Origin of the sequence: Streptomyces sp. MZ04 (assembly GCF_004684775.1) — a bacterium.
Taxonomy (GTDB): domain Bacteria; phylum Actinomycetota; class Actinomycetes; order Streptomycetales; family Streptomycetaceae; genus Streptomyces.
This window is the reverse complement of the sequence record NZ_SRIC01000007.1, coordinates 1-56343: the sequence shown is the minus strand read 5'-3', so window position 1 is coordinate 56343 and position 56343 is coordinate 1. Positions and strand designations below refer to the sequence as shown.

The following is a 56343-nucleotide window of genomic DNA, read 5'->3' as shown; positions in this document are numbered from 1 at the left end:
CGCCTATGCGGGCAAGAAGGTCGAGGTGTCGCTCAGCTCCGTCACCGACCCCTCCAGCGGAGGCCGCGGCCTCTTCGCCGACAACGCGCAGATCGTCGTCGGCGGCAACGTCACGGAGACCGAAGGATTCGAGTCCGGGCTCGGCGTCTGGGCCGTCTCGCCGGCCCCGGCCGGGAGCCCCAATATCACAGGCGACTGGGCGCGCACCGGGGAGCTCTACAAGCCCTACGCGGCCGTCACAGCGCGTGACAGCGTGCTCCTCGGCTTCGGGTTCGAGCATGTGCCCGGAAGCCCAGAGCGCACCGCTCTAATGGGCGCCTCCCTGGCACATCTGAGCCGCTGACGCTCCGTGACGAAAGGGCGGCCCGTACCCCTACTGGCTGGTACGGGCCAACCTGCCGCACAGGTCCCTCTCGATGTCACTTCGGGGCCATCAGAGAGGTAGGGTCGGAGGCGGTCGGGGACATCCCATACATCTCGCCGGCGTCTGAAACCGGCGTACCAACGAGGAGATCGGTTCGTGACGATCCGCGTAGGCATCAACGGCTTCGGCCGCATCGGGCGCAACTACTTCCGGGCGCTGCTCGAGCAGGGTGCGGACATTGAGATCGTGGCTGTCAACGACCTGGGTGACACCGCGACGACGGCGCACCTCCTGAAGTACGACACCATCCTGGGCCGTCTCAAGGCCGAGGTGTCGCACACCGAGGACACCATCACGGTCGACGGTCACACCATCAAGGTCCTTTCCGAGCGCAACCCCGCGGACATTCCCTGGGGCCAGCTGGGCGTCGACATCGTGATCGAGTCCACCGGCATCTTCACCAAGAAGGCCGACGCCGCGAAGCACATCGCCGGCGGCGCCAAGAAGGTCCTCATCTCGGCTCCGGCCAAGGACGAGGACATCACGATCGTGATGGGCGTCAACCAGGACAAGTACGACCCCACGCAGCACAACATCATTTCGAACGCGTCCTGCACCACCAACTGTGTGGCGCCGATGGCGAAGGTTCTCGACGAGAACTTCGGCATCGTCAAGGGCCTGATGACCACGGTCCACGCGTACACCAACGACCAGCGCATCCTGGACTTCCCGCACTCGGACCTGCGTCGCGCCCGCGCCGCCGCCGAGAACATCATCCCGACCACGACCGGTGCCGCCAAGGCCACCGCTCTGGTCCTGCCGCAGCTCAAGGGCAAGCTCGACGGCATCGCGATGCGCGTCCCGGTCCCGACCGGTTCGGCCACCGACCTCGTCGTGGAGCTGCAGCGCGATGTGACCAAGGACGAGGTCAACGCCGCGTTCAAGAAGGCCGCCGACGACGGTGACCTGAAGGGCGTCCTCTACTACACGGAGGACCCGATCGTGTCCTCGGACATCGTCGGCGACCCGGCGTCCTGCACCTTCGACTCGTCCCTGACCATGGTCCAGGACGGCAAGTCGGTGAAGATCCTCGGCTGGTACGACAACGAGTGGGGCTACTCGAACCGCCTCGTCGACCTCACGGTCTTCGTCGGCGGTCAGCTCTGATCAGCGGAGCAGGCACCTCGATGTGAGCACAGGGTCCGGACCGCGCGATACTGCGTGGTCCGGGCCTTGTTGCACGTCAGCCCTCTTTAAGGAGTCCTGGAGTCCAGCCATGAAGACGATCGACGAACTTCTCGCCGAAGGGGTCGAAGGCAAGCGGGTCTTCGTCCGCGCCGACCTCAATGTGCCGCTCGCCGACGGCACCATCACCGACGACGGCCGCATCCGCGCCGTCCTGCCGACCGTCAAGGCGCTCGCGGACGCGGGCGCCAAGGTGGTCGTCGCCTCGCACCTGGGCCGCCCCAAGGGCGCCCCGGACCCGGCGTTCTCACTCCTTCCCGCCGCCGAGCGGCTCGGTGAACTCCTGGGCGCGCCCGTCGCGTTCGCGCAGGACACCGTGGGCCCCGCCGCGCACGAAGCGGTGGACGGCCTGCAGCCCGGCCAGGTCGCGGTCATCGAGAACCTCCGCTTCAACGCCGGTGAGACCAGCAAGGACGACACCGAGCGCGGCGAGTTCGCCGACCGGCTCGCCGCCCTGGCCGATGTCTACGTAGGCGACGGTTTCGGTGCCGTGCACCGCAAGCACGCCTCCGTGTACGACCTTCCGGCGCGCCTGCCGCGCTACGCGGGCTACCTGATCGCCACCGAGGTCGGCGTCCTCAAGAAGCTCACCGAGGACGTGAAGCGCCCGTACACCGTCATCCTCGGCGGCGCCAAGGTCTCCGACAAGCTCGCCGTCATCGACGAGCTGCTCGGCAAGGCCGACCGCCTGCTGATCGGCGGCGGCATGGCCTACACCTTCCTCAAGGCCAAGGGGTACGAGGTCGGCATCTCCCTCCTCCAGGAGGACCAGATCCCGGTCGTCACGGAGTACATGGAGCGCGCCGAGAAGAACGGCGTCGAGCTCGTTCTCCCGGTCGACGTCCTGGTCGCCACGGACTTCCCGGACCTGAAGACGAAGGCCCCGGCCGACTTCAAGACCGTCGATGCGGACCGGATCCCCGCGGACATGGAAGGCCTGGACATCGGCCCCAAGTCCCGCGAGCTCTTCGCCACGAAGATCGCGGACGCCGAGACCGTCTTCTGGAACGGACCGGTCGGCGTCGCCGAGCACCCCGACTACGCCGGGGGCACGTCGGCCGTCGCACGAGCCCTGCTCAACTGCGACGGCTTCACCGTGGTCGGGGGCGGCGACTCCGCCGCGGCCGTCCGCAACCTAGGCTTCGACGAGAACGCATTCGGCCACATTTCCACCGGCGGCGGAGCCTCCCTCGAATACCTCGAGGGCAAGACGCTCCCCGGACTCGCGGCACTGGAGAACTGACACCTGATGACTACGCGTACCCCGCTGATGGCGGGCAACTGGAAGATGAACCTCAACCACCTCGAGGCCATCGCCCACGTCCAGAAGCTCGCCTTCGCCCTGGCCGACAAGGACTACGAGGCCGTCGAGGTCGCCGTCCTGCCGCCCTTCACCGATCTGCGCTCCGTGCAGACCCTGGTCGACGGCGACAAGCTCAAGATCAAGTACGGCGCCCAGGACATCTCGGCGCACGACTCCGGCGCGTACACCGGTGAGATCTCGGGCCCGATGCTCTCCAAGCTGAAGTGCACGTTCGTGGCCGTGGGCCACTCCGAGCGCCGCCAGTACCACGACGAGACCGACGAGATCTGCAACGGAAAGGTGAAGGCCGCCTACAAGCACGGCCTGACCCCGATCCTCTGCGTCGGCGAGGGCCTGGACATCCGCAAGGCGGGCCAGCAGGTCCAGTACACGCTGAACCAGCTCGACGGCGCCCTCAAGGACATCCCGGCCGAGCAGGCCGAGTCCATCGTGATCGCGTACGAGCCGGTCTGGGCGATCGGCACGGGCGAGGTCGCGACCCCCGAGGACGCCCAGGAGGTCTGCGGTGCCATCCGCGGCCGCCTCGCCGAGCTGTACTCGCAGGAGCTGGCCGACAAGGTCCGCATCCAGTACGGCGGCTCCGTGAAGTCCGGCAACGTGGCCGCGATCATGGCGCAGCCCGATGTCGACGGCGCCCTGGTGGGCGGTGCCGCGCTGGACACGGACGAGTTCGTCAAGATCGTCCGCTTCAGCGACCAGTGAGTATGCGGTAGCGGCGTTACGACGTACCCTTGCGGGGGTCGGAGGCTCTGGTTTCTAGCTTGAGGCTACGAAAAGGAGCTCCGGCCCCCGTCGTCGATTCTGATCCGAGGAAGTTGGTCCAGCCGTGGTTATGGGGTTCTCGATCGCCCTGATCGTCTTCAGCCTGCTGATGATGCTGCTGGTGCTGATGCACAAGGGCAAGGGCGGCGGCCTCTCCGACATGTTCGGTGGCGGCATGCAGTCGTCCGTCGGCGGCTCGTCGGTCGCCGAGCGCAATCTCGACCGCATCACCGTCGTGGTCGGTCTTCTCTGGTTCGCGTGCATTGTCGTGCTCGGCCTGCTGATGAAGGTGAACAACTGACCGCGAAAAGCGGCCTGATTTCCACCTTGCGAAAGCTTCGCTGAAAGCCCCATGTACGGTGCGTGCTCACCAGCGCGGATTATCATGGGGCTTGCGTCTCGGGGAGGGGTGTAACTCCAAACACTGGACGCGCGTTGGGCCTTACGTAGACTGAGGCGCCCGCAGCAGCACCATCACGCAGGGAGTTACGACCGTGGCAAGTGGCAACGCGATCCGAGGAAGTCGGGTCGGGGCGGGGCCGATGGGCGAAGCTGAGCGCGGTGAGTCCGCGCCGCGACTGCGCATCTCCTTCTGGTGCTCCAACGGACACGAGACGGTGCCCAGCTTCGCCAGCGACGCGCAGGTTCCCGATACTTGGGACTGCCCCCGCTGCGGCTTCCCGGCAGGTCAGGACCGGGACAACCCGCCGGACCCGCCGCGCACCGAGCCGTACAAGACGCACCTGGCGTACGTCCGCGAGCGGCGCAGCGACGCGGACGGCGAGGCGATTCTCGCGGAGGCACTCGCCAAACTGCGGGGCGAGATCTAGGACTTGCGACGGGCCGGACACCTGCGGGTGTTCGGCCGCTGCGCTTTTCACGTGACGTTTACCGTCACGTGTGCGGACAGACAGCTGCAGACATCTCATACCGGGCCCTGATCAATTAGGTTGGAACGTGCAGCGGGGCAAGGTACGTACATAGGTACGAGAGAAGGCTGAAGTCCGAGATGAACGCAGAAAGCCGCGCCAGGCTCAACCAGACGCCCGAGTGGGCGGCGCTCAGCAAGCACCGTGAGCAGCTGGGGGAGGTGCGACTGCGCGAGCTGTTCGCGCAGGATCCGGCGCGCGGTACGGGATACACGCTCCAGGTCGGCGATCTGTACGTCGACTACTCCAAGCACCTCGTCACCGACGAGACGCTGACGTTGCTGCGTGAGCTGGCCGCCGCGACGGACGTCTTCGGGCTGCGGGACGCCATGTTCCGCGGCGAGAAGATCAACACCACCGAGGACCGCGCGGTCCTGCACACCGCGCTGCGCGCCCCGCGCGACGCGGTGATCGACGTCGACGGCGAGAACGTGGTGCCGGGTGTGCACGCCGTCCTCGACAAGATGGCCGCCTTCGCCGGCAAGGTCCGCTCCGGCGAGTGGACCGGGCACACCGGCAAGCGCATCAAGAACATCGTGAACGTCGGCATCGGCGGTTCGGACCTCGGTCCCGCCATGGCCTACGAGGCCCTGCGCTCCTTCACCGACCGCGACCTCACCGTGCGCTTCGTGTCGAACGTCGACGGCGCCGACCTGCACGAGGCCGTGCGGGACCTGGACCCGGCCGAGACGCTGTTCGTCATCGCCTCGAAGACCTTCACCACCATCGAGACGATCACGAACGCCACCTCCGCGCGCGACTGGCTCCTGACCGGCCTGCGCGCCGACCAGAGCGCGGTAGCCAAGCACTTCGTGGCCCTTTCGACGAACGCCGAGAAGGTCTCCGACTTCGGCATCGACACGGCCAACATGTTCGAGTTCTGGGACTGGGTCGGCGGCCGCTACTCGTTCGACTCGGCGATCGGCCTCTCGCTGATGATCGCCATTGGCCCGGACGCCTTCCGCGAGATGCTGGACGGCTTCCACCTCGTCGACGAGCACTTCCGCACCGCGCCCGCAGAGTCCAACGTGCCGCTCCTTCTTGGCCTGTTGGGTATTTGGTACGGCAATTTCCATGACGCCCAGGCGCACGCGGTCCTGCCGTACTCGCACTACCTCTCCAAGTTCACCGCCTACCTCCAGCAGCTGGACATGGAGTCCAACGGCAAGTCCGTGGGCCGTGACGGCGAGCAGGTCGACTGGGAGACAGGTCCGGTCGTCTGGGGCACGCCGGGCACCAATGGGCAGCACGCGTACTACCAACTCATCCACCAGGGCACGAAGTTGATCCCCGCGGACTTCATCGGCTTCGCCGAGCCCGTCGGTGATCTGCTGTCGGGTCTGGTCGCCCAGCACGACCTCCTGATGGCCAACTTCTTCGCGCAGACGCAGGCGTTGGCCTTCGGCAAGACGCCGGACGAGGTGCGCGGCGAGGGTGTGCCGGAGGAGCTCGTCCCGCACAAGACGTTCCGGGGCAATCACCCGACGACGACGATCCTCGCCAAGGAACTGACACCGTCGGTTCTCGGCCAACTCATCGCGCTCTATGAGCACAAGGTGTTCGTGCAGGGCGCCGTGTGGAACATCGACTCCTTCGACCAGTGGGGCGTCGAGCTCGGCAAGGTCCTCGCCAAGCGCATCGAGCCCGCGCTGACCGAGGGTGCCGAGGTGCCGGGCCTGGACGGGTCGACGACCGCGCTGGTCGCCAAGTACCGGGATCTGCGCGGGCGTTGAGCCTGAGGGCGCGGTCGCTCGGGCGCCTCAGGCGTCAGGCGACCGCGCTCAGCGTGTCCGCGAGGCGGCGCCGGGCCGCCCGCGACGCCGGGAGCGCGGCCAGCGAGGCGGCGCCCAGAACCGCTGCCGCGCCGAAGAGCATCAGCAGAGCGGGGGACGGCACCCGTGCGATGCCGGCGCCGATGCCGTTCGACCGCCCCTGGGCGTCGATCAGCCAGTGCGCGAGGGGCAGCCCAAGGGCCGTGCCGGTGAGCGCGGCGGCCAGGGCGGTGCACCCCGTCGCCGTCACCGCGACCGCCGTGATCTGCCGTGGCGACAGGCCGATCGCCTTGAGGGCGAGCAGATCCCGTTCCCCTTCGCGCACCGTGCCGCCGATCGCGGTCAGCAGCTCGATGAGCCCGATCAGGGCGAGGACGGCGATCAGACCGATGACCACGGAGCGCAGGGGCGAGAGCCCGTCGGCCGGGTTGGTCACGGCGTGGACATCGAGCTGTCCCCGCGAGGTCTTCGTCAGCTCGGCGCCGACCGCGGCGGGGTCCGCGCCGGGGCGCAGCTGGAGCTGGTAGAGCGTGGGCCGGAGCTTCGGGTCGTTCTCCCGCAGCGTGTCCAGCGAGGTGGAGATGACCCGGCCGCCGTTCTCCGGCTCGATGTTGCGGCCCACGATGTGCAGGATCTGCGGGCGTCCGCCCACCGTCATCCGCACCCAGTCACCGACGCGTACGTCCAGCGCGTCGAGGAGCCCCTGTCCGGCCACCGCCTCGTCCGGGCCACGCGCCGGGCGGCCCTCGGCCAGGGTGAAGGGGTACGGGTTCTTGTACGTGCCGAGGCCGCGCAGCGCGATGGTGCCGGTCTGGCCGGGGACGAGGGCGGCCACCTCGATGCCCGGATGGACCGCGGTGACCTGCCGGTTTCCGGCGAGCAGGTCCCGCGCCCCGGAGTCGGTCAGGTCCTCGTCGGCGCGGGCGGTGAGCGCGGCGGCGATGCCGAGCTCCCGGGGCTCGTCGTGAAACCGGTCGATGGTGGTCCAGGCGCTCAGCGCGACCACGATCAGGAGGAGCGGCAGGGCGAGGCGGGCGATGGCGGACAGGGAGCGCGGCCGCAGCGTGAACGCCTTGTGCCAGCCGAGGACCAGTGCGGGCGGCAGCCGCAGCCCCAGCGCCCCGCGCGCCACCCCGGACAGCCGCCCGCCCGGCGCCGCAGCGGCCCGTAGCACCGGCACGGAGGGCACCCGCCCGGCCCGCCACGCGGCGAGCCCCGTCATGGCGCCGATGAAGAGCACCGCGGCGGCCGGCACACCGAACAGCGCCGCCGTATGCCCCGGAAGCCCCTGCCACACGCCGACCGCGTCGCCGAGCCGCCCCGGGACACGGCTGCCCAGCGTCTGGATGAGAGCCGTCGCCACCGCGGCGCCGAGCAGCGCGTACGCCAGATGCTGGACGAGGAAGCTGCGCACCACCTGGCCGGGGGTGAAGCCGATGGCCTTCAGGACCGAGATGTCGCGCAGATGGCCCCGGATACGGGTGTCGATGGCGCCGTACACGGCGAGGGCGGCGGCGACCAGGGCGCCAAGGCCGAAGAGGCCGAGCACCTGGCCGAGCAGCCGGTTGCCGCCCTGGGCCTCGGCGCGCGCCTGCTGCCAGTGGGAGACCTGGGTGACCGCTCCGGCGCCCAGGGTCGTGACGGCGCGCTGCACCGCGTAGTCCGTGTCGTCGGGGTCGGCGAGGCGAAGGCCGACGACCTGGCCCGACCGTCCGTCGGTCCGCTGCACGACGGACGGGGGCGCCCAGACCAGGCCTGACCGCTCCCCGGGGCTGTAGCCGGGCTCGGCGCTGTCGGCGACGCCGAGGACGGTCAGGGTGCGCGCGGTGCCGGGCAGCTTCAGGGTGTCGCCGGGCTCGGCCCACAGCGCGCGGGCGAGGCCGTGTTCGAGGACGACGCCGTCCGGTGTGGCCGGGTCCAGCCAGCGGCCCGAGGTGAGCAGGGGGCGCCCGGTGGCGGGTGGTGCGCCGGTGGCTCCGCGCAGTTCGACGGAGGCACGGGCGCCGTGCGACTCGACGGCGGTCGCGGCGGTCCGGTACGGCCCCGAGACGGACTCGACGCCGCCGATACGGGCAAGCCGCCCCGCGTCGGTGGAGGCCCCGGTGTGGATCCACACATGGGCGCCCCGTGACTGGGCGAAGACGCGCTGCCAGGGGTTGGTGGCGTACCCGAAGAGGGCCGCGGCGAGCAGCAGCGAGGCGACGATCCCGGTGGTGGCGAGCACGATGAACAGGGCTTCGCCGCGATGTGTCCGCAGATCGGCGTGCGCCCAGCGCAGGGTGGCCCGCATGGGGTCAGTCCTTCAGTTCGAGCACGCCGGAGATGCCGGTGCCGCGCGGCAGCGTGCCGCCGAGATCGGCGTCGTCGGCGATCCGGCCGTCGAAGAAGCTGATGACGCGGTCCGCGGAGCTCGCGAGCCGTGCGTCATGGGTGACCAGCACAATCGTCTGACCGCGCTGGTGGAAGCGGGACAGCAGGCGCATCACCTCGCGCGTCCCCTTGCTGTCCAGGCTGCCCGCGGGCTCGTCGGCCAGGAGCAGGGAAGGGTGGTTGACCAGGGCGCGGGCCAGGGCGACGCGCTGCTGCTCGCCGCCGGACAGCTCGCCCGGCATGCTGCGCTCCTTGCCCTCGAGGCCCAGCTCGGAAAGGAGCTCCTCGCGTTCGGCACGCGCCTGTTTCGGCGAGGTCCCGGCGAGCAGCGCGGGCAGCTCCACGTTGTCGGCGACCGACAGATTGGACACGAGGTTGAAGAACTGGAAGACGATGCCGATCCGGCGCCGGCGCTCCACCGCCCAGCGCGCCTCGCTGTAGGAGTCGGTGGACTCGCCGTCCAGGCGGATGCTGCCGCTGTCCGGCCGCTGGAGCCCGCCGAGCAGATGCAGCAGGGTCGACTTCCCGGCGCCGGAAGGCCCGGTGACGGCCACGAACTCGCCCTGCCGTATGCAGAGATCGACACCGCGTACGGCGGGGGCGGGTGCGCCCTCGCCGTAGTGGGTCTTGACCAGGCCCTCGGCCTCGAGCAGGGGAGGCACGGGAGACGGCGCGGAGGGACTGTCGTTCACTCCAGTTCCTCCAGCTCTTCCTGGCACCGCTCGAGCCAGTCGAGATCGGCCTGCAGATGCAGCATGGCGCCCTCGATCAGCAGGTGGGAGATGCGGTTGTCCCGGTTCTCGGCCGCGGACAGCTTCGACAGATCGCGCATGGTGTTCAGGTACTGGCGCCGCTGTTTGTTGATCAGGGCGATCTGGTCGGCGAGACCGGTCCGCGGGGCGAGCGCGAGCTTCATGAAGAACTCGTCCCGTACCCGTGGCTCGTCCGCCGTCTCCTCGTACCAGGCGTGCAGCGCTTCCCGCCCGGCGTCGGTGAGGTGGTAGATCTTCTTGTTGGGCCGGCTCGACTGCTCGACCTCCTCGCCGTCGATCAGTCCCGACTTCTCGAGGCGGCCCAGCGTCACATAGATCTGGCCGACGTTCGGCTGAGGGTACGCGGAGCCGAGGAGTTGCTCAAGGTCCTGCTTGAGCTCGTAGCCGTGGGCCGGGCCTCGCGCCAGGAGGGCCATGAGGGGCAGCCGCACTCGTGCTCTCCTCCTCGCATCCTCGTATTGTGCTCCAGGCCCTAGTATCGCCCATACCTAACGGGTATACATGGCCCCTGACGCGGGCGAAGGTGCCGGGCGCCGGTGTACAGGGAGGAACCTATGCGGTGGATACGTGCCGCGGGTAGGGGACTCCTGGTCATCGCCGTGATCCTGTCCGGGTACGCCGCATCGGGAACCCGGTCCGACACGGCACGCGGCGACGGACGCGGCCCCCTCACGCTGGCGACCGCGGGCGACCTCACCGGTTATCTGGGACCGCTGCTCGAGGGCTGGAACCGCACCCATCCCGGCGAGAAGGTCACCCTCGTCGAACTCCCGGACTCCGCCGACGAGACCCACGCTCAGATGACCACCGACCTGCGCTCGGGGGACAGCCGCTTCGACGTGCTCAACATCGACGTCGCCTGGACCTCGGAGTTCGCCGCAGCGGGCTGGATCTCCCCGCTGCGGCGCGACGGCTTCCCGCTCAAGAGCTTCCTGCCGCCGGTCGTGGACACGGCCACGTACGACGGGAAGCTGTACGCGGTTCCCTACGTCACCAACGCCGGGCTGCTCCTGTACCGCAAGGACGTCCTGGCCAAGGAAGGCATCGAACCGCCGCGCACCTGGGCCGAGCTTGAACGGGCGGCGAGGACCGTCGCCCCCAAGTACGGGCTCGACGGATACGCGGGCCAGTTCCTCCCCTACGAGGGGCTCACCGTGAACGCAGCCGAGGCGGTCTACTCGGCGGGCGGCACGATCCTCGGCGACGAGGGCGAGCGCGTCACCGTCAACTCCGCGGCGGCCCGCGAGGGCATCGGGTTCCTCGCCCGCGGGGTGCGCGAGGGCTGGATCCCGAAGAAGGCCCTGACGTACAAGGAAGAGGAGTCCCGGCAGGCCTTCCAGGACGGCAGGCTGCTCTTCCTGCGCAACTGGCCGTACGCGTACGTCAGCGCGTCCGGCGAGAAGTCCGAGGTCGCCGGGAAGATCGGTGCCGTGCCGCTGCCGGGGTCCGACGGCCCGGGGACGAGTGTGCTCGGCGGCTCGAACCTCGCCGTCAGCTCGCATGCGCGGCACCCCGATTCCGCCGCCCGCCTCCTCGCGTATCTCACCGGCGAGAAGGTGCAGCGGCAGGTGCTCACGCGGGGCGCGCTGCCGCCCGTGCGGGCCGCGCTCTATCAGGACCCCGGTCTCATCCGGAGGTTCCCGTATCTGCCGACGCTGCGGGCGAGCGTGCTCGCGGCGGCGCCGCGTCCCAAGAGCCCCCGCTACGACCAGGTGAGCCTGGCCGTGCAGGCCGCCGTGCATGACGCCATGGCCGGGCATCAGACGCCCGAGGCGGCGGTGCGGCGCCTCGCCCGGGAGCTTGCGGCCATCTCGCGCTAGCTGCGCTAGTTACACGTTAGGTATCTGAGGCGAGCCTCAGGGGCCTCATAGGTGCCGAAAACTCTGGACATAACGACTCAACTCGCCACGGCTTTCTGCCTACTCGTTGACACCCGCGCGACACGTCTACTTAACATGCATGCATAACCGCTCGGGTCGCGGTCGGCTCTCGGCCGCACACCCCTCGCGCACTTCGGCGCGCCTTCTCAGCACTTCCAGCACTTCCAGCACTTCCAGCACTTCACGTAGACAGGTCAACGGGTCATGCTCACAGCCCCGGCCGGCGACGGCCTCGCGCGCCCCCACACGCACCACTGGTGGCGGGACGCAGTGATCTACCAGGTGTACGTCCGCAGCTTCCTGGACAGCACCGGTGACGGCATCGGCGATCTCGCCGGGGTCCGCGCGGGACTGCCGTATCTGAAGAAACTCGGCGTCGACGGCATCTGGCTGAGCCCCTTCTACCCCTCGCCCCAGCACGACCACGGCTACGACGTCGCCGACTACTGCGACGTGGACCCGATCTTCGGCAACCTCGCCGAGTTCGACCTGCTGATGACCGACGCCCGGCGCCTGGGCGTCAAGGTGCTCCTGGACATCGTCCCCAACCACTGCTCCAGCGACCACGACTGGTTCCGCGAGGCGCTCACCGCGGAGCCCGGCAGCGCGGCGCGCGCCCGCTTCCACTTCGCCGAGGGCCGCGGCCCGCACGGCGAGGAGCCGCCCAACAACTGGCACGCCATGTTCGGCGGCCCCGCCTGGACCCCCGTCACCGAGCCGGACGGCACCCCCGGCCAGTGGTACCTGCACATGTTCACGCCCGAGCAGCCGGACCTGAACTGGCGCAACCCCGAGGTCGGCGCCCACTTCGAGCACGCGCTGCGGTTCTGGCTCGACCGGGGCGTCGACGGCTTCCGCATCGATGTCGCCGCCGGGCTCTTCAAACACCCCGGCCTGCCCGACTCGCCGGACCCCGAGGCCGACGCCCGCACCCGCGACTCCGTCAACCCCCTCGCCTGGAACCAGCCCGAGGTGCACGACGTATGGCGGCACTGGCGGGCGGTGTGCGAGGAGTACACCGCGCGCGACGGCCACGAACGCCTCCTCGTCGGCGAGGTCTCCGTGCCGACCGCCCGCGAACACGCCCAGTACGTACGCCCCGACGAACTCCACCAGGCGTTCTTCTTCGACCTGTTGGGCGCGCCCTGGGACGCGGACGCCTTCCGCAAGGTCATCACGGAGGCGATGCGGGACATCGCGGGCACGGGCTCCACGGTCACGTGGGTGCTCAACAACCACGACCAGGTCCGCACGGTCACGCGGTACGGCGAGTCCGGCACCGAGGGCAGCGGCCTCGGCGCGACCCGGGCGCGGGCCGCGGCGCTGCTCATGCTGGCGCTGCCCGGAGCCGCGTACATCTACCAGGGCGAGGAGCTCGGCCTTCCCGAGGTCGACGACCTGCCCGACGAGGTGCTCACCGACCCGATCTTCCACCGCACCGGAAGCCGGGCCCGGATCCGCGACGGCTGCCGGGTGCCGCTGCCGTGGTCGGGGCACGCGTCGCCGTTCGGCTTCACCTCCGGGGCCGAGGGCGCCAAGCCGTGGCTGCCGCAGCCCGCGTGGTTCGCCGAGCACGCCACCGACCGCGCCCTCGCCGACACCCGCTCCTTCTGGCACCTCTACCGCGACGGACTCCAACTGCGCGCCGGGCTGCCCCAGTTGGGCGAAGGCTCGCTGCGCTGGCTGCAGACGCCGCCCGGGGTCCTCGCCTTCGTCCGCGGCGACGGCCTGGTGTGCGCGGTCAACTTCGGTACGGCCCCGGTGCCCGCGCCCGTCTCCGGCGCCCCGCTGCTGTCCAGCGGGCCGTGCCCGACCGGCGTCCTTCCCGGCTCCACCGCCGCCTGGTGGATCAGCGACTGCACCAACCCCTGAGATCCGTTACATCCGCTCGATCCGACACCCCGTCAACTCCTTTGCCCCCGAAGGGACATCAACGATGATGCGACGACGTATCACCCTTGCCGGCTGCACCGCCCTCGCCCTGGCCATGGGCGCCACCGCCTGCGGCGGTGGCGACGTCAGCGCCGGCGGCGGCGACAAGTCGCTCGACGGCCAGACGATCACCGTCGCCGGCGTCTGGTCCGGCAGCGAGCAGAAGAACTTCCAGAAGGTGCTCGACGCCTTCGGCGAGGAGACCGGGGCCAAGGTCCAGTTCGTCTCCACCGGTGACAACGTCTCCACTGTCGTCGGCAGCAAGATCGAGGGCGGCAACGCCCCCGACGTCGTGATGGTCCCGCAGGTCGGCGTCCTGAAGCAGTTCGCGAAGAAGGGCTGGCTCACGCCCCTGTCCCAGAAGACCGAGCAGGCCGTCGACGCCAACTACGCGAGCGTGTGGAAGAAGTACGGCAGCGTCGAAGGCGCCCTCTACGGCCTGTACTTCAAGGCCGCGCACAAGTCGACCGTCTGGTACAGCCCCGACGCCCTCGACCAGGCAGGGGTCAAGACCCCCAAGACGTACGAGGAGATGCTCAAGGCGGGCCGGACGGTCTCCGACTCGGGGCTCGCCGCCTTCTCCGTCGCGGGACAGGACGGGTGGACCCTCACCGACTGGTTCGAGAACATCTACCTCTCGCAGGCCGGGCCCGGGAAGTACGACCAGCTCGCCGCGCACAAGATCAAGTGGACCGACCCGTCCGTCGTCGACGCGCTCACCACCCTCGGCAAGCTCTTCAAGGACGACCAGCTGATCGCGGGCGGCCAGAAGGAGGCCCTGAGCACCGACTTCCCGGGCTCCGTCGAGAAGGTCTTCGGGCCCGAGCCCGAGGCGGGCATGGTCTACGAGGGCGACTTCGTGGCCGGTGTCGCCAAGGACCAGTTCGACAAGAAGATCGGTGCGGACGCCGACTTCTTCCCCTTCCCCGCGGTCGACGGCGGCAAGGCGCCCGTGGTCAGCGGCGGTGACGCCGCGGTCGCCCTGAAGGACGGCAAGAACCAGAAGGGCGCCACGAAGCTCCTGGAGTACCTGGCGACCCCCGAGGCGGCGGCCGTCTGGGCCGAGGCGGGCGGCTTCCTCTCCCCGAACAAGAAGGTCGACCTCGCCTCGTACGGCGACGACGTCACCCGCGAGACCGCCAAGTCCCTTGTCGGCGCCGGTGATTCGGTCCGCTTCGACATGTCCGACCAGGCCCCCGCGGCCTTCGGCGGCACCAAGGGCATGGGCGAGTGGAAGCTCCTCCAGGACTTCCTGCGCGACCCGTCGGACCCGAAGGCCACGGCGCAGCGGCTCGAAGCCGCGGCGGCCAAGGCCGACAAGGGCTGATCGCCATGACCGCCACCTCCGCCGGGACGCCGAGCCCGCCGGCCGCCAAGACGCCGGGCGCCGCCGGCAAGGCCCCGAGGCCCCCGGGCACCGAGGCCGCCCGGCGCAGGCGCCGCGGGCGGGTCATCGCCGTCGTCTTCGTCCTTCCCGCCCTGCTCCTGCTCGGCGCCCTCGTCGTCTACCCCGTGCTGTTCTCGGCGGGACGCAGCCTCTTCGACGCCTCCGGCACGAAGTTCGTCGGCGGCGACAACTACACCGAGATGTTCCGCGACCCGGCCACGCTCAAGGCCATCCGCAACAGCGTCATCTGGGTGGTCATCGCCCCGACCCTGCTCACCGGGCTCGGCCTGATCCTCGCCGTCCTGGTCGAGAAGATCCGCTGGGCCACCGCGTTCAAGCTGCTCCTCTTCATGCCCATGGCGGTCTCCTTCCTCGCCGCGGGCATCATCTTCCGGCTCGCGTACGACGAGGACCCCGACAAGGGCGTCCTGAACGCCGCCGTCGTGGGCGTGCACGACGCCTTCGAGGGCACCTCCTCCTACCCGACCGCGCGTGCCCGTGACGGCCAGGGCCTGACCAAGGGCGCCGACGGCTCGTACCGCACGACCGCCGCCGCGTCCCCCGGCCACACGGTCGGCCTCGGGCTCGTCGGCGTCGCGCCCAAGGACCTGCCCGAGGACGCCGAGCCCGCGTACGCGGCGGCCGGGCGGACGGCCGGCGCGCACGAGCTGCGCGGTGTCGTCTACCTGGACTTCATACCCGGCGGGGGAGGGAAGCAGGGCGAGACGGACCGGGCCGAGAGCGGACTGCCCCAGATGCGGGTGGAGGCGGTGCGGGGCGGCGAGACGGTCGCGAGCGCCACCACCGGCACCGACGGCTCCTTCCGCTTCACGGACCTCGACCCCGGTGCGACGTACACCGTGCACCTGCCCGCGAAGAACTTCGCCGCGCCCTACGAAGGCGTCTCCTGGCTGGGCCCGGCCCTCGTCACCCCGGCCATCATCGGCGCGTATCTGTGGATCTGGACGGGCTTCGCCATGGTGCTCATCGGCGCCGGGCTCGCGTCGCTGCCGCGCGATGCCCTGGAAGCGGCCCGGATGGACGGCGCCAGTGAGTGGCAGGTCTTCCGCCGGATCACCGTGCCGCTGCTCGCGCCCGTCCTCACCGTGGTCTTCGTGACCCTGGTGATCAACGTGATGAAGGTATTCGACCTCGTCTACATCATCGCGCCGGGGCCCGTGCAGGAGGACGCCACGGTCCTCGCCACCCAGATGTGGCTCGTCTCCTTCGGCGGCGGCAACAACCAGGGCCTCGGCAGCGCGCTCGGCATGCTCCTGCTGCTCCTGGTGATCCCCGCCATGGTGTTCAACGTCCGCCGCTTCCGCAGGAGTCAGTCATGACCGTCACCACTCCCGACCGGCAGGCCGTGACGCCGGACAAGGAACCGGCGGCCGTCGCACCCGCCACCCGCCCCCGCCCCAAGGGCCGCATCGGCCGCTGGCTCGGCAGCAGCCTGGTCCAGGCGTTCCTCGTGGTCGTCGCGCTGGTCTGGATCACCCCGCTCGCCGGGCTCTTCCTCTCCTCGCTGCGCTCCGCCAAGGACACCGCGAGCGGCGGCTGGTGGACCTCTCTGAGCAGCCCGGCACAGCTTTCCTTCGACAACTACTCGGCGCTGCTCGACAACACCGGGATGACGAAGGCGTTCTGGAACACCGTCCTGATCTCGGTGCCCGCCACCGCTCTGGTCGTCGTCATCGCGGCCCTCGCCGCGTACGCCTTCGCCTGGCTGGAGTTCCCCGGCCGGGACCCGCTGTTCCTGCTCGTGGTGGCGCTGCTCGTGGTGCCGATGCAGATCGGCCTGCTTCCGGTGGCCAAACTCTTCGGCGAGCTGGGTCTTTTCGGCACCATCCCGGGCGTGGTGCTCTTCCACGTCGCCTACGGACTGCCGTTCGCCGTCTTCCTGCTGCGCAACTACTTCGCGGAGATACCGAAGGAGATGCTGGAGGCGGCCCGGATGGACGGCGGGACCGAGTGGCGGATCTTCACGCGGCTCGTGCTGCCGGTGGGGCGTCCGGCCATCGCGAGCCTGGCCATCTTCCAGTTCCTCTGGGTGTGGAACGACATGCTGGTGGCGCTGCTCTTCGCCGACAGTTCCTCGCAGCCGCTGACCGTGGAACTGCAGTCGCAGATCCGCCAGTTCGGCAGCAACATCGACGTGCTCGCGCCCGGTGCGTTCCTCTCGCTGGTCGTCCCGGTGGTCGTGTTCTTCGCGTTCCAGCGGCACTTCGTGCAGGGGGTGATGGCGGGCTCCGTCAAGTGAGCCCGCGCATACGGGCGTTGACCGTACCTACGAGAGTTGCCCGTACGTACGACGCGCCGCGGCCCGGTCCCCACGAGGAGGACCGGGCCGCGGCGCGTGCGTCGTCGCTGCCGTCAGGCCGAAGCCGGCGGATACAGATCGCGCGGCAGCTGCGAGGCCGCCGCCGCGTCCAGCAGCCACAGCGTCCGCGACCTGCCGTACGCGCCCGCCGCCGGTGCCTGGATCTCGCCCGCGCCGGAGAGGGCGATCGCCGCGGCGTTCGCCTTGTCCTCGCCCGCCGCGAGCAGCCACACCTCGCGGGCCGCCCGGATCGCCGGGAGCGTGAGCGTGATGCGGGTGGGCGGCGGCTTGGGCGCGCCGTGCACGCCGACCACCGTGCGCTCCGTCTCGCGGACCGCGGGCAGCTCCGGGAAGAGCGAGGCGACATGGGTGTCCGGGCCGACGCCCAGCATCAGCACGTCGAACGTCGGCACCGGGCCGTGGTCCTCGGGCCCCGCGGCCGCGGCGAGCTCGGCCGCGTAGACCTCGGCGGCCGCGTCCGGCTCGTAGGCGCCGTCCGAAGCGGGCATCGGATGCACCCGCGCCGGGTTGAGCGGCACCGAGTCGAGCAGCGCCTCCCGGGCCTGGGTGTAGTTGCGCTCCGGGTCGCCGTCCGGCAGGAAGCGCTCGTCGCCCCACCACAGGTCGAGGCGCGACCAGTCGACCGCGTCCTTCGCCGGGGCCGAACTCAGCGCCGCCAGAAGGCCGTTGCCGTTGCGGCCGCCGGTGAGGACCACCGACGCATAGCCCCTGGCGGACTGCGCGTCGACGATCTTCGTGATGAGGCGGGCCGCCGCGGCCTGCGCCATCAGCTCCTTGTCGCGGTGCACGACGAGCTGCGGGGCCGCGCTCACTTCGCCGCCGCCTTCTTCGCCGGTGCCTTCTTGGCCGGAGCCCGGTCCGCCTTCTTCGGCTCGTCGGCGGGCTGCTCGGCAGCCGGCGCCGCCGTCTGCGCCGCGGGCTCACCGAGCCGCTCCACGCCGTACCTCAGCGCGGAGGCGTAGGTGTCGTCCGGGTCCAGGCGGCGCAGCTCCTCGGCGATCAGCTCGGCCGTCTCGCGGCGCTTGAGCGCCACCGCGCGGTCGGGCTGCCCCTGGACTGAGAGCGTGGCGAGCGAGCCGTCGGGGCGGCCGAGCACGATGGGACCGCAGTCGGTTTCCATGCGTACGCAGGTCAGACCCGGGCCCGCCGAGAGCGAGCGCTTCACGGGGACGTCGAGCCGGTCCGCGAGCCACATACCGAGCAGCTCGCAGCTCGGGTTGAACTCTTCGCCCTCCACCTCGACCGAGGTGACCTTGCAGGTGACCTGGTCGAGTGCGGCCGCGAGCATCGAGCGCCACGGCGTGATCCGGGTCCAGGACAGGTCCGTGTCGCCGGGGTGGTACGCCTCGGCGCGCGCGGCCAGCTCGTGGACCGGCTGCTCCGCGGCGTAGGTGTCCGTGACGCGGCGCTGGGCCAGGGCGCCCAGCGGGTCGTTGGACGGGTCCAGCGGGGCGTTCACCGGCCACCAGACGACCACGGGGGCGTCGGGGAGCAGCAGCGGCAGGACGACCGACTGGGCGTGGTTGATGACCTCGCCGTAAAGCCGCAGGACGACCGTCTCGCCGGTGCCCGCGTCCGCGCCCACCCGCACCTCGGCGTCCAGGCGCGAGCTGGTGCGGTCACGGGGCGAGCGCGCGGCGCGCTTGATGACGACCAGGGTGCGCGAAGGGTGCTCGCGGGACGCTTCGTTGGCGGCCTTCAGGGCGTCGTAGGCGTTCTCCTCGTCGGTGACGATGACGAGGGTGAGCACCATGCCGACGGCCGGGGTGCCGATCGCCCTGCGGCCCATGACGAGCGCTTTGTTGATCTTGCTGGACGTGGTGTCCGTAAGGTCGATCTTCATGGCCGACGCCAGCTCCGTCCGTCTCGTGCGAGCATTTCGTCCGCCTCGGTCGGGCCCCAGGTGCCTGCCGCGTACTGCGCGGGCTTGCCGTGCCTGTCCCAGTACTCCTCGATCGGGTCGAGGATGTTCCAGGACAGCTCGACCTCCTCCGTGCGCGGGAAGAGGTTGGCGTCGCCGAGCAGGACGTCCAGGATCAGACGCTCGTACGCCTCGGGGCTTGACTCGGTGAAGGACTCGCCGTACGCGAAGTCCATCGACACGTCCCGGATCTCCATCGAGGTGCCGGGCACCTTCGAGCCGAACCGGACCGTGATGCCCTCGTCGGGCTGGACGCGGATGACGATCGCGTTCTGACCCAGCTCCTCCGTCGCCGTGTGGTCGAAGGGCGAGTGGGGCGCGCGCTGGAAGACGACCGCGATCTCCGTGACGCGACGGCCCAGACGCTTGCCCGTGCGCAGGTAGAAGGGGACGCCCGCCCAGCGCCGGTTGTCCACCTCCAGCTTGATGGCCGCGTAGGTGTCGGTCTTCGACTTGGGGTCGATGCCGTCTTCCTGGAGATAGCCGACGGCCTTCTCGCCGCCCTGCCAGCCCGCCGCGTACTGCCCGCGGACGGTGCTCTCGCCGAGGTCCTTGGGCAGCCGGACGGCGCCCAGAACCTTCGCCTTCTCGGCGACGAGCGCGTCCGCGTCGAAGGAGGCGGGCTCCTCCATCGCAGTCAGCGCCATCAGCTGGAGCAGGTGGTTCTGGATGACGTCGCGGGCGGCGCCGATGCCGTCGTAGTAGCCGGCGCGGCCGCCGATGCCGATGTCCTCGGCCATGGTGATCTGGATGTGGTCCACGTACGACCGGTTCCAGATCGGCTCGAACATCTGGTTGGCGAAGCGCAGCGCCAGGATGTTCTGGACGGTCTCCTTGCCGAGGTAGTGGTCGATCCGGAACACCTGGTCCGGGGCGAACACCTCGTGCACGATCGAGTTGAGGTCCTGGGCGGAGGCCAGGTTGTGCCCGAAGGGCTTCTCGATGACCGCGCGCCGCCAGGACCCGTCGGGGGCGTCCGCGAGCCCGTGCTTCTTGAGCTGCTGGACGACGTCGGGGAAGAACTTCGGCGGCACGGAGAGATAGAAGGCGAAGTTGCCGCCCGTGCCCTGCGCCTTGTCGAGGTCCTGGATGGTGGCCTTGAGCTGCTCGAAGGCGTCGTCGTCGTCGAAGTTGCCCTGGACGAAGCGCATGCCCTGGATCAGCTGCTGCCAGACCTCCTCGCGGAAGGGTGTGCGCGCGTGCTGCTTGACCGCGTCGTGCACCTCCTGCGCGAAGTCCTCGTCCTGCCACTCGCGCCGGGCGAAACCAATAAGGGAAAAGCCCGGCGGAAGAAGGCCTCGGTTGGCGAGGTCATAGACAGCGGGCATCAGCTTTTTACGGGACAAATCGCCCGTGACGCCAAAGATGACCAGGCCCGACGGCCCCGCGATACGCGGGAGCCGTCGGTCTGCGGCGTCACGCAGCGGATTGCTGCTTGACAAGATGGTCAGCCCTCCGAAGGGGTGAGGCGCTTGAGCTCCGCCTCGGTGGACTTGAGCAGGTCGTTCCAGGACGCCTCGAACTTGTCGACGCCCTCGTCCTCCAGAAGCTGCACGACATCGTCGTAGCTGACGCCGAGCTTCTCGACGGCCTCGATCTCGCCGCGCGAGGCGTCGTACGTGCCCGCCACGGTGTTGCCGGTGATCTGGCCGTGGTCGGCGGTGGCCTCCAGGGTGGCCTCCGGCATCGTGTTCACCGTGTTCGGCGCGACCAGGTCGTCGACGTACAGGGTGTCCTTGTACGCCGGGTCCTTGACGCCGGTCGAGGCCCACAGCGGACGCTGCTTGTTGGCCTGCGCCTTGTCGAGCGCGGCCCAGCGGTCGGAGGAGAAGACCTCCTCGTACGCCTCGTACGCCAGACGCGCGTTGGCGAGCGCGGCCTTGCCCTTGAGGGCCTTGGCCTCGTCGGTGCCCAGGGCGTCGAGGCGCTTGTCGATCTCGGTGTCCACGCGGGACACGAAGAAGGACGCCACCGAGTGGATCTTGGAGAGGTCCAGGCCCGCGGCCTTCGCCTTCTCCAGGCCCGCCAGGTACGCGTCCATGACCTCGCGGTAGCGCTCGAGCGAGAAGATCAGCGTCACGTTCACGCTGATGCCCTTGCCGATGACCTCGGTGATCGCGGGCAGGCCCGCCTTCGTCGCCGGGATCTTGATGAGGGTGTTGGGACGGTCCACCAGCCAGGCGAGCTGCTTGGCCTCGGCGACCGTCGCCTCGGTGTTGTGCGCCAGGCGCGGGTCGACCTCGATCGACACGCGGCCGTCCTGGCCGCCCGTCGCGTCGAACACCGGGCGCAGGATGTCGGCGGCGTCACGGACGTCCGCCGTCGTGATCATGCGGATGGCCTCTTCGACGGTGACCTTGCGGGCGGCGAGGTCGGCGAGCTGCTGCTCGTAACCGTCACCGCTGCTGATCGCCTTCTGGAAGATCGACGGGTTCGTGGTGACACCCACGACGTGGCTCTGGTCGATCAGTTCGGCGAGGTTGCCGGACGTGATCCGCTTGCGCGACAGGTCGTCCAGCCAGATCGCGACGCCTTCGTCGGAGAGGCGCTTGAGTGCGTCTGTCATGGGAATTACATCTCCTACTTGATGGTATGTCGGCGTCAGCGCTGAGCGGCGTCGATCTCAGTAGTTGAATCCAATGCAGCCCGGGCGGCCGCGGTGACCGCGTCGGCAGTGAACCCGAACTCACGGAACAGCACCTTGCCGTCCGCGGAAGCACCGAAGTGCTCCAGCGACACGATGCGCCCGGCGTCGCCCACGAAGCGGTGCCAGGTCAGGCCGATGCCCGCCTCGACCGCCACGCGCGCCTTCACCGACGGCGGAAGCACGCTGTCGCGGTAGCTCTGGTCCTGCTCCTCGAACCACTCGACGCACGGCATCGAGACGACGCGCGTCGGGACGCCGGCCGCCTGCAGCTGCTCGCGCGCCTCGACGGCGAGGTGCACCTCGGAGCCGGTGCCGATGAGGACGACCTCGGGGGCGGGGCCGTCGGCCTCGAACAGGACGTAGCCGCCCTTGGCCGCGCCCTCGGTGACCTCGCGGTCGTACGTCGGCACGCCCTGACGGGTCAGCGCCAGGCCGTGCGGGGCGCCCTTGCCGAACACCTTGGTGTAGCGCTTGAGGATCTCGCGCCACGCGACGGTGGTCTCGTTCGCGTCCGCCGGGCGGACCACGTTCAGGCCCGGGATGGCGCGCAGCGATGCCAGGTGCTCGACCGGCTGGTGCGTCGGGCCGTCCTCGCCGAGACCGATGGAGTCGTGCGTCCACACGTACGTCACCGGCAGGTGCATCAGCGCGGACAGGCGGACGGCGTTGCGCATGTAGTCGGAGAACACCAGGAAGGTGCCGCCGTAGATGCGGGTGCCGCCGTGCAGCGCGATGCCGTTCATCTCCGCGGCCATGGAGTGCTCGCGGATGCCGAAGTGGATCGTGCGGCCGTACGGGTCGGCCTCCGGCAGCGGGTTGTCCGCAGGGAGGAACGACGACGTCTTGTCGATCGTCGTGTTGTTCGAGCCCGCGAGGTCGGCCGAGCCGCCCCACAGCTCGGGGACGACCGCGCCGAGCGCCTGCAGGACCTTGCCGGACGCGGCACGCGTCGCGACGCCCTTGCCCGCCTCGAAGACCGGGAGCTTCTCCTCCCAGCCGGCCGGCAGCTCGCCCGCGGCGATGCGGTCGAACTCCGCGGCGCGCTCCGGGGAAGCGGTGCGCCAGGCGGCGAAGCCCTTCTCCCACTCGGCCTTGGCGTCACGGCCGCGGTCGAGCGCCTCGCGGGCGTGCGCGAGGACCTCGTCGGCGACCTCGAAGCTCTGCTCCGGGTCGAAGCCGAGGACACGCTTGGTGGCCGCGACCTCGTCGGCGCCGAGCGCCGAGCCGTGCGCGGCCTCGGTGTTCTGCGCGTTCGGCGCGGGCCAGGCGATGATCGAGCGCATCGCGATGAAGGACGGCTTGTCCGTCACCGCCTTCGCGGCCTGGATCGCGGCGTAGAGGGCGGCCGGGTCGAGGTCGCCGTTCTCCTTGGGCTCCACGCGCTGGACGTGCCAGCCGTAGGCCTCGTACCGCTTGATGGTGTCCTCGGAGACGGCCGTCTCCGTGTCGCCCTCGATGGAGATGTGGTTGTCGTCCCACAGCAGCACGAGGTTGCCGAGCTTCTGGTGCCCGGCCAGCGAGGACGCCTCCGAGGAGATGCCCTCCTGGAGGCAGCCGTCACCGGCGATCGCGTAGATGTAGTGGTCGAACGGCGACTCGCCATCGGCGGCCTCCGGGTCGAACAGGCCACGCTCGTAGCGGGCGGCCATCGCCATGCCCACGGCGTTCGCGACGCCCTGGCCCAGCGGGCCCGTCGTCGTCTCCACGCCCGTGGTGTGCCCGTACTCCGGGTGGCCGGGGGTCTTCGAACCCCAGGTGCGGAACGCCTTCAGGTCATCGAGCTCCAGGCCGAAGCCGGCCAGGTAGAGCTGGATGTAGAGGGTCAGGGACGAGTGGCCCGCGGACAGCACGAACCGGTCGCGCCCGGTCCACTCGGCGTCGGCGGGGTCGTGCCGCATCACCTTCTGGAAGAGGGTGTACGCGGCAGGCGCGAGGCTCATGGCCGTACCCGGATGGCCGTTGCCGACCTTCTGTACGGCGTCGGCGGCCAGGACGCGGGCGGTGTCAACAGCCCGCTGGTCCAGTTCGGTCCACTCGAGGTCAGTGGCGGTCGGCTTGGTGCTCACCCTGGGTCAGGGCTCCTCTCCACATGTCGAATGCCGGCGATGTAGATCCCACCGGCCGATGTCGAGCCTACCGCTGTAAAGACGTGCATTTTTTCGAGTCATTCCAGACTGCCGGGACGCGCCGGGATCCGCCTGCCGAAAGGGATCCACGCCGTTCACCATGTGAAGTCGGAGCCGCTCAGATGGACTGTGTGAACGAGTGCCGGGCCGCTCATCTGAACGGGTGTCGCACCGCGTTTCCGGACGTTTCCAGGGCGCCCAACACGCCGCTCAACACGACCCCACCCCCGCGAAGGGCGAGGTATGGGCAACGTCTACAGTGGCGTGGTACGCGCGAGCCTTTACCGGATCTTCATCTCTGAACGTCCGACGCGGCTTGCTGGGAAGTCTCTGTCAGGGGTGTGCGTGACGGCCGTTGAATCCCGTCCAGCGGGGTCGCTAGGGACGAGCTCTAGCCCGAGCCACCGGCCGTTCGGGGCCCGTGTCATGGCGTTCGTGGCGCTGACCAAGCCGCGGATCATCGAGCTCCTCCTGATCACCACCGTTCCGGTGATGTTCCTCGCCGAGCAGGGTGTGCCCGACCTGTGGCTGGTCCTGCTGACCTGTGTCGGCGGCTACCTCTCCGCGGGCGGCGCCAACGCGCTGAACATGTACATCGACCGCGACATCGACGCGCTGATGGACCGTACGTCGCAACGGCCCCTGGTCACCGGCATGGTGAGCCCCCGCGAATGCCTGGTCTTCGGCATCTCGCTCGCGGTGATCTCCACGCTCCTGTTCGGCCTGGCCGTCAACTGGCTCTCGGCCTGGCTCTCCCTGAGCGCACTGCTCTTCTACGTGGTCGTCTACACGATGATCCTGAAGCGCCGCACCTCGCAGAACATCGTCTGGGGCGGCATCGCGGGCTGTCTGCCGGTCCTCATCGGCTGGTCCTCGGTCACCGACTCCATGTCGTGGGCGCCGGTCATCCTCTTCCTCGTCATGTTCTTCTGGACGCCGCCGCACTACTGGCCGCTGTCCATGAAGGTGAAGGACGACTACGCGCGCGTGGGCGTGCCGATGCTGCCGGTCATCGCCTCCAATAAGGTCGTCGCCCGCCAGATCGTCCTCTACAGCTGGGTCATGGTCGCCGTCTCCCTGCTGCTGCAGCCGCTCGGCTACACCGGCTGGTTCTACACCGTGGTCGCCCTGCTGTCCGGCGGCTTCTGGCTGTGGGAGGCGCACGGCCTGCAGACCCGCGCCAGGGCCGAGGTCACGGGCGGCAAGCTCAAGGAGATGCGGCTGTTCCACTGGTCGATCACCTATGTCTCGCTGCTGTTCGTGGCGGTGGCGGTGGATCCCTTCCTCCGCTAGGCGCTCCGCTGGGAGGCCGGTGCGGAACGTGCGGGCCGTCGGTGGCTGGTCGCGCAGTTCCCCGCGCCCCTCACGGGGCGCGGTTCGCTGCGTGGGCGATGCCACTCCCCCCGCCTGTCGCCAGACGATCTACCCGTCGGTAGCATCCTGCCCATGGCAGACACGCAGCAGGTGGACGACAGCAAGAAGGCCGCCAAGGCCGAGCGCCGGGCGGCCAAGCTGGCGAAGGAGATCGGGACCTTCGCCCGGGCGCACGGTGGTGCCGAGGGGCAGATCGCGTACATCGGGCACGAGGGCACCCGCATCGTCCTGGTCGGCGAGGACGGCGGCTGGGGCGACCTGGTGGCGCCCAGCTACGCCATCGCGCAGAGCGCCGTGGAGAAGGCCGGGATCACCGTCCACGAGAACTTCGACGGCGATTTCGCGGCCAAGGTGAAGACCGGGCCCTACGAGTGGACGCGCATGGCGGGCATTCAGCTCGGCGGGCCCAGCAACGGCTGACGGCTCGCGGCCGATGTCGTACAGACTGGCCGAAAGCAACACCTGACGCCCGGGTCACCCGTTAGGACCGTAGGAGCACGGTCCGCCTACCGGGAGCCCGGATGATCGAAACGCCGTCCCTGGTGGACCAGTACTGCCATGGCGTGCTGCGTACGGAGCTGGGCCTCGGCACCTTCGAGGCCCACCTCGGCCGCGGCGAGGGCCCGCCCGCGCCCGGCACCACCTTCTTCGACACCCAGACGGGCTTCGCGGTACGCCGCTGGTGCCCGCCGCTGCTCGGTCTCGAACCGCACTGCCCGCCCGCCCGCTATCTCGCCCGCCGTCGCGACCTCGGCGTACTGGAGTCGGGCCGGAGGCTGTTGCGGGGCAGCGGCATCACGACGTATCTCGTCGACACCGGGCTGCCCGGAGATCTCACCGGGCCCACCGAGATGGCGTCCGCAGGCGCCGCCGACGCGCACGAGATCGTCCGCCTGGAATTACTGGCCGAACAGGTCGCCGACACCTCCGGCACCGTCGACTCCTTCCTCGCCAATCTGGCCGAGTCCGTGCACGCGGCGGCCGCGGGCGCCGTCGCCTTCACCTCGGTCGCCGGCGTCCGGCACGGTCTCGCCCTGACGCCCGAACCGCCGGGGCCCGGGGAAGTGCGGGGCGCCGCGGGGCGCTGGCTCTCGGGGCGGCAGGTGGGCGGCGCCCTTGGCGACCCCGTACTGCTGAGGCATCTGCTGTGGATCGCCGTCGCATCGGGGCGCCCGCTGCAGCTGCACGCGGGGGCCGGGGACCCGCAGGCGTACTTCGGCGGCTTCGCGCGGGCGACCGCGGGGCTCGGCACCGATCTCGTACTGCTGCACGGCTACCCCTACCACCGGGGCGCCGCCCATCTCGCGGGCGACTTCCCGCACGTGTACGCCGATCTGGGCCCCGCGCTCGTGCGTACCGGGGCGCGTGCGGCCGCCGTGCTCGCGGAGATCCTGGAGCTGGCGCCGTTCGGCAAGGTGCTCTTCTCCAGCGGCGCGCACGGGCTTCCCGAGCTGCACGTGGTGGGCGCGCGGCTGTTCCAGGAGGCGCTGGGCAGGGTGCTCGGCGGCTGGGTCGTGGAGGGTGCGTGGTCGCTGGCGGACGCGCAGCGGGTGGCGGGGCTCGTCGCGGCGGGCAACGCCCGCCGTGTGTACGGGCTTTCGGAGGAGGGCTGAAGGGCCCCGGCCTCACACGGTTGGGCTCAGACGGCCGAAAGGCGGGACTCGTCGGCCTGCGCCGGGACCTCCACCGTGGTCAGCGGGCGCTCGCGCATCGAGAGGAGCACCCTCATCACGCCGATCCACACCAGACACGAGCCGAGCATGTGCATGCCCACCAGGACCTCGGGCAGGTCCGTGAAGTACTGGACGTAGCCGATGGCGCCCTGGCCGAGGAGGATCAGGAACAGGTCACGCGTGCGGTGCAGCGGGCCCTTGGGCGCGTCGACGGCCTTGAGGACGAACCACAGGGCGAACGTCAGCGTCACCACGATCCAGGCGAGGACCGCGTGCGCCTTGCTGACCGTCTCCCAGTCGAAGCCCATCCGCGGCACCTCGCTGGAGTCGCCCGCGTGCGGTCCGGAGCCCGTCACGACCGTACCCACGGCGATCAGCAGACCGGACGTCACGACCAGGACCCACACCAGCTGCGCCACGGCCTTGCCGACCAGCGGGCGCGTCTCGGCGTCGCCCTCGCGGGTGCGCTGCCACATCGTGACGGCGACCGCGATCAGGGCGGAGGAGAGCAGGAAGTGCGCCGCGACCGTGTAGGGGTTCAGGCCGACGAGAACCACGATGCCGCCGAGTACGGCATTGCCCATGACCAGCCAGAACTGGGCCCAGCCGAGCCGGGTGAGGCTGCGCCGCATCGGCTTCTGGGAGCGCGCCGCGATGATGGCCCAGCCGACGGCCGCGCTCAGCACGTACGCCAGCATGCGGTTGCCGAACTCGATGTAGCCGTGGACGCCCATCTCGCTGGTCGCGGTCAGGGAGTCGTCCGTGCACTTGGGCCAGGTCGGGCAGCCGAGGCCCGAGCCGGTCAGGCGGACGGCGCCGCCGGTGACCACGATGCCCACCGTCATCACGAGCGAGATCATCGCCGCGCGCCGGACGGTCCGCTGCTGCGGGGTCCAGCGTTCGGCGATGTAGGCGAGCGGGTTGCGCACGGCTTGAGCGACGTCGGCTCGGGTCACGTTTGGCACGGGCCCCATCGTAGGGGGCCGCTTGTGCACGCCTTCACGAGGGGGACGTATGCGGCGCATTTGTGACGCCGGTTACTCCCGTACGGACGCTGGATTACTCCCAGCGGAAGAACTTCGCCGCCGCGCCGAGCCCGAGAACCGCCCACACGGCAAGGATCGCGAGGTCGCCCCACGGCATGCCCGCGCCGTGCTGGAGCACGTCCCGAAGCCCGTCCGAGAGCGCGGAGATCGGCAGAAGACCGAGCACCGACTGGGCGGCGTCCGGGAACTTGTCGAGCGGCACGATGACGCCGCCGCCCACGAGCAGGAGCAGGAAGACCAGGTTCGCGGCGGCGAGCGTCGCTTCCGCCTTCAGGGTCCCGGCCATCAGCAGGCCGAGCCCGGAGAAGGCGGCCGTGCCGAGGATCAGGAGGAGGAGTACGGCGACGGGGTTGCCCTGTGGCGACCAGCCGAGCGCGAACGCGATGACCGTGAGCAGCACGATCTGCAGGACCTCGGTGACCAGGACCGAGAGGGTCTTGGCCGCCATCAGGCCCCAGCGGGGCAGCGGCGAGGCGCCGAGCCGCTTGAGCACGCCGTAGCGCCGCTCGAAGCCCGTCGCGATGGCCTGCCCGGTGAAGGCGGTCGACATCACGGCGAGCGCGAGGATGCCGGGCGTGAGGAAGTCCACGGCCTCGCCCTTGCCCGTGTCGACGATGTCGACGGCGCTGAACAGGACGAGGAGCAGTGTGGGGATGACGACCGTGAGCAGCAGCTGCTCGCCGTTGCGCAGCAGCATCTTCGTCTCGAGCACCGCCTGCGTGGCGATCATGCGGGGGAGCGGGGCGGCGCCCGGCTCCGGCGTGTACGTACCGGCGGCGCTCATCCGCGCAGCTCCTTGCCTGTGAGCTCCAAGAACACGTCTTCGAGGGTGTGGCGCTCGACCGCGATCTTCTCCGGCATGACGCCGTGCTGGGCGCACCAGGAGGTGACGGTGGCGAGCAGCTGCGGGTCGACCGTGCCGCTCACGCGGTAGGCGCCGGGGGTGAGTTCGGCGGCGGCGGAGTCCGGCGGGAGTGCCTTGAGGAGCGAGCCGACGTCGAGTCCGGGGCGGCCGGAGAAGCGCAGGGTGTTCTCGGCGCCGCCCCGGCACAGCTCCTCGGGGCTGCCCTCGGCGATGACCTTGCCCGCGTCGATGATCGCGACGTCGTCGGAGAGTTCCTCGGCCTCGTCCATGTGATGCGTGGTGAGGATGACGGAGACTCCGTCGCGCCGCAGATCGCGTACGAGATCCCAGGTGGCCCGGCGTGCCTGCGGGTCGAGGCCCGCGGTGGGCTCGTCCAGGAAGACCAGCTCGGGCCTGCCGACCACGGCCATCGCGAGCGCGAGGCGCTGCTGCTGGCCGCCGGACAGGCGCCGGTAGGTGGTGCGGCCGCAGCTCTCCAGGCCCAGGCGCTCGATCAGTGCGCCCACGTCCAGGGGGTGTGCGTGCAGCTTCGCCACGTGGCGCAGCATCTCGTCGGCGCGGGCGCCGGAGTAGACGCCCCCGGACTGGAGCATCACGCCGATGCGGGGGCGCAGGGCGCCGGCCTGTGTGACCGGGTCGAGGCCCAGGACGCGGACCGTGCCCGCGTCCGGCCTGCGGTAGCCCTCGCAGGTCTCGACGGTGGTGGTCTTCCCGGCGCCGTTCGGCCCGAGGACCGCGGTGACGGTGCCCGCACGGACCCGGAGGTCGAGGCCGTCCACCGCGGTCTTCTTGCCGTACCGCTTGACCAGGCCGGTGACCTGGACGACGGACTCAGTTCCCATGGCGGGAAGTCTAGAGAGGGTCACAAGGCCCGCGGGCACGGGGCTCCTAGCCGGCCCACTCGGCGCGCGAGCGGTGCGTGTCCAGCCAGCGCTCGGCGTACGCGACGGCGTCGGCCACCGGGAAGAGCCGCGCCGTTGCCGCGCCCACCGTCCCCCGCACGACGGGACGGTCCCGCTCGAAGTCCGAGCCGAGCTCGTCGAAGCGCTCCTCGGAGATGGAGGGCTCGCGCACCGTCGTCCAGCGGCGTCCCTCCGGTGTCATGACCGCGAAGGAGTTCTCGACCTCGGGGGCGGGAATCCGGTACTCGGCCAGATGGAAGGCGGTGCAGGAGTCGAAGCCCGCGCCGAGCAGCAGCACCCGGGCACCCGACTCCTCCAGGCGGGCCAGCGGGCTGCGCTCGCCGAGGCGGCAGTCAAGGGCGTGCCCGTCCATGAGGGCCCCGGCGCGCGGGCCGACCGCCGCGAAGGAGGTCTGCGGGTGCGCGCTGCGGACGGCGCCGGGCCAGGTCCGCACGGTCTCCGGGATCACGCCGACGCCACGGGTGGGGGCCGTGCGCGGGTCGTACGCCGGGATGGAGGCGCGGATCTCGGGCCACCAGGACTCGGGCACGGGCGGGTTCTCCCAGCCGGCCGGATCGGAGTTGTCGCCGGACTGCGTGGGGACCACCAGCGTGCCGTTTTCGCCCAGGGCGTCGAGCAGTGCTTGCACGACGGCGATCCGGCCGCCGCTGACCCAGCCGAGCGCGCTGAGCGAGGAGTGCGCGAGGAGGGTCTCGCCGGGCCGCACGCCGAGCTCGCGGAGGTCGGCGGCGAGAGACGTCCGCGTGCACAAAGGGCCGGTGGGAGGGGGTGTGGGCATGGTTCGGGAGTCTCCTCGGCCCCGCTACGGCCCGCCACCGATTTGATCGATCAGTGATCATTTCCGCAGGTCATCTTAGGTATGCCTAAGTGATGTAGCGCACCGGACCGTGATCCGGACGCGGGTTGTCAGGCTCTGAGGAATTACGCAACAATGGCGTTGTGAAAAACGTTGGCGAGGTTCCGCAGGAGGAACTCGCGACCGGGGAGCGGTCTACGCGCAACCGGGTCGCGCGCTCCGTCCTGGATCACGGCCCGTCCACCGTCGCGGACCTCGCGAAGCGCCTCGGTCTCACCCAGGCGGCCGTCCGCAGGCACCTCGACACCCTCGTCCACGAGAACGTGGTCGAGCCCCGCGAGCAGCGGGTCTATGGCACGCGTACACGCGGGCGCCCCGCCAAGGTCTTCGCCCTGACCGACTGCGGCCGTGACGCCTTCGACCAGTCCTACGACAAGCTCGCCGCCGACGCCATGCGCTGGATCACCGAGCGGTACGGCGAGGGAGCGGTCGTCGAATTCGCCCGCGAGCGGATCGAGGGACAGGCCGAGGCCTACCGCGCAGCGATCGACGCGGCGCCCCCGGAGCGGCGCACCGAGGCTCTTGCGAAGGCGTTGACCCGCGACGGGTACGCTGCTACGGCTCGCAGCGCTCCGGTAGGCGAGCAGCTGTGCCAGCACCACTGCCCCGTCGCTCATGTCGCCGAGCAGTACCCGCAACTGTGCGAGGCGGAGACGGAGATCTTCTCCGTCCTGCTCGGAACGCATGTCCAGCGGCTCGCCACCATCGCCCACGGCGACGGCGTCTGCACGACGTTCATTCCCCGCAACACCCCACAGACCACACATAACGCATCTGCAAGCACGGCCGGGAGGAACCCCGCATGACTCTCCCCACGGAGACTGCCCACCCCGAACTCGAGGGTCTGGGTACGTACGAATACGGCTGGGCCGACTCCGACGCGGCTGGTGCCTCTGCCAAGCGCGGCATCAATGAGGACGTCGTCCGGGACATCTCGGCCAAGAAGTCCGAGCCGGAGTGGATGACCAAGCTCCGCCTCAAGGGCCTGCGCCTCTTCGACAAGAAGCCCATGCCCAACTGGGGCTCGGACCTGTCGGGCATCGACTTCGACAACATCAAGTACTTCGTGCGCTCCACGGAGAAGCAGGCGGAGTCCTGGGAGGACCTGCCCGAGGACATCAAGAACACGTACGACAAGCTCGGCATCCCCGAGGCGGAGAAGCAGCGCCTCGTCGCCGGTGTCGCGGCCCAGTACGAGTCCGAGGTCGTCTACCACCAGATCCGTGAGGACCTGGAGGAGCAGGGCGTCATCTTCCTGGACACGGACACGGCGCTGAAGGAGCACCCGGAGCTCTTCAAGGAGTACTTCGGCACGGTCATCCCCGTCGGTGACAACAAGTTCGCGTCGTTGAACACGGCCGTCTGGTCCGGCGGCTCGTTCATCTACGTCCCCAAGGGCGTGCACGTCGAGATCCCGCTCCAGGCCTACTTCCGCATCAACACGGAGAACATGGGCCAGTTCGAGCGGACCCTGATCATCGTGGACGAGGACGCCTACGTCCACTACGTCGAGGGCTGCACGGCGCCGATCTACAAGTCGGACTCGCTGCACTCCGCGGTCGTCGAGATCATCGTCAAGAAGGGCGGCCGCTGCCGCTACACGACGATCCAGAACTGGTCGAACAACGTCTACAACCTGGTCACCAAGCGCGCCGTGGCGTACGAGGGCGCGACCATGGAGTGGATCGACGGCAACATCGGCTCCAAGGTGACGATGAAGTACCCCGCCGTCTACCTGATGGGCGAGCACGCCAAGGGTGAGACGCTGTCCATCGCCTTCGCCGGCGAGGGCCAGCACCAGGACGCCGGTTCCAAGATGGTCCACATGGCGCCGAACACGTCCTCCAACATCGTGTCGAAGTCCGTGGCGCGTGGCGGCGGCCGCACCTCCTACCGCGGTCTCGTCGAGATCGGCGAGGGCGCTCACGGCTCGAAGTCGAACGTGCTCTGTGACGCACTGCTCGTCGACACGATCTCCCGCTCGGACACGTACCCGTACGTCGACGTCCGCGAGGACGACGTGTCCATGGGTCACGAGGCGACGGTCTCCAAGGTCTCCGACGACCAGCTCTTCTACCTGATGAGCCGCGGCATGACCGAGTTCGAGGCCATGGCGATGATCGTCCGCGGCTTCGTCGAGCCGATCGCCAAGGAGCTGCCCATGGAGTACGCCCTGGAGCTGAACCGGCTGATCGAGCTGCAGATGGAGGGTTCGGTGGGCTGAGGCCCCGGCCGCCCCCGTCCGTCCCCGCAGCGAGCAGACTTCTTTAACGCAGAGAGAGAGCACGACGACAGCCATGGCTGAGGCTCAGAACATCCCGGTGGGATCCACCACCGCCGGATCCATCGCGGTGGCCGCCGAGTCCACCGTCGCCACCCGTATGAGCGCGCCCCCGTCCTTCGACGTGGCGGACTTCCCGGTGCCGCACGGCCGCGAGGAGGAGTGGCGGTTCACGCCGCTGGAGCGCCTTCGCGGGCTGCACGACGGCACGGCGGTCGCCACCGGCGGCATCCGCGTCGAGGTGACGGCGCCGGCGGGCGTGACCCAGGAGACCGTCGGCCGTGACGACGCGCGCGTGGGCAAGGCGGGCAAGCCCGTCGACCGCGTCGCCGCGCAGGCGTACTCGTCCTTCGAGAAGGCCTCGGTCGTGACCGTCCCCAAGGAGACGGTGCTCACCGAGCCGATCCGCATCGCCGTGCACGGCGAGGGCGGCACCGCCTTCGCGCACCAGGTCATCGAGCTCGGCGCGTTCGCCGAGGCCCTCGTCGTCATCGACCACACCGGTGACGCCGTGCTCGCCGCGAATGTCGACTACCTCCTGGGCGACGGCGCCAAGCTCACCGTCGTCTCCGTCCAGGACTGGGACGACAAGGCCGTGCACGTCGCGCAGCACAACGCGCTCGTCGGCCGGGACGCCTCCTTCAAGTCGGTCGTCGTGACCTTCGGCGGCGACGTCGTCCGCCTGCACCCCCGCGTCGAGTACGCGGGCACGGGCGGCGAGGCCGAGCTCATCGGTCTGTACGTCACCGACGCGGGCCAGCACCAGGAGCACCGCCTCCTGGTCGACCACAACGCCGCGCACTGCAAGTCGAACGTCGTCTACAAGGGCGCGCTCCAGGGCCAGGACGCCCACGCGGTGTGGATCGGCGACGTCCTCATCGAGGCCGCGGCCGAGGGCACGGACACGTACGAGATGAACCGCAACCTGGTTCTGACCGACGGCGCCCGCGTCGACTCCGTGCCGAACCTCGAGATCGAGACCGGCGAGATCGTCGGCGCCGGACACGCCTCGGCGACCGGCCGCTTCGACGACGAGCAGCTCTTCTACCTGCAGTCGCGCGGTATCCCGCAGGACGAGGCGCGCCGCCTCGTGGTCCGCGGATTCTTCGCCGAGCTGATCCAGCAGATCGGCCTGCCCGACATCGAAGAGCGCCTCCTCGCCAAGATCGAAGAGGAGCTGGAGGCGTCGGTCGCATGACATTCGTACGCGCCTGTGGCCTGAGCGAGCTGTCGGAGGACACCCCGAAGCGGGTGGAACTCGACGGCACGCCGGTCTCGGTCGTCCACACCGAGGGCGAGGTGTTCGCGATCTACGACATCTGCTCGCACGCGAACGTCTCCCTCTCCGAGGGAGAGGTGGAGGACTGTCAGATCGAGTGCTGGCTGCACGGCTCCAGCTTCGACCTCCGCACCGGCAAGCCGTCCGGCCTTCCCGCGACGCGCCCCGTCCCCGTATACCCCGTAAAGATCGAAGGGGACGATGTGCTCGTCTCCGTCACCCAGGAGTCCTGAGGCACATGGCAACGCTTGAAATCCGCGACCTGCACGTCACCGTCGAGGTCGACAACGGCACCAAGGAAATCCTCAAGGGTGTCGACCTGACCGTGAAGCAGGGCGAGACCCACGCCATCATGGGCCCGAACGGCTCCGGCAAGTCGACCCTCGCGTACTCCATCGCGGGCCACCCCAAGTACACGATCACGCAGGGCACCGTCACCCTCGACGGCGAGGACGTCCTGGAGATGTCCGTCGACGAGCGCGCCCGCGCCGGCATGTTCCTGGCCATGCAGTACCCGGTCGAGGTTCCCGGCGTCTCGGTCTCCAACTTCCTGCGTACGTCGGCCACCGCGATCCGCGGCGAGGCCCCCAAGCTGCGCACCTGGGTGAAGGAGGTCAAGTCCGCGATGGAGCAGCTCCAGATGGACCCGGCCTTCGCCGAGCGCAACGTGAACGAGGGCTTCTCCGGCGGTGAGAAGAAGCGCCACGAGATCCTCCAGATGGAGCTCCTCAAGCCGAAGATCGCGATCCTCGACGAGACGGACTCCGGTCTGGACGTCGATGCTCTGCGCCAGGTCTCGGACGGCGTCAACCGCGTCCGTGAGACGGGCGAGGTCGGCACCCTGCTGATCACGCACTACACGCGCATCCTGCGCTACATCAAGCCCGACTTCGTGCACGTCTTCGCGAACGGCCGCATCGCCGAGTCCGGCGGCGCGGAGCTCGCCGACAAGCTCGAGGCCGAGGGCTACGAGGCTTACACGAAGGGTGGCGTATCAGCGTGACGCAGCTGCCGGGCCTCCTCGACACCGAGGCGATCCGCAAGGACTTCCCGATCCTGGATCGCACGATCCACGACGGCAAGAAGCTCGTGTACCTGGACAACGCGGCGACTTCGCAGACGCCGCGCCAGGTGCTCGACGTACTCAACGAGTACTACGAGAAGCACAACGCCAACGTCCACCGCGGCGTGCATGTCCTCGCGGAGGAGGCCACGGCGCTGTACGAGGGCGCCCGTGACAAGGTCGCGGCGTTCATCAACGCGCCGAGCCGCGACGAGGTGATCTTCACCAAGAACGCCTCGGAGTCGCTCAACCTCGTGGCGAACATGCTCGGTTGGGCCGACGAGCCCTACCGCGTGGACCACGAGACCGAGATCGTCATCACGGAGATGGAGCACCACTCCAACATCGTGCCGTGGCAGCTGCTCTCGCAGCGCACGGGCGCGAAGCTGAAGTGGTTCGGTCTCACGGACGACGGCCGGCTCGACCTGTCCAACATCGACGAGATCATCACGGAGAAGACGAAGATCGTCTCCTTCGTGCTCGTGTCGAACATCCTGGGCACGCTCAACCCCGTCGAGGCGATCGTCCGCCGCGCGCAGGAGGTCGGCGCCCTGGTGCTGATCGACGCCTCGCAGGCCGCCCCGCACATGGTGCTCGACGTGCAGGCGCTGCAGGCCGACTTCGTGGCCTTCACCGGCCACAAGATGCTCGGCCCGACGGGCATCGGCGTGCTGTGGGGACGCCAGGAGCTCCTCGAGGACCTGCCGCCGTTCCTCGGCGGCGGCGAGATGATCGAGACCGTGTCGATGCACTCGTCGACGTACGCTCCCGCGCCGCACAAGTTCGAGGCGGGCACGCCCCCGGTCTCCCAGGCCGTCGGCCTGGGCGCGGCCGTGGACTACCTGTCCGCGATCGGCATGGACAAGATCGCCGCGCATGAGCACGCGATCACCGAGTACGCGGTGAAGCGGCTGCTCGAGGTCCCCGACCTCAGGATCATCGGCCCGTCCACGGCGGAGGACCGCGGCGCCGCGATCTCCTTCGTACTCGGCGACATCCACCCGCACGACGTGGGCCAGGTCCTGGACGAGGAAGGCATCGCGGTCCGCGTGGGTCACCACTGCGCCCGCCCCGTCTGCCTCCGTTACGGAATTCCTGCGACCACGCGAGCGTCGTTCTATCTGTACTCCACGCCCGGCGAGATCGACGCGCTGATCGACGGCCTGGAGCACGTACGGAACTTCTTCGGCTGAGGGGCTGGCTGGGAACGTGAAGCTGGATTCGATGTACCAGGAAGTCATCCTGGACCACTACAAGCACCCGCACGGGCGCGGTCTGCGTGATGGCGACGCCGAGGTGCACCACGTCAACCCGACGTGCGGCGACGAGATCACGCTGCGCGTCAAGTACGACGGGTCGACGATCGCCGACGTGTCGTACGAGGGCCAGGGCTGCTCCATCAGCCAGGCCAGCGCGTCCGTCCTGAACGACCTCCTGGTCGGCAAGGAGCTCGCGGAGGCGCAGAAGATTCAGGCGGTTTTCCTGGAGCTGATGCAGTCCAAGGGCAAGCTGGAGCCGGACGACGCGATGGAGGAGATCCTGGAGGACGCGGTCGCGTTCGCCGGTGTCTCCAAGTACCCGGCGCGTGTGAAGTGTGCTCTGCTGAGCTGGATGGCGTGGAAGGACGCGACGGCCCAGGCGCTCGAGGGCGCCGGAGCCGGGATCGCTGAGAGGAAGACCGCATGAGCGAGAACGAGACGCTGACGAAGCCCGCCTCCGAAGAAGAGGTGCGCGAGGCGCTGTACGACGTCGTCGACCCCGAACTGGGCATCGACGTCGTCAACCTCGGCCTGATCTACGGCATCCACATCGACGACGCGAACATCGCGACGATCGACATGACGCTCACCTCGGCGGCCTGCCCGCTGACGGACGTCATCGAGGACCAGGCGAAGTCCGCCACCGACGGCATCGTCAACGAGCTGCGGATCAACTGGGTCTGGATGCCGCCGTGGGGCCCGGACAAGATCACGGACGACGGCCGCGAGCAGCTTCGTGCGCTCGGGTTCAACGTCTGAGGGGTCGACGTCTGAGGGTTCGACGTCTGAGACGTGACCAGTGATTCGGCCCCCCGCGCTTCGTGCGCGGGGGGCCGAACCGCTTTTACGAGGCAGGCTCCTCGGCCGACGCCGCCTCCGTCAGCGTGTGGGCCAGGCCCTCCTTGCGGATGCGGCGGTCGATATACAGCAGGGCCGTCACCAGCGGCAGGAACACGCTCGCGACCAGCTGGGTGAGGAACGTGCCCACCAGTCCCAGTACGGCGTACAGGCCGAACTGGGACCGCAGTTGGTCGAGGAGCACGGTGGACGTGGAGCTGCCCGGGTCCACCGTGGGTGGGTTCGGCGTGGCGAACTGCAGGGGGAGCCGCACCGCCAGGGACACCCCCACGATGATGAGGCCCGCGAGCAGCGAGATGCCGAACGTGCGCCACCAGGCGCCGCGCACCAGACGCACGGAACGCCGCAACGCCTGGAGCGGGCCCGCCGATTCGAGGACCGTGGCCGCCGGCGCGAAGGCGAACAGGACGTACAGCCAGGCCGCCAGCGCGGTCACGACGACGAGCAGGAGGAACAGCAGGCCGAGGGGGACGACCCAGCCGGTCAGGAGCGCGATGAACAGCGAGACGAACAGCAGCGCGCACACGGCGGTCGGCAGCAACAGGATGAAGGCCAGCAGGAGCGTCACGGCCATCACGGGCGGCGTCCGCGACCACGCCCTGCGCCAGACCGCGCCGAACGTCGCCGGGCGCCCGAGCACCGCCTCGTGCAGGGTGGCGGCGCACGCCGCCTGGATGAACGAGTTGACGGCCAGTGTGGCGAGCATGGCCACCAGCCACACCGCGCCGAACGCGATCAGGATCGGCCTGACGTGGTCCCAGGAGAAGGTCGCACCGGGTGCGTACACCGCCTGGATGTGCTCCCGCGTGACGGCGTAGGCGAGGGCGGCCGCCCCCGCCGTCACGGCCGCGATCACGCCGTACGCCGCGAAAGCGCCGCCGAACAGCGGCTTCGCGTACCGCCGCATCGTCGCGAACGCGCCGCCGATGACATGGTCGACGCCAAGGGGTGCGAGGGGGATGACTCCCGGCTTGGGCGGCGGGGGCGGCGGCGCCCATCCGCCGTACCAGCCCCAGCCGGGCGGTGGCCCGCCGTACGGCCCCGGCGGCCCGCCGTGGGGCGTCTGTGGTCCCCCCTGTGGTCCCCACCCCGATGTGTCTGACATCGCTCTTGTGCTCCGTAGCTTCGTGTGGTGTTCCGCGTGTGCTCGCTGTGGCCCCCCACAGTGATCGCGTCACCTTAGCCGGTTTGCTCCCCGGGTTTGCGTACGCCCGTACACAACGTTATGTACACTCGTACGCATGGGATACGGACTGCTGGCCGCGGCGATCGCGGCGGAGGTGGCCGGGACGACGGCCATGAAGTACAGCGAAGGGTTCAGCAGGCTCTGGCCTTCGCTGATCACCGTCGCCGGATATCTGATCGCGTTCACGCTGCTCGCGCAGACGTTGAAGACGCTGTCCGTGGGGACCGCGTACGCGATCTGGGCGGGGATAGGGACCGCCGCGGTCGCCGGTATCGGGATGCTGTTCCTGGGGGAGTCGACCAGTCTGGTCAAGGTCTCGGGGATCGCGCTCGTGATCGCGGGCGTCGTCGTGCTCAACATCGGCGGTGCGCACTGATGGCCCGGCGGTACGACCCCGAGCGGCGGCAGCGGATCATCGACGCGGCGATCCGGGTGGTGGGGCAGAAGGGGATCGGCGGGCTCAGCCATCGGTCGGTCGCCGCGGAGGCCGATGTGCCGCTCGGGTCGACGACCTATCATTTCAAGACACTTGACGAGCTGATGGTGGCCGCGCTGCGGCAGGCCAACGAGGGCTTCGCCAAGGCGGTCGCCGCGAGGAGCGCCTTCGAGGACCCCCGCGCCGATCTCGCCGGTGAGCTCGCCGCCCTGCTCGGGGAGTGGCTCGCGGGGGACCGCACGGAGGTGGAGCTGGAGTACGAGCTCTATCTGGCCGCCCTGCGCAAACCCGCGCTGCGGCCCGTCGCCGCCGAGTGCGGCGTGGGCCTCGCCGAGGTCCTGGAGCAGCGCACCGATCCCGTCACCGCGCGGGCGCTCGCCGCGCTCATGGACGGGATCTGTCTGCAGGTGCTGCTCACGGACGATCCGTACGACGAGCCGTACGCACGGGAACTGTTCAGCCGGATGATCCCTCGGGGTTCTGCCGGATGATCCCCCGGGGTTCCGCCGGATGATCCCCGGGGGGTTCCGCAGGATGATCCCGCGCGGCTCGACCGGCTGGCATAGTCAGTTCCCAAGGGGAATTCACCGGCTTGCTGGGGGTGGCATGCTGCGCGGCCTGCGTGACGTACCGAGAACCGCGTGGCTGCTGGCCGCGGGTGGCTTCTTCAACATGGTCGTCGCCTTCACCTTCGTCTACTTCTTCGTCTATCTGACGGACGAGCGCGGCCTCTCCGTCGCCCAGGCGGGCCTGATCAGCGGCATCGGCGGCGCCGGAATGGTCGCGGGCAACTTCACCGGAGGCTGGTTCGGCGACAAGTACGGCCACCGCCGGGTGCTGCTAGCCGGATCGGTCGTCAGCGGCGCGGGCGTGCTCGCGCTGCCCGTGCTTCCGGTCGCGCTGCTGTACGTCGTGCCGCTGCTCGGCCAGTACGCCGGAGGATGCGTGCGCGCGGCCAACGGCGCGCTTCTGGCGGTCACCGTGCCCCAGGGCGGGCGGCGCCAGGCCTTCGCGGTGATGCGGTGCGCGACCAACGCGGGCTTCACCGTCGGGCCCCCGCTGGGCGCGCTGCTCATCGCGCAGGCCTCCTACAGCTGGCTCTTCGTCGTCGACGGCCTCGGGACGCTCGCCTTCGCCGCGTACGCCTGGCGTGTGCTGCCCGCCCACGGCGCGGCCCGCACCGCCGCCGACCACGATCCTGGCGCCCCTGGAGTGTTCGCCGCCCTGCGCCGCCGCCCCACCGTCCTGATCCTGCTCGCCGCGATCCTGGTCACCGACCTCGTCTACCGCCAGCAGTACTCGACGCTCCCCGTCGACCTCGACCGGCACGGCCTGGACACCGGCGTCTACGGCTGGCTCCTCGCGATCAACGGCGGCGCCATCCTGCTCCTCGAACTCCCCGCCGCCCTCGCCCTGCGCGGCCGCGCGCCCCTGCGGATCATCGGCACCGGGCTGCTGCTCGTCGGCGCCGGATACGGCGCGCTGGCGCTGGGCACCGGAGTAGGGACCGCCGTCACCATGATGCTGCTGCTCACCGCGGGCGAGATCCTCTACAAGACCCCGGCCGCGGCGTACATCGCCGACCAGTCGCCCGCCCATGTGCAGGGCCGCTTCCAGAGCCTGTACTCGGGTGTGTCGGTGAGCGGAGTCGTGCTCGCCGCGCCGCTCGGCGGCGCGCTCTACACCGTGGCGCCCGGGCTGCTCTGGCCGCTGTGCGCGGTCCTCGCGGCGGTGGCGGGCGGCGTCGTGCTCGCCGCGGGGGCGAGATCGCCGTCGGCCGAGAAGGGCGGCGGCCCCGACCCGCGGCCCGCTCCCGGCTCGGCCACTGAGACCGGTTCGCCCGCGCGGCGCCCCGCCGGTTAGGTTTCCCCCATGACCGACACGAACGCTTCCCGCACCACCGGCGCCGTCGCCGCAGGCCTTGCCACCGTCACCGCCGACGGCACCGTCCTCGACACCTGGTTCCCCGCGCCCGAGCTCACCGCCGAGCCCGGCCCGTCCGGCACCGAGCGGCTCACCGCCGAGCGCGCCGTGGAGCTGCTCGGCGACGGCGCCGCCAAGGCGATCGGCCCCGACGCCCGCCGTGGCGTGGAGATCATCGCCGTACGTACGGTCATCGCGTCCCTCGACGAGAAGCCGCTGGACGCCCACGACGCGTACCTGCGTCTGCACCTGCTCTCGCACCGCCTGGTCAAGCCGCACGGCCAGAGCCTGGACGGCCTCTTCGGCCTGCTCGCCAACGTCGCCTGGACCTCGCTCGGCCCGGTCGCCGTCGACGACGTCGAGAAGGTCCGGCTCAACGCCCGCGCCGAGGGCCTGCACCTCGCCGTGACCTCCATCGACAAGTTCCCGCGCATGACGGACTACGTCGCGCCGAAGGGCGTCCGCATCGCCGACGCCGACCGCGTCCGGCTCGGCGCGCACCTCGCCGAGGGCACGACCGTCATGCACGAGGGCTTCGTGAACTTCAACGCGGGCACCCTCGGCACCTCCATGGTCGAGGGCCGCATCTCCGCCGGTGTCGTCGTCGGCGACGGCTCGGACATCGGCGGCGGCGCCTCCACCATGGGCACCCTCTCCGGCGGCGGCAACGTCCGTATCGTCATCGGCGAGCGCTGCCTGATCGGCGCCGAGGCGGGCGTCGGCATCGCCCTCGGCGACGAGTGCGTCGTCGAGGCCGGTCTGTACGTCACCGCGGGCACCCGCGTCACCATGCCCGACGGCCAGATCGTCAAGGCCCGCGAACTCTCCGGCGCCTCGAACATCCTCTTCCGCCGCAACTCGGTCTCCGGCGCCGTCGAGGCCCGCCCGAACAACGCGGTGTGGGGCGGCCTGAACGAGATCCTGCACAGCCACAACTGACGTACGCCGCACACTCCGCCTGGGCGGCCCGCACCGAAACCGGTGCGGGCCGCCCACGCGTATGTAGGGGCAGACACACAGGCGAGGCATAGCGGGGCGGCGCCGCGCGCGTCATCACAGGCAGAGGGGCAGTGAGGCCCGCCGGAACGCAGGACACGAGAAGGTGGCGATGGATGCCGAAGGCCAGGAAAGCTTCCGGGAGTTCGTGGACAACAGGTCGGCCGCACTCCTGAGGACCGCCGTGCTGCTCAGCGGCGGCGACCGGCACGCCGCCGAGGACCTGCTGCAGAACGCGCTGGTCAAGGCCGTGGGCCGGTGGCATCGGCCCAGCGGCACGCCAGCCGCACCGGATTCTTCGTCGTCGACGCCTCGTCCGGCAAGCTCGGACCCTTCCGTGAGCTGTCGCAGAAGAGCAGCGGCAAGTACGGCTTCTTCGAGGGCAACCCGCGCGAGGACCTGCGCTGGAGCCATGACGGCAAGCTGCTCTACGTACAGCTGGCGATGGGTCCCGACGGAAAGAACCGCGCCTGGTACACGCTGGACGGCAAGAAGACCGAGGCGCCCGCAGCCGAGCGGTACGCGGGCTGGCCCGAGGCCGGGCTCTCGCCCGACGGGAAGCTCCTTGCCGACGACGGCAACGACAAGGGCTCACCGATCCTCGACCCGAGGACCGGCAAGAAGATCACCACGGTGCCGGGGCAGCAGCAGCTCGCCTGGGCCGACAGCAAGCGGCTCATCGCCTGGGGCTGCGACCCGAAGAAGTGCGACGGCAAGGGCGAGTTCCGCAACCAGCTCCTGCTGGTCACCGTCGGCAGCGAGAAGGTCGTGCCGCTCAGCGACTTCCGCAGGGCGTCGGACGACTATCCGGGCCGCTGGTCGCCGATGTTCGCCGCCCGCTGAGCCTTGCCGCAGCGTCTCGTACGCAGCCAGCAGCCCGTCGGTCGCCTCGCGGCCGGCGGGCAACAGCGGTGCCCGCACCGGACCGCCGGGAAGGCCGAGCTCGCCGAGCAGCGCCTTGGACGTGACGGTGCCGGGCAGGCCCGCGCCCATCATCAACTCGATGAGTGCCATGGCCCGTTGCTGGAGGCGCGCAGCCTCCGCAGTGTTTCCGGCGTCGAACGCGTCGATGATCGCCCGGAGTTGGCGCGGCACGGCGTTGGCCACCGTGCTGATGTATCCGGCGCCGCCGATCGCGTACATCGCGAGGATGTACTCGTCGCAGCCCGTGTAGTACGCCAAGTCCGTGCGCGCGAGCACCTTCTGGGTGCCCATCAGGTCGTACGCGCAGTCCTTCACGGCGACGATCCGGGGATGCTCGGCGAGTCGCAGCATCGTCTCCGGCTCGATCCGCGTTCCGGTGCGGCCCGGAATGTCGTACAGCGCGAGCGGCAGGCCCGAGGCGTCGGCGACCTCGCGGAAGTGCGCCTCGACGGCGTCCTGCGGCGGCTTGCTGTAGTACGGCGTGACCACCAACAGGCCGTCCGCGCCCGCCTTTTCGGCCTGCAGCGCCAGCTCGACGGTGTGCCGTGTGGCGAAGCTGCCGACCCCCGCGACGACCGTGGCCCGGTCGCCGACGGCCTCGGCGACGGCCCGTACAAGGGCGGACTTCTCGGCGTCGGATGTGGTGGGCGACTCGCCGGTGGTGCCGGAGAGCACGAGCCCGTCGCAGCCGGCGTCCACCAGACGCCTGGCGAGCCGCTGCGCGCCGTCGAGGTCGAGCAGACCGTCGTCCGTGAAGGGCGTGACCATCGCGCAGAGCGCGCGGCCGAGGACAGGAGCCGATGAGGGTGAGGTCATAGGGGCAGTGTCGGTATGCCGGCCGTGAAGCTCCACTTAATTCTGCTACGAGATAGGGGGCAGGAACGCTACGAGGTGGACTACGTGGTGGACGCTGAACCCGGCGGGCACTAGTGCCAACTCGCCCCTGTATGGGCCACCATGGCGGGACGGTAGTCGACGGACGGCCGCAGGGCCGGGCACAGGAGGCGTCATGAGGCTGGGCAAGGCACTCGCCACCGGTATCGCCGATGAGCAGCCGGCCCAAGAGCGGACCGAAGAGCGGATCGAGGACGCGGTGCTCGATCCCGATCGGGTCGAAGAGGTCCAGGAGGCGGTCGAGGTGCCGGCTACCCGATGAGGCTGCGGCTCCCCGAGGAACGACCGAAGGAGCCGCCGACCGGATACAAGATCGCCCACCCGGGTGCTGTCCCAGGACGGCACCCGGGCCGGGTTCACCGGTGTCTCCCTGGGCGCCGCCCTGCCCTACGCCGTGCTCGACGAGGCACACTGCGCGGGTGCGTACGGCGACGGTGCGGCCGTGCGGCTGCGGGGCGCGGGCCTCGCTGCTTGTGGACGCCGGGTGGGGCAGGCCCGGCTGGCAGGGGACGAACGGAACTAGCCGCGCGCCGTCTGGCATGATCGGCGCGGGGCGTGACAGGCCGACATGACAAGACATGAGGCTTGATGAGCAACAACAACGACAATCGAACGCAGGCACGGGAAACGCAAGCACAGGACGAGCGCGTCGCCCTGGTGACGGGCTCGTCATCGGGGATCGGCGCCGAGGTGGCCCGCCGCCTCGCCGCGGCGGGCATCCGCGTCGTGGTCAACTCCGCCAACTCGGTCGAGGCCGGCGAGAAGCTGGCCGCCGAACTCCCCGAGGCCGTCTACGTCCGGGCGAACGTCGCCGACGAGGCCGACGCCGTACGCCTGGTCCGGACGGCGGTCGACACCTACGGACGCCTGGACATCCTCGTCAACTGCGCGGGCGCGACGCGGTTCATCGCCCACGACGACTTCGAGTCCGCGAACCCCCAGGTCTGGCGCGAGCTCTACGACATCAACGTCATCGGCGTATGGCAGACGATCACGGCCGCCGTCCCGCATCTGCGGGCGAGCGGCGCGGGCAGCGTCGTCACGATCTCCTCGCAGGCGGGTGTCCGCCCCGGCGGCAGCTCGATCCCGTACTCGGTCAGCAAGGCCGCCGTGAACCACATGACGAAGCTCCTGGCCAAGACCCTGGGCCCGGACGTGCGGGTCAACGCGGTCGCGCCCGGAATGATCGACACCCCGTGGTTCGACGGGGTCGAGGGCATCGAGTCCGCGATGGAGGAGACGGCGGCCCGGCTGCCGCTGCGCCGCGTGGGCAGGCCGCAGGACATCGCGGAGGCCGTCTTCGACCTGGCCAACGCCTCGTACATCACCGGCGAGGTCCTGTTGGTGGACGGCGGCGGCCACCTTCTGTGACCCGCCCCGACGGGCCGCCCCCGCGTCCGCGTTGACGACCCCGGGCCGCCAGAGGAGGCTCAGGCCATGAGCACACATCCATACGCGCGTTATGTCGCGATGGGCGACAGCCAGACGGAGGGGATCGGAGACGGCGACGAGACCCACGGCTACCGCGGCTGGGCCGACCGCCTCGCCGAGCTGCTCGCCGAGGGCAACCCGGACATCGGGTACGCCAACCTCGCCGTGCGGGGCCGGCTGACCGCGGGCATCAAGGCGGAGCAGCTGGCGCCCGCGCTGGCCCTGAAGCCGGACCTGGTCACGGTCATGGCGGGCATGAACGACCTGGTGCGGCCCGGTTTCGACGCGGCGCGGGTGGCCCGCGACATCGAGGACATGTTCACCGAGCTGACCGCGGCGGGAGCGCGGGTGGCCACGGTGACGTTCCCGGACATCGGGCGGATCTCGCCGCTCGCGCGCCGGGCGATGCCGCGGGTCCTCGACCTGAACGCCCGGATCAGGGCGGCCGCGGACCGCCATGGCGTCGTCGTCCTCGACACCTTCCCGCACCGGGTCACCACCGACCCCCGGCTGTGGTGCGCCGACCGTATGCACGCCAGTCCCGTGGGGCATGCGCGGATCGCCGCCGGCATGGCCGACGCGCTCGGCATCCCGGGCCACGAGGACTGGCTGCGACCGCTGCTGCCGCCGCCCCCGCCGGTGTCGCCGCTGCGGGCGGCGGTGGTGGAGGCGCGGTGGCTCGCGGGGTTCATGGGGCCGTGGGCCTGGCGGCGGCTGCGGGGGCGGTCGTCGGGGGACGGACGGGAGGCCAAGCGGCCGACTCTTGGGCCGGTGGTGATGTCCGAGCGGGCGCCGTGAAGTCCCGTGGCCGGGGCGGGAACCCGTCCCGTGGCCGGGGCGGGAACCACCTCGAAACCACCATCACGAGGGAGTCGGCATGACGACCAGCACGGGCAAGGAGTTCGAGATCGCGCGGGAGTTCGAGGTCGATGCCTCGCCCGTGGAGGTCTGGGACGCGCTCACCACCGGCACCGGCGGCTGGCTGTGGCCCATGCGGTACGAACCGCGCGAAGGCGGTGCCGCCCCCTTCGGCGGCACCGTCACCCGCTGGGATCCGCCGCACCGCCTCACCGGACGGGTGGAGGACCCGGAAGGCCTGCCGGACGGCCAGGTCCTCAACCAGCTCGACCACATCATCGAGCCCCGCGACGGCGGCCGCCGCTCCTGGGTCCGCTACGTACACAGCGGTGTCTTCACCGACGACTGGGCCAACCAGTACGACGGGGCGAGCAAACACACCGACTTCTACCTGCACACCCTGCGCCAGTACCTGACCCACTTCACGGGCCGCCCCGCCACCTTCACCACCCTGGAGGGCCCGCCGGCCGCCACGGCCCCGGACGCGTTCGGCGGGCTCGGCCGCCACCTGGGCCTGCCCGACGACGCCCGGGAAGGCGCCCGTGTACGGGTGGACGCCCCCGGCGGTCCGCTGGACGCGGTGGTGGACTTCCGGACGCCCCACTTCATCGGCCTGCGCACGGACTCCGCGCTGTACCGCTTCTTCGGCCGCAACCGCTTCGGCGCCCCCGTGGCCATCAGCGTCCACGACTTCGCGCCGCACGCCGACCCCAAGGGCACCGAACTGGCCTGGCGGGACTGGCTCGACAGGCTGTACGCCTAGGGCCTGTCCGATGGGTCACGCCCCAGGGCACTACGGGCGGAACCTCAGCACCTGCGGGTCGTGATCGCTGTTCTGCTCGGCGAACTCCGCGTTGATGTGCACGCTGTCGTACGAGAAGTCCCCGGCACCCCCCACCCCGGGGCTGGTCAGGATCTGATCGAGGACCTGGGAGTTGCCCTGGTAGACGTACGAGTAACGCTCGGACCGGGGAAGGGACTTGACGGCGGACTTCAGCGCGCTGCCCGCCTCCAGCGCCTTCGTCGTCGCGGAGAACTCGAAGTCGTTCACATCGCCGAGGACGACCACGTCCGCGCTCTTGTGCACCTTCCGTACGTCCCGCACGAAGGAGTTCACGGCCTCGGCCTGCCGCACCCGCTTCTTCTCGGACGAGCGCACCGGCGGCTGGTGGTGCGAGGTGAGACCCTCGTCGCCGCCCTTCGAGCCGAAGTGATTGGCGACCACGAACACGGTCCGCCCCCGGAAGCCGAACTCGCCGGCCAGCGGCTTGCGGCTGTCCGCCCAGGCGGAGTTGGCGGGGTCGATGCGCCCGGGTGAGAGGGTCAGCTCGGCCCGTCCGCCCGAGGAGGAGGCGACGACGTCCGTGGCGGTCGTCGCGTTCCCGTCGCCCCGGTCGGTGAAGGACACCCGCTCCGGGTTGAAGAGGAACACCTGACGGATGTTGCCGCCCGGCTCCCCGCCGTCCTTGTTGTTCTCCGGGTCGATGGACCGCCACTCGTAGCGGGGCCCGCCCGCGGCGACGATTGCGTCCGTGAACTTCTTCAGGGTCGCCTCGGCGGAGACGGTCCCGTCGTTCTTGGCGCCGTTGTCGTCCTGGATCTCCTCCAGGGCGACGATGTCGGGCGAGGCGAGATTCGAGACGACGGCACCCGCGAGCGCGTCGAACTTCTTCTGCGGGTCGGTCGGGTCGAGGTTCTCCACGTTGTACGTCGCGACGGCGAGCTCGCTCTTGGCCTGGCGGCGGGTCTTCTCCCGCTCGAGGCCCTTGTCGGTGACCTTGCCGAGGGTCCGCGCCGTCAGCGTGTAGCCGCCGAACTGGTTGAAGTCCAGGGGCCCTTCGGCGCCACCGGACAGCACGTCGCCGACGTTCGCCTTCGGGAACGGCTGCTCGGAGACCGGCGCGAGCTGCTGGATCTGCAGCCGGCCGGTGTTCTGCGCCGAGTAGGAGCCGTAGACGGTGCCGCCCCGCCGGTCCGCGTTCTCGTGCGGCTTCACGGTGATCCACAGCTCGGAGTAGGGATCGGTGGCGCCGACCACGCGCGAGGTGCCGACGCGGACGTTCATGCCCTCCAGGGACTCGTACAGATCGAGGGCGTACGAGCGGGGCTCCAGCGGCAGCGCGTTGATGCTGGAGCCGTTCGCCGGGTCGCCGTCGGGCGCGTACACGGAAGGCACCTTCTTGGCGTCCACCGTGACCGGCGCGGGCAGCGCGTTGCCGGAGGACTCGACGGTCACCGTCGGCCTGGTGAGCTGGGTCAGCGACTGGTTGCCGGAGTCGGCGCCGCCCGGAACGTACTCGCTGACCGTGCCGGAGACGCGGACGGCGTCGCCGGTCTTCACCGTCAGGGCCGCCGACCCTGTGTAGACGAAGACGCCCTCGCTGGTCGCGGGGTCCGCGTCGGCCTTCGGGTCCTGGATCCAGAAGCCCTTGGAGCCGTAGGAGCGCACGCCCGTGACGATGCCCGTCACGTCCGTGACCTGCTGTCCGTTCAGGGGCGAGAGGCGGGTGGTGCCCTGGATGTCGTGGACGCGGACCTCGTCGGCGGAGGCGGCGGAGCTCGCGGCGAGCAGACCGGCGGCCAGCGCGGTGGCGACGACGGTGGCGACCGCGGCGGATCTCACGATGGGGCGGGTGGCACGGGATATGTGCGGCATGGAGAGACTCCGAGGGAGGGTGGGGGAACGTACGCAGCACCGGACCGGCGTGCGACCGCTGCTCTACGCGCGTCAATCTCTTGTGTGGCCAGGGGAGTTGTCAAGGTTCGACGGGTGTTCTCGCCGTGTATCTCTCCTGACAGGGACATGAACCGGGCGGCATGGGTCCATATCCGTCTAGGCTTCTGCTCAGCCGAACCGTTTGCTTTCCCCCGGAGGAGAACCAGCCGATGTCCGTAAGTCCCGCCACCCTGCCGCCGGTGCTGCTGCACCCCGAAGCGGAACTCGCGCGGGCCGCGCTCGCCACACCGCTGCTGTCCCGCGCCGCGCGGCTCGCCCGCTGGGCGGGCCCCGACACGCGGGTCGGGGCCGGCGGCGAACTCGTCGACGAGCAGCTGCCGGCCGCCGCGGCGGAGCTGGGCCTGGACGCGGACGACCCGGACTCCGCCGCGTACGCCGGCGAGGCCTGGCGCGTGGCCGTCGACACGGGCCTTGTGGAGGTCACGGACGGAGACGAGGCGGACGGGGAGGACGCCCTTGGCACGGTGACCGTGGGCGAGGACCTCGCCGCGCTCACGTCCGGCAGCCCGCAGGACGTCCTCGGCGTCTGGCTCGGCGCACTGGACACGGTGTACGCGGACGCGACCGTGCCCGACATGGACAACCTCCTCGACGTCCTCGAGGAGAACGGCGAGGTCGACTTCGACGAGCTCGGCTGGGACCCGCAGGCCGAGGCGGACTTCCTCGACGGTGTGCTCGGCAACCTGTATCTGCTGACCGTCAGCGACGCCGCCGGGAGCGAAGGACCGGTGCCGCTGCCCGCGCTCGCCGCCTCGATGATCGTCCCCGACGACATGGGCGAGCCCACGGACGACGTCCTGGAACAGGTGTCGGACGCGATGATGAAGCTCGACGACCAGTTCCGGCTCTTCGAGCCGCTGGGCCTCGTCGAGTACCAGCCGGTCGACGAGGCCCTGATGGTCGACATCGACGAGGCGGAGGCGCCGCTGCCGGAGGACGACGAGGACGTGTCCCGGTACGGACTCGTCCGCCTTACGCCGCTCGGCCTGTACGGCGTGCGGGCGCGGATGCTGGAGGCCGGCGTCGACGCGCCCGCGGTCGGTGACCTCGCGGACAAGGGCGCCGACACGCTGCTCGACGGGACGGCCGGTTTCCCGCAGGCGGCCGCGCAGGCCGAGATCGAGCTGTGGCTCGCCCGGCACGAACCCCTGGACGCGGCACGGGAGTTGCTGGCCGCGGCACGCGGCGGCGACGAGGGGGCGCCGCTCCGCAGGCTGCGGTGCCAGCAGGCGCTCTCGCTGGTGGGCGTGGAGGCGGAGGCCGCTCTGCGGGACGTGCTCGACGACGCGGAGCTCGGCGGGCTCGCGCGGGTGTGGCTGGCCGAGCACGGGGCCGCGGACGTGCCCGCGCCGTCCGAGGCGATGGTGTTCTGGCTGACCATCGACACGATCGCCGCGCAGCTCGCCGCCGAGGGCAACTCGGACGAGCTGCAGGGCCTGGTCGAGGGGCTCTCCGAGCAGCACAGCGGGTTCTTCGCGGCGGCGTGGCGGGTCGAGCACCCGGCCACCGCGGATGTCCTCGAGGCGATGGGGCGGCTGCACCCCGACAAGAAGGTGGCGAAGGAAGCACGGAAGGCGGCCTTCAAGGCCCGTTCGCAGCAAGGGATTTGATCCCCACTCCCGTAAACGCGGGCCGGGCTGAATTTTTCAGCCCGGCCCGCATCCGGCTCAGCTCAGCACTGATGCCGGTTCAGCTCAGCACTGATACAGCGTCGTGTGCTTGAACGACGACGTCGCACCGTCGAAGCCGTACGTCCCCCGGTACGCCGGAGGGTTCTGGTACTCGCCGACGATCGTGATCGTGTTCGCGCACGATCCCTGGCCCGCGCGCTTGGCGTCCAGGCGGATGGTGTCGCCGATCTGCCCGCCCGTGATGTCCCACGGCGCACCGCAGATGCCCGCGGTGATCTGGCCGCCCGTCACCACGTACGGGTAGGTGTTCGGGTTGTACTTCACCTCGATGGCGAAGGTGATGGCGCCGTTGTGCAGCTCCAGCTTGCAGGCGGTGGAGACCGCCTCGGCGGACACCTCCTGGGTCGAGGCGAACGCCTCGTCGCGCGTCTTGACCTCGGCGCCCTGCGGATTGTGGAAGCGGTGCTCCGCGCGGGCCCGGCCCTTCTGCTTACGTGCCTGAGTGGTCATGGAAGCCCTCCTCTCGTGGTGCGACCGGTCAGGCCAGTTGCTCGGAGACCTCGACCCGCAGCAGCGCGCGGACGTTCTCGATGTGGTTGAGGACGGTCACGGTCGAGGAACCCGCGAACAGCAGGCCGAGCGCGACGTCATCGAGCGAGGTCACCAGGGACCCTGAGTCGCCGCCCGCCGAGATGTTCGTCGTGAGGATCTGGTCCTTGAAGCGGGCCGTGCCCGCCGTGCCGTAGTTGACGTCGATGGTCGCGTCGACGGCGATGATCCGGCCGAAGGAGATGTTGGTGGTGCGGCCGGTCTTCTTCACCAGGTCGCCGACCGCGACGTTCGCCTTGCGGCGCCAGGCGCGCGGCGCACCGCTGAAGTACGTCTCACGGGTCGCGTCCTGGAATTCGACGGTGCCGAGCGCCGCGTCCACGACGTTGTTGTGGCGCTCCAGCGGAATCTGCGGGGCGAACTGGATCGTGATGAAGCGCTCCAGCGTCGCGATGCGGTCGGCAGGGTCCTGGCCGCCGTCGAAGATGCCCGGCTGCACGATCGCGCTGCCCAGCTGGGCGCGGTTGGAGTCGGCGAGCACGTGGTTGTTGGACAGGATGTAGAACTTCGCCGGTACGCCGAGGCCGGAGCCCGGCGGGTCGACGGAGGCGCCGGGCAGGAAGTCGTAGACCACGCTGCCGAGCGTGCCGGCCGTCACGCGGACGTTGCCGACCGAGAAGCCGGAGGGGCACGGGCGCATCCGGCGCCTGAGGAGCTGCGGCTCGAACGCGCCGAGCCCGCCGAGCTCTTCCAGCATGGGCTGCGAGAGGCCCGCGAGCTGCTCGCTCACTCCGCCGTCGGGGCCGTACGTCACCGAGGCGCGGTCCTCGCCGCGGCCTGTCTTTCGCTGCTGCCGCTGGGCGGCGACATGCCCGACGGCGACGACGTCGGTGGGGGTGCCGTCGTCCATCTGGGGCGGGATGACGTCCCGCTCCGGGAGCATGGACTCCGGGACCTTCTGGGTCACGAACACGATGACCGCGGGTTCGCCGGTGGGCTCTCCCTCGGTCCACTTCACGCCGTGGCCGAAGCCGACGACGTTGGCCAGCGACGTCTGGGGGCCCAGGAAGTCCCCTTTCGCCTGCTGACGTGAGCTGTCACTGAGCTGACCGCCGGTGGGTCCTCGCATCAATTCGGGCTGGCTCACCACGCCAGGCCACCTCTTCCCCTTGGTTGAAGGGTGGAGTTCCGGGCCGCTTCCGCAGTCGTCCTACCTGCGCCTCGTCCTACTGCGCCGCGGTCTCGCCGATGGCGAGCACGCGTACGGGGACGCCTTCGAGCAGATCCGGAATCACGTCTTCGTCACGGAGCCGGTCACGGGGCACTGTGCGGGTGACGAACACGACGATCACGTCCGCCCCCGAGTACTCGTCCTTACCGATGCCGACGCCGGTGACATTGGCCAGCTTCATCAGCCGGTCCTCATGGAGGCTGCGTGCCTGCTGTGCGTCCACGCGGCTCGCCTCCCCCAACGGGTGATGCAGGTAGGGGGATGTCTATTGCCGTGCGGATCGCGGGTCAAGGCGTACCGCACGAAATCTTGGCTTTACGGGTGATCCGTGCCTGTTGACCTTCTTTACGAAGATTCTTCCCACCACTCGTTCGGGTGCGCGGACGTTCAGGTACGCGGATGTTCACGTACGCGGACGCCCGAACGGGCTCTGCGCACGGATCGCCGCACCCTCCTCCCCGCTGAGCCGGTGCGCCACCCTCCCCCAAGCTCTTAAGGAGCAGGGGCCCCTGTCTCGAAGAAGCCGGGCACGACCGAGGCCACCGCGATCTTGTACGGCGCGAGCGACACCGCGAGGGACTGGCCGAGCGCGTGCACGGCGGCCTTCGTCGCCCCATAGGCAGGATGATCCGGCTCTCCGCGGAAGGCGCCGCGCGAGCCGATGTTCAGCGAGTCGAGGGTCGCGCGCGCCTCCTCCTCGCGCGAGCCGTAGTGCACCGCGACCCGGTCCCCGTTCTCCGCGAAGGCCTGCGCGAGGGCTCTCCCCAGGCCTCGGGAGGCTCCGCTGATCAGGACACGGCGGCCGGTGGCCGGCAGGTTCATGGAAGGAAGCCCCTTGACGTCGGACGGTGTTCAACCGCCGTTTATACGCGAGCGGGAACGTGACGCCGACAGCAGCCCGGCCGATCCTCGCCGCCTGCGACCGAGCCCCACGCACCGCCCCCACGCACCCCGTCCGCAGTCCGCCCGTACGCGCCTTTGGAGAGATCATGTCGCTCACCCGCAGGGACTTCGCCAGACGCTCCGCGATCACCGGCGCCGGGGTCGCGCTGGCCGGCAGCGTCGGCGCGCTCGCCACCGCACCCGGTGCGCTCGCCGCCACCGAGACGGAAGGCGCCGAAGCGGAAGACGCCGACGCGACGTACGGCGCCCCCGGCTACGGCCCGCTCGTCCCCGACCCGAAGGGCCTGCTGGCGCTGCCCGCCGGATTCTCGTACCGCGTCCTCACCTACAGCGGCAAGACGAAGCTGGAGTCCGGCGAGTTCACGCCCTCCAACCACGACGGCACGGCCACCTTCGAGGGCCCGCGCGGTGTGACCCTGCTCGTCAACAACCACGAGCTGGGCGGCCCCCGCTCCAAGTGGAAGCACCCGGTCCCGCTCACCGAGGGCCTCGTCTACGACCCGGCCGCGTCCGGCGGCTGCACCGTCGTCGAGGTCCGCCGCGACGGACAGGTCGCCGAATGGGTCGGCATCGCGGGCACCGCCACCAACTGTGCGGGCGGCAGCACCCCTTGGGGCACCTGGCTGACCGGCGAGGAGACCGAGGACCGGGCCGGCGAGAACGGCATGACCAAGGACCACGGCTACGTCTTCGAGGTCGACCCCCTCGACAAGCGCGCCAACCAGGCCCCCAAGCCGATCAAGGCGCTCGGCCGCTACGCCCACGAGGCCGTCGTCGTCGACCCCAAGCGCGGCCACCTCTACCTCACCGAGGACGCATCCGGACCCAACGGCCTCCTCTATCGCTGGACCCCGCCGCACGGCTTCGAGCACGGCCGCGGCAAGCTGCGCGCCCTCGCCGACGACGCCGGCGTACTGAAGGCCCCCAAGTGCTACGACTCCGGCGGCCGCTTCGTGGACGACCTGTCCCGCGCGACGAAGATCGGCACGGTGTACGGGGTGGACTGGGTCGAGGTCCCGGACCGTGACGCCCGCACGGTCCCGGTGCGCGAGCAGTTCGACGACGGCGACATCACGCGTGCCCGCAAGCTCGAAGGCATGTGGTGGGGCGACGGCGGCGTCTACATCGTCGCGTCGTTCGCCCGTGACGAGAGCCCCGTCCAGCACGACGGACAGGTGTGGTTCTACCACCCGGCCCGCCGCACCCTGACCCTGAAGGTCCTCCTCGGCGTCAACCAGGACCCCGCCAAGGACGGCGCCTTCGACGGCCCGGACAACATCACCGTCTCCCCGTACGGCGGCCTGGTCATCGCCGAGGACGGCGACGGCATCCAGCACCTCTTCGGCGCGACCGAGCGCGGCCGCACGTACCCGATCGCACGCAACGAACTCAACGCGGGCACGCCAGAGAAGCCCTCCTACAGCGAGTTCACCGGCGTCACGTTCTCGCCCGACGGCAAGACGCTCTACGCCAACATCCAGACGCCGGGCATCATGCTGGCGATCACGGGGCCGTGGCGGAGGCAGCGCGGCTAGGCCCCGCCGGGGGCGTTGACCGCGCGCACGGAGTCGTTCTCGACGCGCGCGTACCAGCCGGACGAGTCGGCGGCGAGGTCGGTGATCTCGCCGTCGACCGGCCACTGCGCGATCCGTTTGCCGCCGCGCAGGGTCAGCGCCTTGCAGACGCCGCCCGCGGTGGCGTACACGGTGCCGTCCGCGACGGCTGGGGGGAGCGTCGCGGTCGCGCCGAACGTCTCGAGCCACAGGCTCTTGCCGCTGCCGAGGTCGATGGCCTGCAGGGTCTTCTCGTTGGTCCAGTGCAGCAGGACGCCGTCGGCGGTGACGGGGCCGTGCCCACCGCCGGGCAGCCGCCGCCAGCTCGCGCCGAGCCCGGCGGTGGGGAAGTGCCAGCGCTGCTCGCCGTCCGCCGGGCCGAAGCCGATGAGCTGCCCCGCGCCGCCGGCCAACAGGAGCCCGGTTGCGGTCCTGATCGTCACCGACGAGCAGGCGGCGTACAACTACCACGGCGACCCGACCGAGCAGGTTCCGGCGAACGTCCCGGTCTACACGTGGAACCTGGCGGGCTACCGCGCGGGCCACGGCGCGTCCGGCACGGGCAACCGCCATGTGTTCGGCGGGCTCTCGGACGCGGCCTTCCGGATGGTGCAGCTGCTCGAGCAGGGGGCTTCGAGCGACTGGCCCTGGATGAAGTGAGGTGGCGGCCCCTCACCGATCTGCCGGAATTTCCCCGACGGATGTGACGGGGGTTCCTGAACGGATAAATCGGCGTTGACGGAGTCCCGTGGGGCACAAATGTGCGCGTGGTGCGACGGAGTGGCTACGGACCGCTACGGGGAAGCCGTGTTTGTGTGTCGGTTTGATGCCGATGTGAGGACCGTGTGAGCTCGGAGCATGGTGCGGTGGGCTCCCGGGGGCGCATACTCAGGACATGACGAGGCCCCCCGGTACCCGACGCCACCTGCCGAACAGTCCCTTCAACGTTCCGCCGCCGCCCGCACCGCCCATCGAGCAGTTCGCCGTGGGCGACCGGGTCTCGCACGACCAGTACGGACTCGGACGGATCGTCGGAGTCGAAGGCGAGGAAGCGGTGGTCATCGACTTCGCGGGCCGCCAGGGAAGGTTCCTGAGCCCGTACCCGAAGCTGGCCAAGCTCTGATCCACTGATCTGCGTACGACAAAGGGGCGGCCGCCAGGAGGAGTCGATCCTCCCGGCGGCCGCCCCTGCGCATTCCCTCGGCGGCTACAGCGCCTGCGCCGCCGGCTTCACCATGCCGCGCACGGTGCGTGACTTCACGAAGTCACCCATGGCGGTCATCTCCCACTCGCCGGTGAACTGCTTGATCAGCTTGGCCATCATCACGCCCGTCTGCGCCTCGGCGTTGGTGAGGTCGAAGCGGACCAGCTCCTCGCCCGTCGCGGCGTCCAGGAGGCGGCAGTAGGCCTTGGCGACCTGCGTGAACTTCTGGCCGGAGAACGAGTTCACCGTGAAGACGAGACCCGTCACGTCCTGCGGCAGCCGGCCGAGGTCGACGACGATCACCTCGTCGTCACCGCCGCCCTCGCCCGTGAGGTTGTCGCCGGAGTGCTTGATCGCTCCGTTCACGATCGACAGCTTGCCGAAGTAGCAGCTGTCCACGTGGTTGCGCTGCGGGCCGTAGGCGATGACCGAGGCGTCCAGGTCGATGTCCTTGCCGCCGTACGCGGGCTCCCAGCCGAGGCCCATCTTGACCTGCGAGAGCAGTGGCTTGCCGCCCTTGACCAGGGACACCGTCTGGTTCTTCTGGAGGCTGACGCGGCCCTTGTCCAGGTTGATCTTCCCGGCGCCGGGCGCGGGGGCCGCGGGTGCCGCGGCGGGCGCGGCCGGGGCGGCGACG

The 56343-nt window shown here is 70.2% G+C and carries 54 protein-coding genes and 5 pseudogenes (1 of these 59 only partly in view); 38 read left to right on the top strand and 21 right to left on the bottom strand.

Annotation, left to right across the window (positions count from 1 at the left end; genetic code table 11):
- The 7 genes from E2651_RS03395 to pgi form a co-directional block, all read left to right on the top strand.
- A protein-coding gene (locus E2651_RS03395; RefSeq protein ID WP_135329446.1) for a M14 family metallopeptidase crosses the window boundary here: on the top strand, positions 1-343 show its final stretch. 2624 nt of this gene lie to the left of the window's left edge; the window shows 343 of its 2967 coding nt (coding positions 2625-2967); its start codon lies beyond the left edge, outside the window; the stop codon is at positions 341-343.
- A 177-nt stretch (positions 344-520) separates the two neighbouring features.
- A complete protein-coding gene (gene gap / locus E2651_RS03390) occupies positions 521-1531 on the top strand; it encodes a type I glyceraldehyde-3-phosphate dehydrogenase (RefSeq protein ID WP_135329445.1) in 1011 nt (336 codons plus the stop codon).
- 109 nt (positions 1532-1640) lie between these two features.
- Positions 1641-2852: a phosphoglycerate kinase gene (locus tag E2651_RS03385; protein WP_135329444.1), complete on the top strand. Its 1212-nt coding sequence runs from the start codon at positions 1641-1643 to the stop codon at positions 2850-2852.
- A 6-nt stretch (positions 2853-2858) separates the two neighbouring features.
- Entirely contained in the window at positions 2859-3635 is a 777-nt protein-coding gene (gene tpiA, locus E2651_RS03380) for a triose-phosphate isomerase (protein WP_135329443.1), read from the top strand.
- Positions 3636-3765: 130 nt separating this feature from the next.
- A complete protein-coding gene (secG, locus tag E2651_RS03375) occupies positions 3766-3996 on the top strand; it encodes a preprotein translocase subunit SecG (protein ID WP_135329442.1) in 231 nt (76 codons plus the stop codon).
- 193 nt (positions 3997-4189) lie between these two features.
- Complete coding sequence (locus E2651_RS03370; protein ID WP_078077905.1) at positions 4190-4525, top strand: RNA polymerase-binding protein RbpA; 336 nt, start codon at positions 4190-4192, stop codon at positions 4523-4525.
- Positions 4526-4704: 179 nt separating this feature from the next.
- The gene (pgi, locus tag E2651_RS03365; RefSeq protein ID WP_135329441.1) at positions 4705-6357 is read left to right on the top strand and encodes a glucose-6-phosphate isomerase; all 1653 of its coding nucleotides are present in this window, start codon (positions 4705-4707) and stop codon (positions 6355-6357) included.
- Positions 6358-6391: 34 nt separating this feature from the next.
- On the opposite strand, the gene E2651_RS03360 is transcribed toward pgi, so the two are convergent.
- The 3 genes from E2651_RS03360 to E2651_RS03350 are packed head-to-tail and all read right to left on the bottom strand — an operon-like array spanning position 6392 to position 9970.
- Entirely contained in the window at positions 6392-8686 is a 2295-nt protein-coding gene (locus E2651_RS03360) for an ABC transporter permease (protein WP_135329440.1), read from the bottom strand.
- Positions 8687-8690: 4 nt separating this feature from the next.
- Positions 8691-9458 carry an ABC transporter ATP-binding protein gene (locus tag E2651_RS03355; protein ID WP_135329439.1) on the bottom strand — a complete coding sequence of 256 codons (768 nt, stop codon included), beginning with the start codon at positions 9456-9458 and terminating at the stop codon, positions 8691-8693.
- Positions 9455-9970, bottom strand: a complete 516-nt coding sequence (locus tag E2651_RS03350) for a PadR family transcriptional regulator (protein WP_135329438.1) — start codon at positions 9968-9970, stop codon at positions 9455-9457. Before E2651_RS03350 ends, E2651_RS03355 begins: the two co-directional genes overlap by 4 nt.
- A gap of 123 nt (positions 9971-10093) precedes the next feature.
- Between E2651_RS03350 and E2651_RS03345 the strand changes: the two genes are divergently transcribed.
- The 5 genes from E2651_RS03345 to E2651_RS03325 all read left to right on the top strand — a co-directional run bounded on the left by E2651_RS03345 (position 10094) and on the right by E2651_RS03325 (position 16998).
- Positions 10094-11359, top strand: coding sequence for an ABC transporter substrate-binding protein (locus tag E2651_RS03345; protein ID WP_135329437.1), 1266 nt, complete (start codon positions 10094-10096; stop codon positions 11357-11359).
- Positions 11360-11623: 264 nt separating this feature from the next.
- A complete protein-coding gene (locus tag E2651_RS03340; RefSeq protein ID WP_135329436.1) occupies positions 11624-13291 on the top strand; it encodes a glycoside hydrolase family 13 protein in 1668 nt (555 codons plus the stop codon).
- 64 nt (positions 13292-13355) lie between these two features.
- Entirely contained in the window at positions 13356-14678 is a 1323-nt protein-coding gene (locus tag E2651_RS03335) for an ABC transporter substrate-binding protein (RefSeq protein ID WP_135329435.1), read from the top strand.
- A gap of 5 nt (positions 14679-14683) precedes the next feature.
- Complete coding sequence (locus tag E2651_RS03330; RefSeq protein ID WP_135329434.1) at positions 14684-16078, top strand: ABC transporter permease subunit; 1395 nt, start codon at positions 14684-14686, stop codon at positions 16076-16078.
- On the top strand, positions 16075-16998 hold the full coding sequence (locus E2651_RS03325) for a carbohydrate ABC transporter permease (RefSeq protein WP_245238538.1): 924 nt from the start codon (positions 16075-16077) through the stop codon (positions 16996-16998). Before E2651_RS03330 ends, E2651_RS03325 begins: the two co-directional genes overlap by 4 nt.
- A gap of 113 nt (positions 16999-17111) precedes the next feature.
- Here the strand turns inward: E2651_RS03325 and pgl are convergent, their stop codons facing one another.
- The 5 genes from pgl to tkt are packed head-to-tail and all read right to left on the bottom strand — an operon-like array spanning position 17112 to position 23713.
- Positions 17112-17891 (bottom strand): 6-phosphogluconolactonase, encoded by a 780-nt coding sequence (pgl, locus tag E2651_RS03320; RefSeq protein WP_135329433.1) that lies wholly within the window; start codon positions 17889-17891, stop codon positions 17112-17114.
- Entirely contained in the window at positions 17888-18922 is a 1035-nt protein-coding gene (gene opcA, locus E2651_RS03315; protein WP_135329432.1) for a glucose-6-phosphate dehydrogenase assembly protein OpcA, read from the bottom strand. Before opcA ends, pgl begins: the two co-directional genes overlap by 4 nt.
- A complete protein-coding gene (gene zwf / locus E2651_RS03310; RefSeq protein ID WP_167828680.1) occupies positions 18919-20451 on the bottom strand; it encodes a glucose-6-phosphate dehydrogenase in 1533 nt (510 codons plus the stop codon). Before zwf ends, opcA begins: the two co-directional genes overlap by 4 nt.
- A complete protein-coding gene (tal, locus tag E2651_RS03305; protein WP_135329430.1) occupies positions 20448-21566 on the bottom strand; it encodes a transaldolase in 1119 nt (372 codons plus the stop codon). The genes zwf and tal overlap by 4 nt, the downstream gene beginning before the upstream one ends.
- Before the next feature lie 35 nt (positions 21567-21601).
- Positions 21602-23713: a transketolase gene (gene tkt / locus E2651_RS03300; RefSeq protein ID WP_135329429.1), complete on the bottom strand. Its 2112-nt coding sequence runs from the start codon at positions 23711-23713 to the stop codon at positions 21602-21604.
- Between the two features lie 399 nt (positions 23714-24112).
- Here tkt and E2651_RS03295 point away from each other — a divergent pair, with 399 nt between their 5' ends.
- The 3 genes from E2651_RS03295 (at position 24113) to E2651_RS03285 (ending at position 26760) form a co-directional block, all read left to right on the top strand.
- Complete coding sequence (locus tag E2651_RS03295) at positions 24113-25066, top strand: heme o synthase (protein ID WP_135329428.1); 954 nt, start codon at positions 24113-24115, stop codon at positions 25064-25066.
- 153 nt (positions 25067-25219) lie between these two features.
- Positions 25220-25567 (top strand): hypothetical protein, encoded by a 348-nt coding sequence (locus E2651_RS03290; protein ID WP_135329427.1) that lies wholly within the window; start codon positions 25220-25222, stop codon positions 25565-25567.
- A gap of 101 nt (positions 25568-25668) precedes the next feature.
- The gene (locus E2651_RS03285) at positions 25669-26760 is read left to right on the top strand and encodes an amidohydrolase family protein (protein ID WP_135329426.1); all 1092 of its coding nucleotides are present in this window, start codon (positions 25669-25671) and stop codon (positions 26758-26760) included.
- A 26-nt stretch (positions 26761-26786) separates the two neighbouring features.
- Here E2651_RS03285 and E2651_RS03280 read toward each other — a convergent pair whose 3' ends face one another.
- From E2651_RS03280 to E2651_RS03265, 4 genes are all read right to left on the bottom strand, one after another.
- Entirely contained in the window at positions 26787-27794 is a 1008-nt protein-coding gene (locus E2651_RS03280; RefSeq protein WP_245238537.1) for a COX15/CtaA family protein, read from the bottom strand.
- An 85-nt stretch (positions 27795-27879) separates the two neighbouring features.
- On the bottom strand, positions 27880-28650 hold the full coding sequence (locus E2651_RS03275; protein ID WP_135329424.1) for an ABC transporter permease: 771 nt from the start codon (positions 28648-28650) through the stop codon (positions 27880-27882).
- Complete coding sequence (locus E2651_RS03270) at positions 28647-29573, bottom strand: ABC transporter ATP-binding protein (RefSeq protein ID WP_135329423.1); 927 nt, start codon at positions 29571-29573, stop codon at positions 28647-28649. Before E2651_RS03270 ends, E2651_RS03275 begins: the two co-directional genes overlap by 4 nt.
- A gap of 46 nt (positions 29574-29619) precedes the next feature.
- Positions 29620-30432: an AAC(3) family N-acetyltransferase gene (locus E2651_RS03265; RefSeq protein ID WP_135329422.1), complete on the bottom strand. Its 813-nt coding sequence runs from the start codon at positions 30430-30432 to the stop codon at positions 29620-29622.
- Between the two features lie 161 nt (positions 30433-30593).
- On the opposite strand from E2651_RS03265, the gene E2651_RS03260 reads away from it, so the two are divergent.
- From E2651_RS03260 to E2651_RS03225, 8 genes are all read left to right on the top strand, one after another.
- On the top strand, positions 30594-31316 hold the full coding sequence (locus tag E2651_RS03260; RefSeq protein ID WP_135329421.1) for a metalloregulator ArsR/SmtB family transcription factor: 723 nt from the start codon (positions 30594-30596) through the stop codon (positions 31314-31316).
- A complete protein-coding gene (gene sufB, locus E2651_RS03255) occupies positions 31313-32734 on the top strand; it encodes a Fe-S cluster assembly protein SufB (protein ID WP_135329420.1) in 1422 nt (473 codons plus the stop codon). Before E2651_RS03260 ends, sufB begins: the two co-directional genes overlap by 4 nt.
- Positions 32735-32807: 73 nt before the next feature.
- Entirely contained in the window at positions 32808-33989 is a 1182-nt protein-coding gene (gene sufD / locus E2651_RS03250; RefSeq protein ID WP_135329419.1) for a Fe-S cluster assembly protein SufD, read from the top strand.
- Complete coding sequence (locus E2651_RS03245) at positions 33986-34303, top strand: bifunctional 3-phenylpropionate/cinnamic acid dioxygenase ferredoxin subunit (protein ID WP_135329418.1); 318 nt, start codon at positions 33986-33988, stop codon at positions 34301-34303. Before sufD ends, E2651_RS03245 begins: the two co-directional genes overlap by 4 nt.
- Positions 34304-34308: 5 nt before the next feature.
- Positions 34309-35073 carry a Fe-S cluster assembly ATPase SufC gene (gene sufC / locus E2651_RS03240; RefSeq protein ID WP_135329417.1) on the top strand — a complete coding sequence of 255 codons (765 nt, stop codon included), beginning with the start codon at positions 34309-34311 and terminating at the stop codon, positions 35071-35073.
- A complete protein-coding gene (locus tag E2651_RS03235) occupies positions 35070-36326 on the top strand; it encodes a cysteine desulfurase (RefSeq protein ID WP_135329416.1) in 1257 nt (418 codons plus the stop codon). Before sufC ends, E2651_RS03235 begins: the two co-directional genes overlap by 4 nt.
- A 16-nt stretch (positions 36327-36342) precedes the next feature.
- Positions 36343-36819, top strand: a complete 477-nt coding sequence (gene sufU / locus E2651_RS03230; protein WP_135329415.1) for a Fe-S cluster assembly sulfur transfer protein SufU — start codon at positions 36343-36345, stop codon at positions 36817-36819.
- Complete coding sequence (locus E2651_RS03225) at positions 36816-37151, top strand: metal-sulfur cluster assembly factor (protein WP_135329414.1); 336 nt, start codon at positions 36816-36818, stop codon at positions 37149-37151. The genes sufU and E2651_RS03225 overlap by 4 nt, the downstream gene beginning before the upstream one ends.
- 85 nt (positions 37152-37236) lie before the next feature.
- Here the strand turns inward: E2651_RS03225 and E2651_RS03220 are convergent, their stop codons facing one another.
- On the bottom strand, positions 37237-38355 hold the full coding sequence (locus E2651_RS03220; RefSeq protein WP_135329413.1) for a hypothetical protein: 1119 nt from the start codon (positions 38353-38355) through the stop codon (positions 37237-37239).
- A gap of 136 nt (positions 38356-38491) precedes the next feature.
- Between E2651_RS03220 and E2651_RS03215 the strand changes: the two genes are divergently transcribed.
- The 6 genes and pseudogenes from E2651_RS03215 to E2651_RS03190 all read left to right on the top strand — a co-directional run bounded on the left by E2651_RS03215 (position 38492) and on the right by E2651_RS03190 (position 42634).
- Positions 38492-38812: a multidrug efflux SMR transporter gene (locus tag E2651_RS03215; protein WP_135329412.1), complete on the top strand. Its 321-nt coding sequence runs from the start codon at positions 38492-38494 to the stop codon at positions 38810-38812.
- On the top strand, positions 38812-39363 hold the full coding sequence (locus tag E2651_RS03210) for a TetR family transcriptional regulator (RefSeq protein WP_135329411.1): 552 nt from the start codon (positions 38812-38814) through the stop codon (positions 39361-39363). The genes E2651_RS03215 and E2651_RS03210 overlap by 1 nt, the downstream gene beginning before the upstream one ends.
- A gap of 115 nt (positions 39364-39478) precedes the next feature.
- Positions 39479-40735 (top strand): MFS transporter, encoded by a 1257-nt coding sequence (locus E2651_RS03205; RefSeq protein ID WP_135329410.1) that lies wholly within the window; start codon positions 39479-39481, stop codon positions 40733-40735.
- Positions 40736-40744: 9 nt separating this feature from the next.
- Complete coding sequence (gene dapD, locus E2651_RS03200) at positions 40745-41734, top strand: 2,3,4,5-tetrahydropyridine-2,6-dicarboxylate N-succinyltransferase (protein WP_135329409.1); 990 nt, start codon at positions 40745-40747, stop codon at positions 41732-41734.
- Between the two features lie 169 nt (positions 41735-41903).
- Positions 41904-42059 (top strand): annotated as a pseudogene (locus tag E2651_RS45030) (SigE family RNA polymerase sigma factor); the annotation flags it as partial.
- Positions 42050-42634: a hypothetical protein gene (locus E2651_RS03190; protein WP_135329408.1), complete on the top strand. Its 585-nt coding sequence runs from the start codon at positions 42050-42052 to the stop codon at positions 42632-42634. The pseudogene E2651_RS45030 and the gene E2651_RS03190, both read left to right, overlap by 10 nt.
- Positions 42635-42643: 9 nt before the next feature.
- Here E2651_RS03190 and dapA read toward each other — a convergent pair.
- A pseudogene (gene dapA, locus E2651_RS03185) lies at positions 42644-43531 on the bottom strand (4-hydroxy-tetrahydrodipicolinate synthase); the annotation flags it as partial.
- Between the two features lie 193 nt (positions 43532-43724).
- Here dapA and E2651_RS43670 point away from each other — a divergent pair.
- The 5 genes and pseudogenes from E2651_RS43670 to E2651_RS03165 all read left to right on the top strand — a co-directional run bounded on the left by E2651_RS43670 (position 43725) and on the right by E2651_RS03165 (position 46661).
- Positions 43725-43871, top strand: a complete 147-nt coding sequence (locus tag E2651_RS43670; RefSeq protein ID WP_167828679.1) for a hypothetical protein — start codon at positions 43725-43727, stop codon at positions 43869-43871.
- Positions 43868-44115 (top strand): annotated as a pseudogene (locus E2651_RS03180) (hypothetical protein); the annotation flags it as partial. The gene E2651_RS43670 and the pseudogene E2651_RS03180, both read left to right, overlap by 4 nt.
- An 82-nt stretch (positions 44116-44197) precedes the next feature.
- The gene (locus E2651_RS03175; protein WP_135329407.1) at positions 44198-44980 is read left to right on the top strand and encodes a glucose 1-dehydrogenase; all 783 of its coding nucleotides are present in this window, start codon (positions 44198-44200) and stop codon (positions 44978-44980) included.
- Between the two features lie 66 nt (positions 44981-45046).
- Positions 45047-45838: an SGNH/GDSL hydrolase family protein gene (locus E2651_RS03170; RefSeq protein WP_135329406.1), complete on the top strand. Its 792-nt coding sequence runs from the start codon at positions 45047-45049 to the stop codon at positions 45836-45838.
- Between the two features lie 79 nt (positions 45839-45917).
- Positions 45918-46661: an SRPBCC domain-containing protein gene (locus E2651_RS03165; RefSeq protein WP_135329405.1), complete on the top strand. Its 744-nt coding sequence runs from the start codon at positions 45918-45920 to the stop codon at positions 46659-46661.
- Between the two features lie 30 nt (positions 46662-46691).
- On the opposite strand, the gene E2651_RS03160 is transcribed toward E2651_RS03165, so the two are convergent.
- Positions 46692-48554, bottom strand: coding sequence for an endonuclease/exonuclease/phosphatase family protein (locus tag E2651_RS03160; RefSeq protein WP_135329404.1), 1863 nt, complete (start codon positions 48552-48554; stop codon positions 46692-46694).
- Between the two features lie 230 nt (positions 48555-48784).
- Here E2651_RS03160 and E2651_RS03155 point away from each other — a divergent pair, with 230 nt between their 5' ends.
- Entirely contained in the window at positions 48785-50245 is a 1461-nt protein-coding gene (locus E2651_RS03155) for a hypothetical protein (protein ID WP_135329403.1), read from the top strand.
- Positions 50246-50329: 84 nt separating this feature from the next.
- On the opposite strand, the gene E2651_RS03150 is transcribed toward E2651_RS03155, so the two are convergent.
- The 4 genes and pseudogenes from E2651_RS03150 to E2651_RS03135 all read right to left on the bottom strand — a co-directional run.
- Positions 50330-50776 carry a hypothetical protein gene (locus E2651_RS03150; protein ID WP_135329402.1) on the bottom strand — a complete coding sequence of 149 codons (447 nt, stop codon included), beginning with the start codon at positions 50774-50776 and terminating at the stop codon, positions 50330-50332.
- Between the two features lie 28 nt (positions 50777-50804).
- Positions 50805-51962: a S1 family peptidase gene (locus E2651_RS03145; RefSeq protein WP_245238536.1), complete on the bottom strand. Its 1158-nt coding sequence runs from the start codon at positions 51960-51962 to the stop codon at positions 50805-50807.
- A gap of 79 nt (positions 51963-52041) precedes the next feature.
- Positions 52042-52269, bottom strand: coding sequence for a hypothetical protein (locus tag E2651_RS03140; protein WP_245238535.1), 228 nt, complete (start codon positions 52267-52269; stop codon positions 52042-52044).
- Positions 52270-52461: 192 nt separating this feature from the next.
- Positions 52462-52868, bottom strand: a pseudogene (locus E2651_RS03135) (SDR family oxidoreductase); the annotation flags it as partial.
- A 167-nt stretch (positions 52869-53035) separates the two neighbouring features.
- Here E2651_RS03135 and E2651_RS03130 point away from each other — a divergent pair.
- On the top strand, positions 53036-54484 hold the full coding sequence (locus E2651_RS03130) for an alkaline phosphatase PhoX (protein WP_135329401.1): 1449 nt from the start codon (positions 53036-53038) through the stop codon (positions 54482-54484).
- Here E2651_RS03130 and E2651_RS03125 read toward each other — a convergent pair.
- Positions 54481-54915, bottom strand: a complete 435-nt coding sequence (locus E2651_RS03125) for a PQQ-binding-like beta-propeller repeat protein (RefSeq protein ID WP_167828677.1) — start codon at positions 54913-54915, stop codon at positions 54481-54483. The two genes, E2651_RS03130 and E2651_RS03125, sit on opposite strands and share 4 nt — an antisense overlap.
- Before the next feature lie 16 nt (positions 54916-54931).
- Between E2651_RS03125 and E2651_RS03120 the strand changes: the two are divergent.
- A pseudogene (locus E2651_RS03120) lies at positions 54932-55162 on the top strand (TROVE domain-containing protein); the annotation flags it as partial.
- A 235-nt stretch (positions 55163-55397) separates the two neighbouring features.
- The gene (locus E2651_RS03115) at positions 55398-55625 is read left to right on the top strand and encodes a CarD family transcriptional regulator (RefSeq protein ID WP_135329399.1); all 228 of its coding nucleotides are present in this window, start codon (positions 55398-55400) and stop codon (positions 55623-55625) included.
- Positions 55626-55709: 84 nt separating this feature from the next.
- Here the strand turns inward: E2651_RS03115 and E2651_RS03110 are convergent.
- Positions 55710-56343 (bottom strand): TerD family protein (locus tag E2651_RS03110; protein WP_135329398.1); only part of this gene is annotated, 634 nt, incomplete at its 5' end.

Bases quoted from the DNA above. Each gene is read 5' to 3' on its own strand.
- E2651_RS03385 (WP_135329444.1), top strand. From the start codon at position 1,641: ATGAAGACGATCGACGAACTTCTCGCCGAAGGGGTCGAAGGCAAGCGG.
- E2651_RS03290 (WP_135329427.1), top strand. From the start codon at position 25,220: ATGGCAGACACGCAGCAGGTGGACGACAGCAAGAAGGCCGCCAAGGCC.
- secG (WP_135329442.1), top strand. From the start codon at position 3,766: ATGGGGTTCTCGATCGCCCTGATCGTCTTCAGCCTGCTGATGATGCTG.
- E2651_RS03175 (WP_135329407.1), top strand. From the start codon at position 44,198: ATGAGCAACAACAACGACAATCGAACGCAGGCACGGGAAACGCAAGCA.
- opcA (WP_135329432.1), bottom strand. From the start codon at position 18,922: ATGAAGATCGACCTTACGGACACCACGTCCAGCAAGATCAACAAAGCG.
- E2651_RS03325 (WP_245238538.1), top strand. From the start codon at position 16,075: ATGACCGTCACCACTCCCGACCGGCAGGCCGTGACGCCGGACAAGGAA.
- E2651_RS03245 (WP_135329418.1), top strand. From the start codon at position 33,986: ATGACATTCGTACGCGCCTGTGGCCTGAGCGAGCTGTCGGAGGACACC.
- E2651_RS03160 (WP_135329404.1), bottom strand. From the start codon at position 48,554: ATGCCGCACATATCCCGTGCCACCCGCCCCATCGTGAGATCCGCCGCG.
- E2651_RS03130 (WP_135329401.1), top strand. From the start codon at position 53,036: ATGTCGCTCACCCGCAGGGACTTCGCCAGACGCTCCGCGATCACCGGC.
- E2651_RS03115 (WP_135329399.1), top strand. From the start codon at position 55,398: ATGACGAGGCCCCCCGGTACCCGACGCCACCTGCCGAACAGTCCCTTC.
- E2651_RS03225 (WP_135329414.1), top strand. From the start codon at position 36,816: ATGAGCGAGAACGAGACGCTGACGAAGCCCGCCTCCGAAGAAGAGGTG.
- E2651_RS03275 (WP_135329424.1), bottom strand. From the start codon at position 28,650: ATGAGCGCCGCCGGTACGTACACGCCGGAGCCGGGCGCCGCCCCGCTC.
- E2651_RS03170 (WP_135329406.1), top strand. From the start codon at position 45,047: ATGAGCACACATCCATACGCGCGTTATGTCGCGATGGGCGACAGCCAG.
- E2651_RS03340 (WP_135329436.1), top strand. From the start codon at position 11,624: ATGCTCACAGCCCCGGCCGGCGACGGCCTCGCGCGCCCCCACACGCAC.
- E2651_RS03210 (WP_135329411.1), top strand. From the start codon at position 38,812: ATGGCCCGGCGGTACGACCCCGAGCGGCGGCAGCGGATCATCGACGCG.
- E2651_RS03330 (WP_135329434.1), top strand. From the start codon at position 14,684: ATGACCGCCACCTCCGCCGGGACGCCGAGCCCGCCGGCCGCCAAGACG.
- E2651_RS03345 (WP_135329437.1), top strand. From the start codon at position 10,094: ATGCGGTGGATACGTGCCGCGGGTAGGGGACTCCTGGTCATCGCCGTG.
- dapD (WP_135329409.1), top strand. From the start codon at position 40,745: ATGACCGACACGAACGCTTCCCGCACCACCGGCGCCGTCGCCGCAGGC.
- sufD (WP_135329419.1), top strand. From the start codon at position 32,808: ATGGCTGAGGCTCAGAACATCCCGGTGGGATCCACCACCGCCGGATCC.
- E2651_RS03285 (WP_135329426.1), top strand. From the start codon at position 25,669: ATGATCGAAACGCCGTCCCTGGTGGACCAGTACTGCCATGGCGTGCTG.
- E2651_RS03360 (WP_135329440.1), bottom strand. From the start codon at position 8,686: ATGCGGGCCACCCTGCGCTGGGCGCACGCCGATCTGCGGACACATCGC.
- tal (WP_135329430.1), bottom strand. From the start codon at position 21,566: ATGACAGACGCACTCAAGCGCCTCTCCGACGAAGGCGTCGCGATCTGG.
- E2651_RS03270 (WP_135329423.1), bottom strand. From the start codon at position 29,573: ATGGGAACTGAGTCCGTCGTCCAGGTCACCGGCCTGGTCAAGCGGTAC.
- E2651_RS03215 (WP_135329412.1), top strand. From the start codon at position 38,492: ATGGGATACGGACTGCTGGCCGCGGCGATCGCGGCGGAGGTGGCCGGG.
- sufC (WP_135329417.1), top strand. From the start codon at position 34,309: ATGGCAACGCTTGAAATCCGCGACCTGCACGTCACCGTCGAGGTCGAC.
- E2651_RS03280 (WP_245238537.1), bottom strand. From the start codon at position 27,794: ATGGGGCCCGTGCCAAACGTGACCCGAGCCGACGTCGCTCAAGCCGTG.
- E2651_RS03220 (WP_135329413.1), bottom strand. From the start codon at position 38,355: ATGTCAGACACATCGGGGTGGGGACCACAGGGGGGACCACAGACGCCC.
- E2651_RS03150 (WP_135329402.1), bottom strand. From the start codon at position 50,776: ATGACCACTCAGGCACGTAAGCAGAAGGGCCGGGCCCGCGCGGAGCAC.
- pgi (WP_135329441.1), top strand. From the start codon at position 4,705: ATGAACGCAGAAAGCCGCGCCAGGCTCAACCAGACGCCCGAGTGGGCG.
- E2651_RS43670 (WP_167828679.1), top strand. From the start codon at position 43,725: ATGAGGCTGGGCAAGGCACTCGCCACCGGTATCGCCGATGAGCAGCCG.
- E2651_RS03165 (WP_135329405.1), top strand. From the start codon at position 45,918: ATGACGACCAGCACGGGCAAGGAGTTCGAGATCGCGCGGGAGTTCGAG.
- E2651_RS03205 (WP_135329410.1), top strand. From the start codon at position 39,479: ATGCTGCGCGGCCTGCGTGACGTACCGAGAACCGCGTGGCTGCTGGCC.
- E2651_RS03155 (WP_135329403.1), top strand. From the start codon at position 48,785: ATGTCCGTAAGTCCCGCCACCCTGCCGCCGGTGCTGCTGCACCCCGAA.
- E2651_RS03335 (WP_135329435.1), top strand. From the start codon at position 13,356: ATGATGCGACGACGTATCACCCTTGCCGGCTGCACCGCCCTCGCCCTG.
- tpiA (WP_135329443.1), top strand. From the start codon at position 2,859: ATGACTACGCGTACCCCGCTGATGGCGGGCAACTGGAAGATGAACCTC.
- sufB (WP_135329420.1), top strand. From the start codon at position 31,313: ATGACTCTCCCCACGGAGACTGCCCACCCCGAACTCGAGGGTCTGGGT.
- E2651_RS03265 (WP_135329422.1), bottom strand. From the start codon at position 30,432: ATGCCCACACCCCCTCCCACCGGCCCTTTGTGCACGCGGACGTCTCTC.